Source organism: Nonomuraea sp. NPDC049637 (assembly GCF_040675235.1).
In the GTDB taxonomy this organism is placed as follows: Bacteria; Actinomycetota; Actinomycetes; order Streptosporangiales; family Streptosporangiaceae; genus Nonomuraea.
This window is the reverse complement of sequence record NZ_JBFAOM010000023.1, coordinates 1-57,494: the sequence shown is the minus strand read 5'-3', so window position 1 is coordinate 57,494 and position 57,494 is coordinate 1. Positions and strand designations below refer to the sequence as shown.

The following is a 57,494-nucleotide window of genomic DNA, read 5'->3' as shown; positions in this document are numbered from 1 at the left end:
CCGAAGGACGGAAGTCGGAGTGGAGGACGGATGAGGGGATCTCGGCGTTCGTCCGCCAGGGGGTGTGGGCCAGGCGTTTGACGGCGCGTTCGCGGGCCAGCAGGACGCGTTCGGCCACTGTCTCGCTGGATTCGACGAAGTGCCGGTCGGCCAGGAGTTCGCGTCTGGACGAACGGGCGACCGTGACCTTCATGTCGATGCGGTCGAGGAGGGGGCCGGACAACCGGCCCAGGTATCGGCGTCTTGTGGTGGGCGAACAGCGGCACGTCGCGCCGGCCTGGTCGTCGGCCTGGGCGCAGGGGCACGGGTTGGCCGCCAGGACCAGCATGAACCGGGCGGGGAACGTGACCGACGCCGCGGATCTGGACACCGTGACGCGCCCCGACTCCAGCGGTTGCCGCAACGAGTCGAGGACGTGACGAGGGAACTCGGGAGCCTCGTCCATGAACAGCAGGCCCCTGTGCGCGAGAGAGACCGCTCCTGGACGGACGACCGTGCTGCCACCACCGATGATGGCGGCCGCCGTCGCCGTGTGGTGGGGGCTGACGAACGGCGGACGGTTGATCATGGGACTGTCCGGCGGCAGCAACCCCGCGACCGAGTGGATGGCCGTGACCTCCAGGGCGTGGTCGAGCTCCAGGTCCGGCAGGAGGGTGGGAAGGCGTTCGGCCAACAGGGTCTTGCCCGTGCCGGGCGGGCCCACCATCCACAGGTTGTGGCCCCCCGCGGCGCACACTTCCAACGCTCGGCGGGCCACGGGCTGGCCGACGACGTCCGCCAGGTCGACGGCGGACTGGGCCACGGGCTTGGGCGTGTCGACACGGTCATCGGCCACGGGTTCGGGCGGCTTGTCGCCTTTGCGTAGCCATTCGACCAGTTGGCGCAGGTGAGCCACCGGGACCACGTTCACGTCGGGGACCAGGCCGGCTTCCCCCGAGTTCTCCGACGGGACGATGATCGTGGCGTCTTCGTGCGCGGCCGCGGCGCCGAGGATGGACGGGAGCACCCCGCGCACGGGCCTGATGCGACCGTCGAGGCCGAGTTCGCCCAGGAAGAAGGGCTCGGCGATGCGTTCCGCGGGGACGACTCCTGCGGCGCCCAGGATGGCCATGGCGATGGCGAGGTCGAACTGGGACCCGCGCTTGGGGAGGCTGGCGGGGAAGAGGCTGACGGTGATGCGGGCGTCCGGCCATGGGTAACTGCTGTTGACCACGGCGGATCGCACTCGGTCGCGGGCCTCGCTGAGCGCCGTGTCGGGAAGGCCGATGAGGTGGATGCCGGCCAGGCCGTTGCCCACGTCGGCCTCGACCTCGACGCTGCGGCCGCTCACCCCGACCAGCGCGACGCTGCGGGTCCGGGCCACGGCCATCTAGATCGCCCCCCGTATGTGGCGCAGGGCGAAGTTGCCCGCGAAACGCTCAAGGGCGATCACGTCGATGCGAACGGCTTCGAAGGACCGGGACTGCGCCGACAGCCATTTGGCGGCCAGCATGCGGAGCCGCGCCAGTTTGGTGTGGTTCACGGATTCCAAGGCTGTGCCGTGGGATCTGCTCGATCTGGTCTTGACCTCGACGACCACCAGGACCTGGCCGTCCACGGCGATGATGTCGATCTCGCCGCGCCGGCAGCGCCAGTTGCGTTCGAGGATCGTCATCCCCTTGGCTTCGAGGTAGATGGCGGCCAGGTGCTCGCCCTCTTTGCCGAGCTCGTCTTTCGGGGCCATGGGTGGCGTCCCTTCGTCCGTCGTCGGTGCGGTGTTCGGTCACCGACCTTGGCGGATGGCGGGGAGATCAGATGGAGGCGAACGGGGTTCTGGGGATAACCGGGAGAGCTGGGCGGCGGCTTGTGGATAGCTCGCCACAACGGAGACTCGTTGCCGGCACCGGGAGGCGTCGTCATCGGTGCGTCCCATGCCGGACGACGGAACCGGACGTTGCTGATCAGGCGCAATATACGGGGTGACGGTCCTGCGTAGATGGTTCACGCCATGGAGTCTGCAACTGCCCAGCTCCGGCGGACGATGGCGGACCACGCACCCTACGGCCCCTGCGCCGCCCCCTGCGGCCCTCCACAGCCCCTGAAGCCCATGCGGACGGCTGACGGCGATGGTGTGACACGACGCGGACCATTTCGCGAGGCGGCACGTGCCGGGCGGCATATGGCAGGAGGCGGGTCCCACGCGGCGGGGAGGCGGCCCCACGCGGCGGGATGGGGAAAGACGCCCTGTGTGCTGGGCCAGATGGCGTTCATCTTGAGCTAGCTGCCAACGCTTTTCGCGGGCCAGGCGTCGCTACCCCGAGCCGGCTAGCGCTTCCGCATGCCCGGCGGCCCCACCTTGCGTTCAACGACGACTCACCGCAGGCCGGATGACGGCCAATGCGTGCTGATGGCGCCGGCGTGGACGCGGGAGCGCCCAAGCCCACGCCAGTGCCGAGCGGGTGCCGAGCGGGTGCCGACAATGCCCGGCAATCAGCAGACGAGGTGCCAGCGAGCAGCAGGGGATGGTCAGCATGTGCCGGTGCGCGGGTCGCATGCGCACAAGGCACCGAGAACCCCCGCCATCCCACCGGCCCCGCCTCGACGGCGCCCCTTCGACCTACCCCGAGAACCCTTCCTTGGGCATCTCCAGGTCGGCCTTGGCCAGCTCTTCGACGTTCACATCCTTGAACGTGACCACCCGCACGTTCTTCACGAACCGCGCCGGCCGGTACATGTCCCACACCCAGGCGTCCTGCATCTTCACATCGAAGAAGACGTCGCCGTTCTCCGCCGTACGGACGTCGAGATCGACCGAGTTGGTCAGATAGAACCGACGCTCGGTCTCCACGACGTATGTGAACAACCCGACGACATCACGGTATTCGCGGTAAAGCTGCAGCTCCATCTCGGTTTCATATTTTTCGAGATCCTCTGCGCTCATCGCGGTCCTCCTGTCGTACCGGTCCCCCGGTTCGCCTGCTCAGGCAACCCCGGCCCCCATCTCATTTTCACCCATGCCCCTGGCCACCGTGACGAAGGAGTAACGGTGTTCGGGGCACGGGCCATGTCTCTCCAGTGCCAAACGGTGTCCTGGCGTGACATACCCCTTGTGCTCGGCGAAACCGTACTGAGGGAACCTTCGATCCAGCTCGACCATCAGGCGGTCCCTCGTCACCTTGGCCACGATCGACGCGGCCGCCACGCAGGCGGCCACCTGATCCCCCTTCCACACCGCCAGGGACGGCGCGGGCATCCCGGGCACCGGGAAGCCGTCCGTGAGGATGTACTCCGGATCACATGGCAACTGCGCCACAGCCCGCCGCATTCCGGAGATGTTGCTCCGGTGCAGCCCCCGGGCGTCGATCTCGGCGGCCGGGATCACCACGACGCCCACGTGGGCGGTCGCGACGACGCGGTCGTACAAACGCTCACGCACCAGCGGAGACAGCAACTTGGAGTCACCGAGACCGTCGATCTCCCTGCGCAGGACGACGGCCGCGACGACCAGCGGTCCGGCGCAGGCGCCGCGGCCCGCCTCGTCGACACCCGCGATCGGGGTCAGCCCACGGCGGGCCAGCGCCCGCTCGTAGGCGTAGAGTCCGGAATCGCGCCGGACGACGCTCGGTCGAGGGCGGAACGCAACTGTCATGACACTCGAAGCGTACGCCCCATTCGCCGCAAACCGCGACCGAAAGCCCCTTACTTGACCTTGTCGAAAGTCTCGGGCGTGGAGAACAGGTAGCCGCGCGAAAGCGGCCAGTAGCGGACGACCGCCTTGCCGATCACGTCGTCGACGGAGATGAAGCCGCCGCCGGGCTCGTCCATGTGGGCGCGCGAGTCCGCCGAGGCGGTGCGGTGGTCGCCCATCAGCCACAGTTTGCCAGCCGGGACGGTGACGCTGAACTTGTCGCCACCGCCGAAGTCGCCGGGGTAGAGGTAGGACTCCTCGTCGAGCGGCGTGCCGTTGACGCTGATGCGGTGCTTGGAGTCGCAGCACACCACCTTGTCGCCGCCGACGCCGATGACCCGCTTGATGGTGTCCTCGCCGGTGCGCCAGCCCTTGAAGACCACGATGTCGCCGCGCTCGGGATCGCCCGCCAGCTTGTTGACGAAGACCCGGTCGTTGATGAGCAGGGTGTTCTCCATCGACTCCGACGGGATGTAGAACGACCCGATCACGAACGCCTGGAGCAACAACGCGATGCCCACGCCGAGCACTAGCAGCAGGACGGTCTCCCGGAAACCGCCCTTTTTCTTCTCTTTGGCCACGCCCTCCGCCTTCTTGGTGACGGCCATCAGCGCTTCCTCCCCAACCGGCGCCGACGAACCAGGACCAAGGGTACGGCCAGCCCGAACCCGGCCACCAGCGGTACGGAGCCTCCGAGTGCCTGAAGCGCGGGCTGCGCGAAGGTGTCGGGTATGGACAACACGCCCGCCCGGTTGAACGGCCAGACGATCACGAAGGCCCGGCCGATGACCTGACCTTCGGGAATCGAGCCGCCGCCCTGGTCGCCGGTGTGCGAGCGGGAGTCGAGCGAGACGGAACGGTGGTCGCCCATCACCCACAGCCGCCCGGGCGGCACGGTGATGTCGAAGAACCTGTCGGACGGCACGTTGCCCGGATAGAGGTAGCTCTCCTCGTCGATGGCCGTGCCGTTGACCGTGATGCGCCCCTTGGAGTCGCAGCACTTGACGTGGTCGCCGCCCACGCCGATGACCCGCTTGATGTAGTCCTTCTCGCCGGGGACGACGCCGAAGGCCGTGCCGACCCAGCGGAAGAAGGCCGCGATCGGGTTGGACGGCTCCTCGACCTCGAACTCGCCGTCCCAGGAGTCGACGCCGGAGAAGACGACCACGTCGCCGCGCTCGATGTCACGGGTGTGGTAGACGAGCTTGTTGACCAGGACCCTGTCGTTCTTGAGCAGGGTGTTCTCCATGGACTCCGACGGAATGTAGAAGGCCTGGATCACGAACGTCTTGATGATCAGGGCCAGCACGAGAGCCACAACGACAAGAACGGGAAGTTCTTTCCAGAACGACCCCTTCTTCTCCTTGTCGCCCTTTGCCGGCTTCTGAGTCTCTTCGGCGACCACGTCCACCTCGTCCTCGACAGGGCGGCGCGAAGCGCCGTACTCCTGGTCTTCGCTTGTCATCGCTGACGAGCCTAGATGATGGAACGGCTCGACAAGCCTCGACCGACGTTACACCCACGCACGAGTCGCTCCACATAAAGGAAATGGCCCCGCAAAGCCGAAAGGCCCGTGCGGTGCACGGGCCTTTCGGAAAAGATTGGGGTTACTTCGCGGGCGCGGTCTCACGCTTCTCGCGGATACGGGCGGCCTTGCCGCGCAGGTCGCGCATGTAGTAGAGCTTGGCGCGACGCACGTCACCGCGGGTCACGAGCACGATCTTCTCGATGACCGGGCTGTGCACCGGGAAGGTGCGCTCGACGCCGACGCCGTAGCTGACCTTGCGGACCGTGAAGGTCTCGCGGGCGCCGCTGCCCTGCCGGCGCAGCACGAAGCCCTTGAAGACCTGGATACGGGAGCGGTTGCCTTCGACGACTCGTACGTGGACCTCGAGCGTGTCACCGGGGCGGAACGCCGGGACGTCGCTCCGAAGGGTCGCCTTCTCGAGCTCCTGGATCTTCGTGTGCATGAGAGCTGTCCTCAAGTCCTCGCGAGCACGCGGAGGTCCACCCGGCCGGAGCTCGCGGCGGACACGCTTGCTGATTTGATGAACCCGGGACCGTTACCCGGGCATGACGGACCAACCGTGTGATGGTCGGCAGCGATTCAGTTTGCCACATCTTCCGGCCGGACGCGAAACGAGAGCTCGTCGAGCAGCTTCCTGTCGTGCTTGTCGAGCGTCTCGGGATCGAGTGCCGCGGCCAGTTCCGGCCGGTTCCGCACCGTACGCCGGAGCGCCTCGTCCCGTCGCCATCGGGCGACTTTTCCGTGATGTCCGGACAGCAGCACCGCGGGCACCTCGTGCCCGCGCCAGACCGGCGGCTTGGTGTAGACCGGGCCCTCGACCAGGTTCTGCATCGAACCCGGCGCGAAGGAGTCGTCCACGGCCGACTGGGCGTTGCCCAGCACGCCGGGCAGCAGCCTGCCGACGGCCTCGACCATCACCAGCACCGCGACCTCGCCGCCGGCCAGCACGTAGTCGCCGATGCTGACCTCGTCGACGCGCAGCCGGGCGCCGTACTCGGCCATGACCCGCGAGTCGATGCCCTCGTAACGCCCGCAGGCGAACAGCAGCCACGGCTCGGCGGCCAGCTCCTGGGCCGTCTCCTGGGTGAACGGCCGCCCGCTCGGCGTCGGCACGATGACCCGCGGCGCGCCGTCGCCGATCACCGAGTCGATGGCCTCGCCCCAGACCTCGGGCTTCATCACCATGCCGGGACCGCCGCCGTACGGCGTGTCGTCGACCGTCCTGTGCACGTCGTGCGCCCAGTCGCGGAGCTGGTGGACGCGTACGTCGAGGGTGCCGCGCTCGCGCGCCTTGCCGATCAGCGAGACGTCGAGCGGGGCGAAGTACTCGGGGAAGATGGAGATGATGTCGAGGCGCATCACAGCAGGCCCTCTGGCGGGTCGACGACCAGGCGCCCGCCCGTCAGATCGACCTCGGGCACCAGGGCCTTGACGAACGGGATGAGCGCGTCGTCCTGCCCGCGCCGGCGCACGACCAGCAGGTCCTGGCCGTGGTGCAGCACGTCGGTGACCTCGCCGACGGCCTCGCCCGACACGGTCTCCACCGCCAGCCCGACGAGCTGGTGGTCGTGGAACTCGTCCGGGTCGTCCGACGACTCCACGTCGGCCGAGTCGATGACCAGCATGGTGCCCCGGAGCTCCTCGGCCGCGTCACGGCCGTGCACGCCCTCGAACGCGATCAGCAGCACGCCCTTGTGCCAGCGGCGGCTCTCGACCACGAGCGGCCCCGCGCTCGCCGGGTCGGTCGCGACGGCCACGCCCTCGGCGAAGCGCAGCTCGGGATCGTCGGTGCGCACCTCCACGGTCACCTCGCCGCGTACACCGTGCGGACGGCCTATCCGGCCGACGACCAGCTGCACGTAAACCCACCTTCTCCTAACGCAAGCGCCCCCATCAGCCCTTTCGGGACCGATGAGGGCGCGAATTCCTGACGCTAACGGACTGCTTCGTCCAGGTCGAGCAGATCGACCCGTACGTACTTCCCGTCGGCCAGGGCGTTCACAACGGTGCGCAGCGCCTTGGCGGTGCGCCCGCCGCGTCCGATGACCTTGCCCAGGTCCTCGGGGTGCACCCGGACCTCCAGGACGCGCCCGCTGCGAATGCGGCGAGCGCGGACCCGGACATCGTCGGGATGTTCGACGATGCCCTTAACGAGGTGCTCGAGAGCCTCCTCGAGCACGTCAGCCCTCGCCCTCGGTCGGGGTCTCGGCGGCGGGGGCGGCCTCAGCCTCTTCCTTCTTCTTGGCACGCTTGGGCGCCGTGGTGGCGGCCGTGCCGGTGTCGCCACCGGACAGCGCCTCCTTGGCCGCGGCCTCGTAGAGGGCGTGACGGTCGGGCGCGGGCTCGGCGACCAGCAGCGGCGCCGGGGCGGCCTCGCCCTTGAACTTCTGCCAGTCACCGGTGAGCTTGAGCAGCTTGAGCACCGGCTCGGTCGGCTGCGCGCCGACACCCAGCCAGTAGGCCGCACGCTCGGCGTTGACCTCGATGCGCGAAGGGTTTTCCTTCGGGTGGTACAGGCCGATCTCCTCGATCGCCCGGCCGTCACGCTTGGTGCGGCTGTCGGCGACGACGATTCGGTACTGAGCGTTGCGGATCATGCCGAGCCGCTTGAGCTTGATCTTGACTGCCACTGGTGTGGTCTCTCCTGCATTCGAGCGTGGGTGAACGGCACCTCATCGAGTGGGGCACGATGAGAGGACGTTCCAGGGACAGGCGTGGCCGGCAGGAGATGAGAGGGCACCCACCTGGTCACGATGTTCCAACATGTCATTCTGCCAGACCGCGGACAGTGCCTTCGACCTGTCCCGGCAGGCCGCGGCAAAGGCTCGGCAAGGGGCGCGTGTCACCTCGCCCGACTTGATCAACTTCCCTGCGGAATGGGTGGGTGACCACCACGACCAATCCGCTGTTCACGCGCGCGCGGCTGCTCACCGCCGGCGCGTCCGTCCTGCTCACCGGCGCCTTGTTCGGGCTTACGGCCACCGCCGCGGCGGGCGAGTTCGCCAACGCCAACGGTATCGGCCTGACCGTCACCGAGATCCCGGAACTGGGCCAGCCGGGTTTCTCCGGCACCTGGGGCACCGCGTCCGTCGGGCCCGACCCCGGCACCGACACCGGCGACTGGAGCGACCCCGACGGGGTCACCGACTTCGTCAGCCTGGCCAACGAACAGATCCAGGCCGACGGCCTCGACGCGCCGGACGTCTGGGAGGCCAGCGCGCAACTGGTCGTCAACACCCTTCAGCTCAACCCGGACGCGTCCGAGCCGCTGCTGGTCACGGGCAACGTGGAGACGCACGCGCGGTGCACGCCGCCGGCTCCGGCGATGGCATCCGTACAGGCGGCGCCGGGGACCATCACGGTGCTCGGCGTGCCCGTGGAGCAGGGGACCACGGAGGTGCCCGCGACGGGCGCGCAGCTCGGGTACCCCGGCGTGTACGACGGGATCCTGACGGTCGTCAGGACCGACAACGCCACGACGAACGACGCGACCTCCGCCGAGGCGGACATGACGATCTCGATCTCGGCCACCCTGCGGGACGCCGACGGGAACGTCGTCTACGAGGGGCCGCTCACGGAGGTCACCATCGGCCGGGTGGAGGTCAACTGCGTCCCCAACCAGCCCACCCCGACACCCACGATCACGCCCACGGTGACCCCGACACCCACGCCCACCGTCACTCCGACGCCCACCGTGACGCCCACCCCCACGGTGACCCCCACGGTGACCCCGACACCCACGGTCACGCCCACGGTGACGCCCACGCCCACCGTGACGCCGACCGTGACACCGACGCCCATGCCCACGCCGACCGTGACACCGACGCCCACCGTCACGCCGACACCCACCGCGACCCCCACGGTGACGCCGACACCCACCGTCACTCCGACGCCGAACCCGACGCCCACCCCGACTCCGACGCCCACGCCGAGCCCAACGCCCACGCATGACTGCACCCACAAGCCGCACAAGACTCACAAGCCGTACGAGCACAGCTACTGGCCACCTTGCGAGTGGCCGCACATCCCGCATGAGCCACACCACCACGGCGGCCCCAACGGTCATCACTGGCCCGCCGACCACGGCGGCGAGTTCGGCCCGGCGCACGAAGACGCCTGGGTAACCCAGAGGTCGCCGCTCACCGGCCTGCCGATGTGGATGCCCGTAACGGCCGCCTCAGGCTGGCTCCTCATGGACCCCGCTCTGCAGTGGATGCTCCTTTGCCGTTAGAGCAGGCCGAACGGCCTCACATCCGCGCCCGGTGACCCACCACGGTCCCGGGCGCGCCCCCGTTCGGACCAGCGCCCACGCACCGGAGAACAGCGACGCAGCCCCGACGCGCGGACCACCATCAGGGAGCCGGCGCGAGCAGGGGCCGACGTGAGAAAGGCCGCCGCGCGCAAGAGCAACGGCGAAACCACCAGCACCAAGTCCGCCCGTCGGAGCAGGGCCCGCAGGCGGACGCGGCGGACGTGGCAGGCGTGCCGCCGAGCCGGGCGGACGTGCGGGCGGGCCGGGTGGGGCGGGCGGGTCAAGTGTCGTGCCCGCCCCGGTCGGCGCTGTTACTGCCCGGGCAGCTTCAGCTTCGACGGGTCGAAGCCCGGCGGCAGTTCGAGGCCCGGCGGCAGCTTGCCGCCCAGGTTCCCCAGCACTCCCCCGGCCTTGGGCGCGCCGCCCTCGCCGTCGGGCGAGGATGACGCCGACTTCTCCAGGCCCGCCTTGCGCGGGTCGCCGCTGACGCGCCGCCCCTTCTTGGCCTTCTTCTGGGCCTTGGACGCCTTCCCGCGCCCCCCGGGCATGCCCGGCAGCCCCATGCCCCCGGCCACCCGCTTCATCATCTTCTGCGCCTCGAAGAAGCGCGTGACGAGGTTGCTCACGGCGCTGACCGTGACGCCGGAGCCGGCGGCGATGCGGGCGCGGCGGGAGCCGTTGATGATCTTCGGGTCCTGCCGCTCGCCGGGCGTCATCGAGCGGATGATGGCGGCGATGCGGTCGAGGTCGCGGTCGTCGATGGAGTTGAGCTGGTCGCGCATCTGCCCCATGCCGGGCATCATGCCGAGCAGGTTCTTGATGGGGCCCATCTTCTGGACCATCATCATCTGCTCGAGGAAGTCGTCGAGCGTGAAGTTCTCGCCCGAGGTGAGCTTGCCCGCCATCTTGGCGGCCTGCTCCTCGTCGAACGTCTTCTGCGCCTGCTCGATCAGGGTGAGGATGTCACCCATGTCGAGGATGCGGGAGGCCATCCGGTCGGGGTGGAAGGCGTCGAAGTCTTCCAGCTTCTCGCCGGTGGAGGCGAACATGATCGGGCGGCCGGTGATGTGCCGCACCGACAGCGCGGCGCCGCCGCGGGCGTCGCCGTCGAGCTTGGTCAGCACGACGCCGTCGAAGCCGACGCCGTCCATGAACGCCTGGGCCGTGGTGACGGCGTCCTGGCCGATCATGGCGTCGACCACGAACAGGACCTCGTCGGGGCGGACCGCGTCGCGGATGTCGGCGGCCTGCTTCATCATCTCCTGGTCGATGCCCAGGCGACCGGCGGTGTCGATGATGACGATGTCGTGGTTGAGCCGCCGGGCCTCGTCGATCGAGCGGCGGGCGACGTCGACCGGGTCGCCGACGCCGCTGCCCGGCTCGGGCGCGAAGACGGCGACCTGGGCGCGCTCGCCCACGACCTGGAGCTGCTGCACGGCGTTGGGCCGCTGGAGGTCGGCGGCGACCAGCAGGGGCGCGTGGCCCTGCTCGCGCAGCCACCGGGCCAGCTTGCCGGCCAGGGTGGTCTTACCGGCGCCCTGGAGACCCGCGAGCATGACGACGGTCGGCGCGGTCTTGGCGAAGCGGAGCCTGCGGGTCTCGCCGCCGAGGATCTCGATCAGCTCGTCATTGACGATCTTGACGACCTGCTGCGCCGGGTTGAGCGCCTGGGAGACCTCGGCGCCGCGGGCGCGCTCCTTGACCTGGGCGACGAACGCCTTGACCACCGGGAGCGCGACATCGGCCTCGAGCAGGGCGATGCGGATCTCGCGGGTGGTGGCGTCGATGTCGGCGTCGGACAGCCGACCCTTGGATCGGAGGGAGGAGAAGACCGATGTCAGCCGGTCGGAAAGCGTCTCGAACACGTGGTTGGCCAGTCCTCGAAGCGAATGTACGTCTAAGACTTCAGCCTATCCGCTCTCCTAGCCGCTCCAGCCTGGCACGGCCATCCGGACGGTCAACGCGTGCTCGACGAGGTTGATCAGGGCGCTTTTGACCGAGTCCTTCTGGCGGGCGTCGAGACGCACCAGCGGGATGTGGGGGGCCAGCGTGAGGGCGTCGCGGACCTCGGCGTCGCTGTGGGCGTACGTGCCGTCCCAGCCGTTGATCCCCACGATGAAGGGGAGTTGCGCCTCCTCGAAATAGTCGATCGCGGGGAAGCTGTCGGCCAGGCGGCGGGTGTCGACCAGCACGACCGCGCCGATGGCGCCGCGGACCAGGTCGTCCCACATGAACCAGAACCGGTGCTGTCCGGGCGTGCCGAACAGGTACAGGATCAGGTCGCGGTCGAGCGAGACGCGGCCGAAGTCCATCGCGACGGTCGTGGTCGACTTCAGCGGCGTCATGCCCAGGTCGTCGATGCCGGCGGAGGCGTCCGTCATGACGGCCTCCGTCGTGAGCGGCATGATCTCCGAGACCGCGCCGACGAACGTCGTCTTGCCCACGCCGAAGCCGCCGGCCACCACGATCTTCGTCGAGGTCAGACCGGGGCTAGAGCCTGCGAAGTCCACTGAGCACCCTTTCCAGCAGGTTGACGTCCGGCCTACCCGCCTCCAGCGCAGGCTGATGCACCCGTACCAGGCCCTCGGCCGCCATGTCGGCGATCAGAACACGCACCACACCGAGCGGGATCCGCAGCAGCGCCGACACCTCGGCGACCGACCGCACCTGACGGCAGAGCTGGCTGATCGCCTTGTACTCGGGAGTGATGTGGGAGAACTCCCGGTGTTCGGCCGTAGCCGACGAGACCAGGGCCTCCATGGCCAGCTTGACCTTGGGCGCGGTACGCCCGCCCGTCACCGCGTACGGGCGAACCGGCGAGGCCGGGTCCGAGCTGACCGGCGGCTGGGGCTCCCAACCACCGCTGTTCCAGGAATCCGTCACCTACATCACCTGGTCTGGCTGGCGCGCAGCTCCGCGCGCACCGCCGGGGTCAGCACCTGACCGGCGCGATCCACCATCAAGGTCATCTGGTACGCCACCAGCCCCATGTCGCAGTCGGGAGCCGCCAGGACCGCCAGACACGAGCCGTCGCTGATCGACATGATCAGCATCAGCCCGCGCTGCATCTCCACGATCGTCTGGTTGACCGCACCGCCTTCGAAGACCCTGGCCGCACCCTGCGTGAGACTCACCAGTCCCGACGCGATGGCGGCCAGCTGGTCGGCCCGGTCAGGCGGGAAACCCGACGATGCCGCGAGCGGCAATCCGTCGGATGACACGACCACCGCGTGCGCGACCCCCGGGACGGTACTGACGAAGTCGGTGATCAACCAGTCGACTCCGCGCGCCGAGTGGCTCAGGTCATTCACGCGCCCTCCTCCCTACTGTCGTTCCTCGGGCCGGATTGGTAGGTCCTGCCCTCGCTGATGTCGTCACGCGCTGCTCGGAAGCCCTGCTGGAAGCTCGACAACCTGCTGCGCACCCGGTCCGGCGAGACCGACGGCATGGGAGCCACGCCCTTGGGCGCGGACGCGGTGTCCGCCGATCCGGGCACCAGGTTGGCCTTGGGCACCCGCTTGGGCAGCCCGGCCGCCGTCGAGCCGTCGCGTACGGGCTCCACCACGGAGGCCGCCGCGTTCCAGCCGGCGTCGGCCTTGGCCGAGCCCCAGGTGGCGCTCGGCTCGCCCTGGTCGAACCAGGCCGACTCCACCGCGGCGAAGATCGGCAGGTATTCGTCCCCGCCGGAGGCGGGCTTGACGACGGGGATCGGGCCGGTCGCCGCCGACTCGGTCTCGGGGTAGTCGTACTTGGAGGCGGGCGACGTCTCCTGCGGAGGAGCCGACCAGGGGCGGGGCTCCTCGGGGGGCAGGCCGCGCTGCGGCGGCGCGTGCTCCCCGGTGACCGGCCCCCGCGAGGACACCCAGACGTCGGACGACGAGTCCGGCAGCCAGTCGGAGCCGGTGTTCGTCGACTCCGTCGAGGGCCACTGCGGCATCGCGGACGGCATCGCGGACGGCATGGAGGACTGCATCGAGGACGGCAGCGAGTTCGGCATCGACGGCCACGACCCGCCGGCCGGCTCGGACGGGTACGAGGGGTAGGACGGGTGCCCGGGGGCGAGCCCGAAGCCCGAGGCGCCGGGCCACTGCTGGGCCCCGGCGGCGGGCTGGGAGGCGGCGAAGGCGTCCTCGCGGGCGGTCGGGGCGGCGGTGTTGCCGCCGGCGCCGGCGACCGCGGCGGGCTGCGCGCCGAGCAGCGTCTCGGGGATGAGGACCATCGCAGTCAGGCCGCCGGAGCCGTGCGGGCGCAGCTGCACCCTGATGCCGTGCCGGTGGGCGAGCCTGGCGACCACGAACAGGCCCATGCGACGGGAGACCGACACGTCCACGGTGGGGGCGTCGGTCAGGCGCTCGTTGGCCTGGACCAGTTCCTCGCCGGTCATGCCGATGCCGGAGTCGCTGATGGAGAGCATGATCCCGCCGCCGTCGATCCTGCTGCCGGAGACGGGGACGCGGGTCTCGCGCGGGGAGAACGACAGCGCGTTCTCGATGAGCTCGGCCAGCAGGTGGATGACGTCGTTGACGGCCTGGCCGGCGATGGAGACGCCCTCGGGGACCTCCAGGACGACGCGCTCGTAGTTCTCGACCTCCGACAGGGAGGCGCGGGCGACGTCGACCAGCTTGACCGGCTGGCTCCAGCGCCGCGGCGGGTCCTGACCGGCCAGCACCAGCAGGTTCTCACTGTTGCGCCGCATACGCGTGGCCAGGTGGTCCAGCTTGAACAGGTTGCCGAGCCGCTGCTCGTCCTGCTCACCCTGCTCCAGACCGTCGATCAGGGTGATCTGCCGCTCCACCAGCGTCTGACTGCGCCGCGACAGGTTCACGAACATCGCGTTGACGTTCGAGCGGAGCCTGGACTCCTCGCCGGCCAGCCGGACGGCTTCGCGGTGGACCTCGTCGAAGGCGCGGGCGACTTCACCGATCTCGTCCTTGGAGTTGACCTCGATCGGCGGGACCTGGAGCTGTTCCGGGCTGACGTCGGTGTTGCGCAGCTGCCGGACCAGGTCGGGCAGCGTCTGGCCGGCGATCTTCAGGGCGTCCGAGCGCAGGCGGCGCAGCGGACGCACCAGCGAGCCGGCCATCAGGGCGGTGATCGCGAGGACCAGGACGAGCAGGCCCACCACGACGCCGATGTTGATCGCGGCGAGCTGCCGGTCGCTGCTGGCGATGTCGGCGCTTCGGGTGGCGATCTGCTCCGACAGCGACTTCTGCACGGTGTGCAGGCGCTCGACGGTCTCGGTGATGGACTGGAACCACTGGTCGGTGTCGTCCCTGGTCGAGGTGTCGAGCCGGCGCAGGGACTGGTTGGCGTTGTGCAGCAGCACCGCGCGGCTGGCGTAGAACTCGGCTCGGCCGATCTTCAGGCTGGCGACGGTGTTGTCGTAGAACTGGCGCTGCGCGGGCGTGGCGACGGCGCGGAAGGAGTCGCGCTCGCTGTTGCGGCGGGAGCGGGCGTCGAGGAAGGCGTTGTACTCCGGTTCCTCGAACGAGCCCCTGATCAGGGCGCTGGTCAGCAGGCCGCGCTGCTTGGAGGCCTCCTCCTCGGCGCGGGCGACGGCGCGCAGGGCCGCGCTGGTGGCGATGATCTCCTCGTCCGTGGAGCCCTGGCCGAGCTCGTCGTAGAGCTGCAGCAGCTCGGCGATGACCTCGGAGTACTTCTCGCTGGTGGGCAGCGGGCCGAGCTTGGTCTCGGCGACGGCCTTGCGCATCGTGGGGATCTGGCCGAGCCGGATCCGAATGTGGTCGAGGGACTTCCTGCCGAGGTCGGACAGCGACGTTTCGGACTTCTTCCCCGCCTCGAGGGTGCTGGCGATGCGCTTGTCGACGATCTCGTGCTGGCTCTTCAACCGCTGCTCGTCGGAGGCTCCGCGGTTGGTGGCGACGTGGCGGGTGGCCAGGTCGCGTTCGAGCCCGAGGTCGCGGGAGAGCTCGCCGAGCTGGGCGACCAGGGTCCCCACGCTGCTGATGTCCTGGTACTGCTGCGCGCTGTTGATCGACGTCGTGACCCGCAGGGCGCCGAGGACGACGGCGACGAGCGTGGGAATGGCGATGAGGGCGATGAGGCGGGTACGCACGCGCCAGTTGCGCAGGGCGAACGGGCTGCCCGCCTTGGGCGGGTGGGCCGGCTGCACCTCGCCGTCCGCGGCCTTTTCCGGGGCGTCCGGAGCCCTGCCACGACCGGATCCGGTCGTTGTTGTCCTCACTGGTGGCAACCTCTCGCCATGGCCTGCTTCAGGGGGAATCAGCGGCTTCGTCACGCGGACGAGTGATCGCAGGCAAGTTCGAGGCCCAATTTGAGCACAAACCTCATACTTAGGCCAACGTTTCGGTGGTTTTCAACCGTTCCACATCGCACTCCCTTCACGTCGCATACCAGTGCACACGGAGCGCAACCACCGCCCCAATACGGACAAATCACCACTAAGCATACTTAATCTCCAGATTTACATCTATAACGCTGATTTGTCATATTTTCGCGATAAACCTACATATACGCGGCATAGCGCTGTAGATCCGAAGTCGGCTCCGGTACGCTTCACGCCCGGCATCCCGTGCCGATCTCCGGAACTTCCCCCTGGTAGGAGAACCCCCCATGACACGCACTATGCGCGGTCACGCCATTGTCGTCGGCGTGGCTCTGGCGCTCACCCTTGCCGGCTGCGGCGGAGGCAGCGGCGAGACCGCGAAGAGCTCGGCCAACAGCAAGGGCCTGGAGAAGACCACCATCAAGGTCGGCGCCCTCCCCGTGCCCGACGTTGTGTCGGTCTATCTTGCCAACGAAAAGGGCTTCTTCAAGGAAGAGGGACTGACCGTCGAGCCGGTCACCATCACCGGTGGCGCGGCGGCGTTGCCGCAGATCGAGAGCGGCGCGCTCGACATCTCGCAGACCAACTACGTCTCGACCTTCCTCGCGGTGAGCAAGGGCAAGAAGATCAAGCTGGTCGCGGACATGTACCAGGCCGCGCCTAACACGTTCAACATCATGGTGCCCAAGGACTCCCCCATCAAGACGGTGTCTGACCTCAAGGGCAAGACGATCTACGTCAACAACCTCAAGAACATCGCCACCCTGGCCGTGGAGACGCAGCTCAAGGTGGCCGGTCTGGCCGACACCGACGTCAAGTTCGTGGAGAAGCCGTTCCCGGAGCAGGGCAACGCGATCAACACCGGGCAGGCGGACGCGGGCTGGATGACCGAGCCCTTCATCACCGCCAACCAGAGCACCTTCGGCTTCCGCAAGCTCGCCGACACCATGACCGGCCAGACGGAGGACTTCCCCATCGCCGGCTGGATGGCCACCGAGGACTGGGTGCAGAAGTACCCGAAGACGCTGGCCGCCTTCCAGCGGGCCATCGCCAAGGCGCAGCAGCTCGCCTCCAGTGACCGCAAGGTCATCGAGGAGACGCTGCCGAAGTACACCAAGATCGACGCCAAGACGGCCTCGGTGATCACGCTCGGCACGTACCCGAGCGAGCTGAACGAGAACCGGCTGCAGAAGGTCGCCGACCTGATGCTGGAGTACAAGTACCTCACCAGCCCGGTCGACGTGAAGTCGGTCATCGCCGCCCCTGCAAGCTGATGAACACCGCGCGTCTGCTCCGCGGCGCCGCCGGCGCCGCGGGGTTCCTCATCGCCGGTGAGCTGGTCATCCGTTTCGCGCTCAGCGACGGCGTGATCTTCCCGGCGCCCTCCGTGATCCTGTACGAAGCCGTGCGCCTGCTCGCCGACCCGGTGTTCACGGAGGGCCTGGTCACCACCCTCACCAACTGGGCGCTCGGCCTGCTCGCCGCCATCGTCGTGGCCGTGCCGCTGGGCGTGCTGCTGGGGGCGGTGCCGCCGGTGGAGCGGGCGATCCGGCCGCTGCTGGAGTTCATGCGCCCGATCCCCTCGGTGGCGATCATCCCGCTGGCGATCCTGCTGATCCCGGTGGACGGCCTGATGAAGGTCTCGGTCATCGTGTACGCGTCCATGTGGCCGATCCTGATCAACACCCTGTACGGCATGCAGGACGTGGACCCGCTGGCCAAGGAGTCCCTGCGCAGCTTCGGCTTCGGCCGCCTGGCCGTGCTGGCCCGGGTCAGCCTGCCGAGCGCCGCCCCGTTCGTCGCGACCGGCATCAGGATCGCGGCCGGCATCGCGCTCGTGCTCGCGGTCAGCGCCGAGCTGCTGGCCGGCGGCACGGCCGGGATCGGCGTCTACACGATCCAGGCGGGCAGCGGCAACCGGATGGACCTGATCATGGCGGCGACGTTCTGGGCCGGGGCGTTCGGGGTGTTCGCGAACCTCGTCCTGCTGGCCGGCGAGCGGCGGCTGTTCCGCTGGCACCGCGTCCGGATGGGAGCGTCGGAGTCGTGAGGCGGCTGTCCAGGCTGTGGGTGGTGCCGGTGGTGCTGGTCGTCTGGGAGCTGCTCGGGCGGCTCATCGACGACAGCGACTTCCCGCCGCCGCTCACCATCGTCACCAGCATGTACCAGATGTGGTTCTCCGGGCCCGTCTCCCACCTGTTCCTCACCGAGGACGCGATCGGCAACATCCTGCCCAGCCTCGGCCGCATGTTCAGCGGCTGGATCCTGGCCTCGCTGCTCGGGGTGCTGCTCGGCGTGGCGCTCGGCCGTTCCAAGGCGGCCACCGACTACGTGGACGCGCTGTTCGAGTTCGGCCGGGCGATCCCGCCGCCGCTGCTGCTGCCGCTGTTCGTCGCGCTGTTCGCGCGCACCGAGCACGCGCAGCTCAGCATGCAGCTCGCCACGATCGTGTTCGGCGTGATCTGGCCGGTGCTGCTCAACACGATCGAGGGCGTCCGGGCCGTGGACCGCACCTACACCGAGACCGCCACCGTGTTCGGCCTGTCCAAGGCACAGCGCCTGCGCGTGGTCGTGCTCCCCGCCGCCTCGCCGAAGATCTTCGCCGGGCTGCGGCTGAGCCTGTCGCTGGCGCTGATCCTCATGGTGATCTCCGAGCTGTTCGGCAGCACGGACGGCATCGGCTACCAGCTCCTGCAGGCCCAGCGCAGCTTCGACGGGCCGGGCGTGTGGGCCGCGATCGCCCTGCTCGGCATCCTCGGCTACCTGGTGAACTCGCTGTTCGTGCTGGCCGAGCGCCGCCTGCTGGTGTGGCACCGGCAGGCCAACCGCAACGTCTGACTTCTGGAAGGACCCCATGCCGCACTCGGATGACCTCCTCTGGGGGGCCGTGGCCGACATCTCGCGCTTCGCCGCTCTGCTGACCATGGCGGAGCTCGGCCTGGCCGACCATCTCGCCCACGGTCCGCTCACCACCGCCGACCTGGCCGCCCGCTGCGAGGCCGACGCCCCCAGGCTGCGCCGCGTGCTGCGCGAGCTGGCCGGGATGGGCGTGGTCCGCGGCGCCGGGCCGGACACCTTCGACCTGACCGAGCGCGGCACGGCGCTGCGGTCGGACGTGCCGGACTCGGTGCGCTCGTCGATCCGGATGCTCGGCGAGGAGGGCTTCTGGCACGCCATGGGCAACCTGCCCGCGACCGTCCGCGACGGCGGCTCGGCCTTCGCCGCCCGCTACGGCCACCTGTACGACTACCTGGCGGCCAACCCGGGGGCGGGCAAGCTGTTCGACGACTACATGACCGCCCGCGCGATCCCCTTCACCGAGGGCCTGGCCAAGCGGTACGACTTCCCGGCCACCGCGACCATGGTGGACGTGGCCGGCGGCAAGGGCCACATCCTGGCCACGGTCCTGCACGCCAACCCGGACATGCGCGGCATCCTGTTCGACCTGGAGCACGTGGCCGACCGGGCCAGGGAGCTGCTGGCCGCCGAGGGGCTGGGCGAGCGGAGCGAGGTCGTCACCGGCGACTTCTTCACCGAGGTGCCGGCGGGCGGCGACGTCTACCTGCTGGCCAGCGTCCTGCACAACTGGGACGACGAGGACGCCGTCACGATCCTGCGCAACGTCCGGCGGGCGATGAACCCCGGCGGCCGCGTCCTGGTGCTGGAGGTGGTGCTGCCCGACGACGAGGCGCCGCACCTGGGCAAGGACATCGACATGCGGATGCTGGCGATCTTCGACGGCGGCGCCGAGCGCAGCCGGGAGGAGTACACGGCGCTGCTCGACCGGGCGGACCTGCGCCTGGCCGAGGTCGTCGAGCTGGGCTCGGGAGCCAGCCTCATCGAGGCCCGGTCGCGCTGAGCACGAGGGGCGGCGGCGGGCCGGATCAGCCGCCGCCGCTCCAGCCCGGCACCGCCATCCTGATCGACAGGGCGTGCTCGACCAGGTGGATCAGAGCGCTCTTGACCGAGTCCTTGGAGCGGGCGTCCAGCCGGACGAGCGGGATGTGGGGGGCCAGCGTGAGGGCGTCGCGGACCTCGGCGTCGCTGTGCGGGTACTGGCCGTCCCAGCCGTTGACGCCCACCACGAACGGCAGCTGCGCCTCCTCGAAGTAGTCGATCGCGGGAAAACTGTCGGCCAGGCGGCGGGTGTCGACCAGCACGACCGCGCCGATCGCGCCGCGCACCAGGTCGTCCCACATGAACCAGAACCGGTGCTGGCCCGGCGTGCCGAACAGATAGAGGATCAGGTCACGGTCGAGCGAGACGCGACCGAAGTCCATCGCGACGGTCGTGGTCGACTTCAGAGGCGTCATGCCCAGGTCGTCGATCCCCGCGGAGGCGTCGGTCATCACCGCCTCGGTGGTCAACGGCATGATCTCCGAGACCGCGCCGACGAACGTCGTCTTGCCCACCCCGAAACCGCCGGCCACCACGATCTTCGTTGAAGTCAAGCCGGGGCTAGAGCCTGCGAAGTCCACTGAGCACCCTTTCGAGCAGATTAACGTCCGGCCTGCCGGCGTCCAGCTGTGGCTGATGCACGCGGACCAGGCCCTCGGCCGCCATGTCGGCGATCAGAACACGCACCACGCCCAGCGGGATCCGCAGCAGCGCCGACACCTCGGCCACGGACCTGACCTGCCTGCACAGCTGGCTGATCGCCTGGTACTCCGGCGTGATGTGGGAGAACTCCCGGTGCTCGGCGGTCGCCGACGACACCAGGGCCTCCATCGCCAGCTTGACCCTGGGCGCCGTCCGCCCACCCGTCACCGCGTACGGGCGGACGGGTGAGGCGGGGTCGGGGTGCAGCTGCGACTGGGGCTGTGGCTTGGGCGGAGGCGCCCAGCCGCCGCTGTTCCATCTCTGGTCCGTCACCTACATCACCTGGTCTGGCTGGCGCGCAACTCGGCCCGCACCGCCGGAGTGAGCACCTGACCGGCGCGATCGACCATCAGGGTCATCTGGTACGCCACCAGCCCCATGTCACAGTCCGGAGCCGCCAGGACCGCCAGACACGAGCCGTCGCTGATCGACATGATCAGCATCAGCCCGCGCTGCATCTCCACGATCGTCTGGTTGACCGCACCCCCCTCGAACACCCTGGCCGCACCCTGCGTCAGGCTCACCAGTCCCGACGCGATGGCGGCCAGCTGGTCGGCCCGGTCAGCCGGGAAGCCCGACGAGGCCGCAAGCGGCAACCCGTCGGACGAGACGACCACCGCATGTGCCACACCGGGGACCGTGCTGACGAAGTCGGTGATCAACCAGTCGACTCCGCGCGCCGCGTGGCTCAGGTCGTTCATGCGCCCTCCTCTCTGTCACTGTTGTGGGCTTCACCGTTGTAGGAGCCACGAGGGCCCGGCTGGAACGCCCTGCCCTCGGTGATGTCGTCGCGGGCCGCCCGGAAGCCCTGCTGGAAGCTGGACAACCTGTTCCGCACCCGGTCCGGCGAGACCGAGGGCATCGGGGACACGCCCTTGGGCGAGGCGGAGGTGTCGGCCGAGCCCGGCACCAGGTTCGCCTTGGGCACCCGTTTGGGCAGGCCGGCCGCGGTCGTGCCGTCGCGGGCCGGCTCGGTCACCGCCTGGGCCGCGCTCCAGCCGGCGTCGGCCTTCGTCGAGCCCCAGCCGCCCTCGTCGCGCCCGAACCAGGCCGACTCGACGGCGGCGAAGATCGGCAGGTAGTCGTCCCCGGCGGAGGCGGGCGGCACGGGCGGGATCGGGCCGGTGGCCGCCGCCTCGGTCTCGGGGAAGTCGGGCCGCGGGCGCTGGAGGCCGTCCTGCTTCCAGGGCGGCGGGGGCTCGGCCGCGGGACGCCTGGGCAGCCCGCGATCGCCGTTGTTGCGCGGCGGCGACCAGATGTCGTGGCTGTCGAAGCCGCCGCCGTGCGGGTCGTCGGGCCAGCCGTCGGACGACGGCCACTGCGGCCAGTTGCCCCCCGCCTCCGGGTTCGACGGGTACGACGGGTGCGCGGGGCCCATCTGGTAGGTGGGCCGCGGCCAGTCCTGTCCGGCGGCCGGGGGCGCCTGCGGCCAGTCGGCCGCCGGGGTGAGCGGCGCCTGCGGCCAGTCGGCTCCCGGCGCGGGCGGCGCGGGCGGCCAGTCGGCGCCGGCGGAGGCGGCCGCGGGCCAGTCGGCCTCGGGCGGAGCCGAGACCGGCGGCCAGTCGGTGGCCGGTGGTGCCGCGTGCGGCCCCACGTACGGCTCGCTCCCGGACGTGCTCTCGGCCGCCGCCGGCTGCATGCCCGCGAACCCGGGCGGCTGCGTGCCGAGCATGTTCTCCGGGACGAGCACCATGGCGGTCAGCCCGCCCGAGCTGTGCGGACGGAGCTGCACCCTGATGCCGTGCCGGTGGGCCAGCCTGGCGACCACGAACAGGCCCATCCGCCGCGAGACCGACACGTCGACGCTGGGCGAGTCGGTGAGGCGGTCGTTGGCCTGGGCCAGCTCCTCGGGGGTCATGCCGATGCCGGAGTCGGTGATCGACAACATCACGCCGCCGCCGTCGATCCTGCTGCCCGACACCGCCACCCGGGTCTCGCGCGGCGAGAACGACAGCGCGTTCTCCACCAGCTCGGCCAGCAGGTGGATGACGTCGTTGACGGCCTGGCCGGCCACCGACACGCCGTCGGGCACCTGGAGCACGACGCGTTCGTAGCTCTCGACCTCCGACAGGGAGGCGCGGGCGACGTCGACCAGCTTGACCGGCTGGCTCCAGCGCCGCGGCGGGTCCTGACCGGCCAGCACCAGCAGGTTCTCGCTGTTGCGCCGCATGCGCGTGGCCAGGTGGTCCAGCTTGAACAGGTTGCCGAGCCGCTGCTCGTCCTGCTCACCCTGCTCCAGGCCGTCGATCAGGGTGATCTGCCGCTCCACCAGCGTCTGACTGCGCCGCGACAGGTTCACGAACATCGCGTTGACGTTCGAGCGCAGCCGCGCCTCCTCACCGGCCAGCCGGACCGCCTCGCGGTGGACCTCGTCGAAGGCGCGGGCCACCTCGCCGATCTCGTCGTGGGTGTCCACCCCGATCGGCGGGACGGGCCCGACCTTGCCGTCCCCCGCCTCGCGGAGCGCCCGCACGGTCTCCGGCAGGCGTTTGCCGGCGATGTCCAGGGCCTCGCCGCGCAGCCGGCGCAGCGGCCGGATGAGCGAGCGGGCGATGAAGGTGATGATGATCAGCACCACGATCAGCAGGATCATGATGAGCACGCCGGAGATCAGCGCCGACCGGTTGGCCGCCTCCTCCAGGGCGCGGGCCCGCAGGATGACCGAGGAGGCCAGCGACTTCTCCACGCTGCGCAGGGCGTCGATCTTGCCGGTGCTGACGTCGAACCAGGTGCCGACGTCCTTGTCCGGCCGTACGCCGATGCTCAGGGGCTTGGCCTCGACGGACTGGGCCATGGCCCGCAGCCGGAACAGGTCGGTCTGGTCGACGTCCCTGCCCACCACGGTGTCCCGGTAGAGCTCCAGCTGGTCGATGCTGGCGAGGGTGGCGAACAGGGTCTCCTCGCTCTCCTCGCGCGCCTTGGCGTCGGAGAGCGCGTCGAGCTCGCCGCTGTCGAAGCTCTTCTTGTCCAGGGCGCTGGCCAGGATGCCCCGCTGCTTGGACGCCTGCTCCTTCGCGCGCGCGATGGCCGCCATGGAGCTGGCGCTGTGGGAGATGTCGTCGTCCACCGCGACCTGTCCCACCTGGTCGTGGAACTGCAGGAGGGTGGAGATGATCTGGGAGTACTTCTGGATCATCGGCAGCGGCTGGATCTTGCCCTTGACGGCGGTGTCGCGCAGGGTCTGGATCTCCTCCAGGCGGCGCAGCACCGGGCGTACGGAGTCGGCGTGGGTGTCGGTGAGGGCGCCGGCCCGCACCTTGGCCTCGTCGATGAGGTTGTCGACCCCGCTGTAGGTGGTGCGGAGCTGGGCCGCGCGGCTCTCCGGACGGCCTTGGGCGATGTAGAGAGCGGTCTCGTCCCGTTCGAAGGCCAGTTCGTGCGTGACGGCGCCGAGCTGCTCGCTGAGCTCGGCCACCTCTCTCAGTGTCTGGTAGGTGTTGGCGTCCCTGAGGGAGGTGATCACGTTCAGCCCGCCCAGGCCCACCGCGACAGCCGTGGGCACGACGATCAACGCCACGAGGCGCGATCGTACGTGCCAATTGCCCAATCCGAACCTGTTAGAAGCAGGTTTGGGCAGCCGTCGCTTCTGGTGCCCGTGCGGCTCGCGGTCAGCGGAAGCTTCAGCGCTCTGCGTTCTCACTTGCCTCGCAACCTCTCGCCCCGGAGGGGAATTCTCGAAGACCATGCAGGTAAATGCACGTGGGGCAATATGTACAATCGAGATGAGGGCCATTTGAGCACAGGTGCCGGTCAGGACCAACCACCTATAGTGCCCCTCTGAGGCTTATATCCCGGATTGTCCAAAAATTGTGACAAAATTGGTAGACCGCCGTTTACCTGCAAAAACGGGCAGCCGAAACGTGTTCCGCAAGCCCCCTTCCGCCCGCGGAACGATCCACATCAGCTTGTCCCACCAGTAACAGACGCCCCGGTCGCCACCCTCTTTCCCAAAACGGACAAAGACATCTCACGCCTCTATTTACGATAGAGCGGCAAACGGACATTGCAACCACAAGAGTCATTTTCTTGATAATGACTGCCAATGTGGTGCTACGGTCGATTCCTGCTTGTTCGTCAGGCACTCAGCCCCGGGGGCAGTTCAGCCACCCGGTCCCCCCGGCTCCACGTCTTGAAGGGAGTCCCTGACATGAGGCTTGGCCGCTCCGCCAAGGCCGCCATCATCGGGTTCGCTGTGACTTTAGGCGCCGTAGCGTGCAGCACCGGCGGCTCAACCACCGCCAGCGCACCACCCTCCGCCTCCGCGAACGGCGGCGGCGGCGCCTTGGAGAAGACGAAGCTCAAGATCGCCACCCTGCCCGCCATCGACAGTGCCGCCATCTACGTCGCCATCGACCAGAAGCTCTTCGAGCAGGAGGGTCTCGACGTCACCCCGCAGGTCGTCCAGGCCGCCCCCGAGGCGATCCCCATGCTGGTCAACGGCGAGATCGACGCCATGTTCGGCAACTACGTGTCGATGTTCCAGGCGCACGACAAGGGGGCGATCAAGATCCACGTGCTCGCCGAGGGCTCCCGGGCCGCCCCCGACTCGCTCAGCATCATGGCGCTGCCCAACTCCCCCATCAAGACGCCGAAGGACCTCGCGGGCAAGACGATCAACGTCAACGTCCTGCACAACTTCCAGGAGCTCGCGCTCACCCAGGTGCTCAAGGCCAACAACATCGACCCCGCCACGATCAAGTACGTCCCCGTGACGTTCCAGAACATCATGGCCTCGTGGAAGAGCGGCCAGATCGACGCCGCCTACCTGGGCGAGCCGCAGGTCACCGCGGCGACCTCGTCGATGGGCGCGCGCAAGATCCTCGACCCGGCCTCCGGGCCGGCGGCGGAGTTCCCGATCTCGGGATACATCAGCACCCAGGACTGGTACGAGAAGAACCCGAGGACCGCGGCGGCCTTCCAGCGGGCCATCCACAACGCGGCCAAGCTGATGGAGAACAACCGTGAGGTGGTGGCCAAGGTGCTGCCGAACTTCACGCAGATCGACGCGTCCACGGCGGCGACGGTCACCTTCCCCTACTTCTCCAGCTCCGACAACCCGGTGCGGCTGCAGCGGGTGGCCGACTGGATGTGGGAGGCCAAGTGGCTGGGCAAGGAGATCGACGTCAAGACGTTGATGTCGCCGACGACGTCGGGGTGAGCAGTACTGCGACGGGCGTCGTCCGCCGTCCGGCCGGCGCCGCCACGCGGTGGTCGCGCCGGGCGGCGGGGGCGGCCGGCTTCGCCGTCCTCGTCGAGCTGCTGAGCCGGTCGGGGCTGGTGGACGCCGAGGTGCTGCCGCCGGCCACGCGGATCGTCGGGCGCGGCCTGGCGCTGCTCGCCGATCCGGCCTTCCTGACCCACGCCCGCACCAGCCTGCTGGCCTGGGCCCTCGGGCTCGGCCTGGCGGTGCTGGTGGCGGTGCCGCTCGGGCTGCTGCTCGGCAGCGTGCCGGTGATCGACGCCGCCACCCGCTCGGTGGTGGAGTTCCTGCGGCCGATCCCCTCGGTGGCGCTGATCCCGCTGGTCGCCCTCGTGATCGGCACCGGCCTGCAGCTCCGCGTCACGCTCGTGCTCTACGCCGCCATGTGGCCCATCCTCTACAACACCATGTACGGCCTGCGCGGCGTCGACCCCGTGGCCAAGGAGACCCTGCGCTCCTACGGCTTCGGCCCGCTGTCGGTGCTGCTGCGCGTCAGCCTGCCGTCGGCGGCGCCGTTCATCGCCACGGGCGTGCGGCTGGCGGCGTCCGTGGCGCTCATCCTGACCGTCAGCACCGAGATCGTGGCCGGGCGCGGGGAGGGCATCGGCGTGTTCATCTTCTTCGCCGGGATCGCGGTCCCGGCCAGGATGACCGACATCCTGGCCGGGGTGTTCTGGGTGGGGCTGTTCGGCGTGCTGGTCAACGCGCTGCTGGTGGCGGCCGAGCAGCGCGCCTTCCGCTGGCACCACGCCCGGCTGACGGAGGGGTCGTGACCGGGCGCGGGCCGTCGGCGCGCGGGCGCACGCGCGGCACGGCGTTCCGGGTGGCCGTGCTGGCCGTGCTGGTCCTGGCCTGGGAGGCGGGCACGCGGCTGGCGGGCAGCTCGTTCTTCCCGCCGCCGACGACGATCGTGGCCCGGATGCACCAGATGTGGTTCTCCGGCCCGCCCGGCAGCCTGTTCCTGACCGGCGCGGCGATGGACGACGTCCTGCCGAGCCTGGGCCGGATGGCCGCCGGGTTCGCCGGCGGGGCGGTGGCCGGGGTGGTGCTCGGGCTGGCGTTCGGGCTGTCGGCGCGGGTCTACGACTATCTCGACGGCGTGCTGCAGTTCCTGCGCGCGATCCCGCCGCCCGCGCTGGTCACCGTGTTCCTGGTGGTGTTCGGCTTCGGGCTGCGCATGCAGCTGGCGTTCATCATGTTCAGCGTCGTGTGGCCGGTGCTGCTCAACACCGCCGACGGCGCGCGGGCGGTCGATCCGCTGCACCTGGACACCGGGCGGGTGTTCCGGCTGTCGAGGACCGAACGCCTGCTGCGGGTCGTCCTGCCGTCGGCGCTGCCGAAGATGTTCGCCGGGCTGCGGCTGTCGTTGTCGCTCTCGCTGATCGTCATGGTCTTCGCCGAGCTGCTGCCCGGGGCCTCCAACGGCATCGGGTTCCAGCTCACCACCGCGTACTCGACGTTCGACCTGCCCGCGATGTGGGCCGGGATCGTGCTGCTCGGCGTGCTGGGCTACCTGCTCAACGAGCTGTTCCTGGTGGCCGAACGGCGGGTGCTGGCCTGGCACCTCGGCGCGCAGCGGCTCACGGAGCAGTGAACGTGCCGGCGGCGACCGGACGGCTGCGCGGCGGCTCGTAGGCGCCCGAGTCGATGCCCCACGACGCGACCGCCAGCGGCATGATCTCCACCCACACCGGCTCGTACCCGGGTTTCAGCCGTTCACCGCCCTTGGCGTGGACCCGCCCGACCCCCTGGACGAGGACGCCGCGCGGCCCGTCCTCGGTGAAGTCGTCCACGACGAGCGAGACCTCGGGGTTGTCCCTGACGTCGCGGCGGTACCGCCGGGGACGCACGCCGCCGGGCAGCAGGCGGGAGCCGACCGCGATCATGCCGCGGTCCGGCTGGAGATGGATGCGCACGGGCACGACGTGCGGCGTTCCCCCTGCTCCCGCCGTGGCGAGCCGCGCCAGGTCGTGCTCGAGCAGGTAGGCGAACTCCCCGTCACTGAATCCGCGCATCACACACCTCACACCCAGATAGGAACGAGGTTAATGGGATAACTCTGGTCTTCGGCCTGCAAAGGGCGAGAAACTTATCGTCATGTTCCCCGTCAGGGACACGTGGGACCGGATCGAGACCACTGGGGGCGACGTGAGGACGATGGTCGTGGGCGCCGGGATCGGCGGGCTCACCACCGCGCTCAGCCTGGCGGCGGCCGGGCTGGAGTGCGTGGTCGTGGAGGCGGCCGCCACGCTGAGGCCGCTCGGCGTCGGGATCAACCTGCAACCGCACGCCGTACGGGAGCTGACCGAGCTGGGGCTGGCCTGCGAGCTGGCCGCGCTGGGCGTGGAGACGACCTTCATGACCTTCGCCGACCGGCACGGCAACGTGATCCTGGCGCTGCCGCGCGGGCGCTCGGCCGGCTACCGCTGGCCGCAGTACAGCATCCACCGGGGCGAGCTGCAGATGGCGCTGCTGGCCGCGGTCGAGGAACGCGCCGTCCCGGTGCGGACGGGCGTCCGGCTGGAGGGCTTCGAGCAGGACGGCGAGGAGGTCCTCGTGCGGCTCCGGCAGGGCGGCGAGCTCGTGGAGGAACGCGTGGACGTGCTCGTCGGCGCGGACGGCGTGCAGTCCACGGTACGGGCGCTGCTGCACCCGTCGGACGACCCCCTGCTGTGGGCGGGCATCAGGATGTGGCGCGGGGTGGCCGAGGCCGACCCCGTCCTGGACGGCGCCACCGTGCTGGTGGGCGGCTCCAACCGGGCCGGGAAGTTCGTCACCTACCACATCTCGGCCAGGAACCCCCGGCTGGTCAACTGGGTGGCCGAGGTCAAGGTGGCCGAGCCCGGCGTCGCCGCGGAGGCCGACTGGTCGCGTGAGGGCCGGCTGGAGGAGGTGGCCGCGCACTTCGCCGGCTGGCGGTACCGGCCGGCCGACGTCCAGGGGCTGCTCGCGGCCTCCCCGCGCATCCTGGAGTACCCGATGGTGGACCGCGACCCGCTGCCCGTCTGGGGAGAGGGCCGGGTGACGCTGCTGGGCGACGCCGCGCACCCGATGTACCCGATCGGCTCGAACGGCGGCTCGCAGGCGGTGCTCGACGCGCGGGTGCTGGCCCGGTGCCTGGCGACGTGCGGGGACCCGGTCACGGCGCTCAAGGCGTACGAGGAGGAACGGCGTCCGCCCACGTCGGCGCTGGTGCTGGCGCATCGGGCGTTGCCCATCGAGGATACGATCGGGCTGGTGACCGAGCGCGCGCCCGACGGGTTCGCCGACATCGCCGACGTGCTGACGGAGGCCGAGCTGGCCGCCATGGCCGGGGCGCAGCGGCGTATCTCCGACGCCGACGTCCGGGCGCTGAACGAGCGGGAGTCGTGGAGCGTACGCATCCCATGACAGCCGCGAAGACTCAAGGGTAAGATCCGACACCGTAGAGCCATACCGACATTTCCGGCTTCCCGAGTCGGTCCTCCGCTCGCGGCCTCGCCCCCTAGGACATCCATGCTCGAGATCGAGAACCTCTCCCACGTGTACGGCGGCGGTGGCCCCAACGCTCACCACGCCATCGAAGGGCTGAACCTGAGCGTCGCCGCGGGCGAGCTGCTGTGCATCGTCGGGCCGTCGGGGGCCGGGAAGTCCACCCTGCTGCGCTCCATCGCCGGGCTGATCAGGCCGACGGGCGGCGAGGTCAGGGTCGAGGGCGAGCTGGTGCGGCAGACCCCCGACAACCTGGCGGTGGTCTTCCAGGACTACAGCCGCTCGCTGTTCCCGTGGATGTCGGTGGCCGACAACGTGGCCCTGCCGCTGCGCCGCAGGGGCATGGACAAGCAGCAGCGCCGCGAGGCCGCCCAGGAGGCGCTGGAGTCGGTCGGGCTCCAGGGCGCCGAGAAGAAGTACCCGTTCCAGCTCTCCGGCGGCATGCAGCAGCGGGTGGCGATCGCGCGGGCGCTGGCCTACCGGCCCTCGCTCATGCTCATGGACGAGCCGTTCGGCTCGGTCGACGCCCAGACCCGCGAAGACCTGGAAGACCTCGTGCTGAAGGTGCGCGGCCACCACCAGATGACGATCGTGCTCATCACCCACGACATCGACGAGAGCGTCTACGTCGGCGACCGCGTCGTGGTGTTGTCGAAGGCCCCCGCGCACGTGGTCGGCGACCTCAAGGTCGACCTGCCCGCGCCGCGCGACCAGATCACCACCCGCGAGCACCCCGACTTCGTGCACCTGCGCGCCGAGGTCGGCCGTCTGGTGCGCGGCCACGCCGCCACCGTCTGACCCGCGGGCGGGCGCGCGGTCTCAGCCGCGGGTGCGGGCCACCAGCAGGGCGATGTCGTCCTCCGGTGGCCGGTCGCCGGTCATGGCGCTGATGACCGAGGTGCAGAAGTCGTCCAGCCCGGGAGCTGCGGTCACGGCTGCGGTCAGCGCGGCAGCCAGGCGGTCGATGCCCGCCTCGATGTCGGCCTCGCGGGTCTCGATCAGGCCGTCGGTGTAGAGCGCGATCAGGCTGCCGGGGCGCAGTTCCAGGTCGAGCGGGCGGAAGTCGCCCAGGCCCAGGCCGATCGGGGTGCCGGTGGGCGGGCGCGGGAAGGTGACCGCGCCGTCCGGGGTGACGATCGCCGGGGGCGGGTGGCCGGCCGCCGCCATCGCGCAGCGCCGGGTGGCGGGGTCGTACACGACGTACAGGCAGGTGGCGCCGGTGAGGTCGGGTGGCAGGCCGCCGGCGTCGGCATCCTCCTCGGCCAGCCGGACGACCAGGGCGTCGAGGTGGGCGAGCAGCTCGTCCGGGGGCAGGCCCACGTAGGCGAGGGTGCGCACGGCGGTGCGCAGGCGTCCCATGGTGGCGGCGGCGTTGATGCCGTGCCCGGTCACGTCGCCGACGACCAGGGCGACCCGCCCGCCGCCCAGCGGGATCGCGTCGAACCAGTCGCCGCCGACGCCCTCGTGGACGTCGGCGGGCAGGTAGCGCGTGGCCAGGTCCACCGCGCCGCCGCCGGTCAGGTTCCGCGGCAGCAGGTCGCGCTGGAGGGCGAGCGCCGCGTTGCGCTCGCGGGTGTAACGCCACGCGTTGTCCAGGCTCAGCGCCGCCCGCGTGCCCAGCTCCTCGGCGAGCAGCAGGTCGTCCCTGGTGAACGGCTCCCGGTTGTCGGTGCGGACGAACACCGCGATCCCCAGCACCTCTCCCCTGGCCGCCAGCGGCACGATGATCAGCGTGTGCATGCCGGTGGCGCGGATGACCCTGGCCCGCTCGGGATCCTGGTCGAGCCAGGTGCCGGGCGAGGTGTCCAGCACGGGCTCGAAGTGCGCCCGCCCCGACGCCAGGACCGCCGTGAACGGCGACGACGGCGGCACGAACACCGCCTGCCCACGCGGCCAGAGCGATTCGGGCACGCCCTGGTGGATCGAGGCCACCCCCGCCCGGCGGAACACCGGCACGCTCGTCGCCGTGGCGGCCAGCCGCTGCAACGGCACGGTGTCGGGCAGCACCTGTTCGGCCAGGTCCACGGTGACGTAGTCGGCCAGCGCCGGCACGGCCAGGTCGGCCAGCTCCTGGGCGGTCTTCCAGACGTCCAGGGTGCTGCCGACGCGCACGCTGGCCGCGCGCAGCAGGGCCAGGCGGTCGCGGGCGCGGCTGTCGCTGATGTCGATGGCGACGGAGTGCACGCCGAGCGGGCGGCCGTCCACGCCTTCGAGGCGGAACAGGGAGGTCGACAGGGTGCGTTCGACGTGCCGGTCGGGTGACGTCCAGCGCGCCTCGCGGTCCACCTGCGGGACGCCGTCGGCCAGCACCCTGCGCATGGCCTCCACGGCGGTGCGGGTGTCGGCGCCGGGCAGCGGATCGGTCAGCGCGCGGCCCACCTCGTAGTGGGGGAAGACCACGCGCAGGCGCCGGGCGGCGTCGTTCAGCCAGACGCAGCGCAGGCCGAGGTCCCAGATCGCCATGCCGACGGGCGTGTGGCTCATCAGCGACTCCAGCACCGGACGGCCGCCGCCGGCCACCGGCCGGACGGTCAGCAGCCAGGACGCCCGGCCGTCGAGCGCGCGCAGCCGGGCGCCCTCGACGTGCGCGAGCAGCCGGGAGCCGTCGCGGCGGCGGATCTCCTGCAGCCCCGACCAGTGCTCCGGCCAGTGCTCCGGCCGCTGCCCCGACCAGTCCTCCGGCCAGTGCTCCGGCCGCTGCCCCGACCAGTGCTCCGGCCCGGCCCGCAGGGGTGATCGCGCGTCGTCCGGCGCGAGCAGCAGGCCGAGGCCGTGGCCGAGCACGTCGGGGGCCCGGTGGCCGAAGAGCTGCTGCGCCGCGCGGGTCCAGCCGACCACGACGCCCTCGGCGTCGGCCACGACGACCGCCGTGGGGTCCGCCTCACTCTCAGGTGTGGACATGCCGTCATTCGTTCCCCACCCGGGGCCCGTCCATCGGCGCAGGTCGGCGCAGGTCGGCGCGGCTGCCGCCCCGTCGGCGGGCGCGCGCGGATCGGGATGCGCGCGCCCGGGGCGCGTCGGGCTATACCGGCGTGGTGGAGTGGCGGGTGAGCGCGTGCTCCACCAGCGTGATCAGGGTGGATTTCACCGTGTCGCGCTGGCGGGCGTCGAGGCGGACGATCGGGATGTGCCCGCCGACGGACAGGGCCTCGCGGATCTCGTCCTCCGCGTGGGCGAACTGGCCGTCCCAGCCGTTGATGCCGATGACGAAGGGCAGCTTGGCCTCTTCGAAGTAGTCGATGGCGGGGAAGCTGTCCGCCAGACGGCGCGTGTCCACCAGCACGACGGCGCCGATCGCGCCGCGCACGAGGTCGTCCCACATGAACCAGAACCGGTGCTGTCCGGGCGTGCCGAACAGGTAGAGGATCAGGTCGCGGTCCAGCGACACACGTCCGAAGTCCATCGCCACGGTGGTGGTCGTCTTGTTCGGCGTGAGCGAGACGTCGTCGACGTGGGCCGAGGCGTCCGTCATGACCGCTTCCGTGGTGAGCGGCAGGATCTCCGAGACCGCTCCCACGAACGTCGTCTTCCCCACGCCGAAGCCCCCGGCCACGACGATTTTCGTCGAGGTCAGACCGGGGCTAGAGCCTGCGAAGTCCACTGAGCACCCTTTCGAGCAAGTTGAGGTCCGGCTTTCCCGCGTCCAGCGCAGGCTGGTGCACGCGGATCAGGCCCTCCGACGCCATGTCGGCGATCAGCACCCGGACCACACCAAGGGGCTGGCGTAAAAGGGCGGAGATCTCGGCAACCGACCGGACGTTCCGGGTCAGCTGGATGATCGCCTGATACTCCGGACTCAGTAGGGAAATGTCTTGGTATTCCGACGTCACGGAGGACACCAAAGCCTCCATGGCGAACTTCATCCGCGGCGCGGTGCGCCCCCCGGTCACGGCATAGGGCCGTACCAGGGAACTCGGCTTCTGCGGACGAGGGGCCGCCGGATGCGGCGGAGTGCTATCACCAGCCCAACCCTGACCTGACACCATGATCTCCTGTCACCGCCCGCTAGCGGGGGCGGGCCGCTTGCAGCTCAGCGCGTACGGCCGGGGTGAGCACCTGACCGGCGCGCTCGACCAGCAGCGTCATCTGGTAGGCCACGAGTCCCATGTCACAGTCGGGAGCCGCGAGGACGGCCAGACAGGACCCGTCGCTGATGGACATGATCATCAACAGCCCGCGCTGCATCTCGATGACGGTCTGGGTGACCATGCCGCCCTCGAAGACCCGCGCGGCGCCCTGCGTCAAACTGATCACGCCCGAGGCGACCGCGGCGAGCTGGTCGGCCCGGTCCTTGGGGAAACCCTCCGAGAAGGCCAGCGGCAGGCCGTCGGACGACACCACGACGGTGTGCGCGACGCCCGGCACGTTGTTCACGAAGTCGGTGATCAGCCAGCTGATGCCACGCGCTCCCTGGCTCATCTCTCTCATTTGTCCTCCTCATTCTCTTCTCCGCGGGTGAACGCGCGGCCTTGCCGCACTCCCTGCTGGAAGCTGGAGAGCCTGCTGCGCAACCGCTCGGGCGAGATCTGCGGCGGCGGCGACGTGGGCTGCGGCTCGGCGAGACTGGCCGTACCGGGCACGAGGTTGGCCTTGGGCACCCGGCGCGGCAGGCCCGAGGACGTCGTGCCGGCCTGGGCGGGCTGCGCCGCGGCCTGGGCCGCCTGGAAGCCGGAGTCGGCGGGCGAGGACCACGACGCGCCGGCGCCCGACTGGCCGGGCCTGCGCTGCGGCAGCCCGGACCGGCCCACCGCCGGGGCGGCGGGCGGCGCGGCCGCAGGAGGATCGGCGGGCACGGCCGGATGCACGGCGGTGATCTCGTGCTCGGGCTCCTGCTCCTGCTGGCGCAGCTGCTCGGGGTCGGGCCTGCGGAACCAGTCCGAGCCGACGGACGAGAAGATCGGCAGGAACTCCTCGCTCTGCTCCTCCAGGGGCGAGGTGCGCACCACGGGGAGCGGGCCGGTCAGGTCCTGGGAGGAGTAGTCGCCCTGGCCGAACGGGCCGTAGGCGCCCGGCCGGCTCTGCTCGTACTGGTCGGCGGGCTTGGGCTCCTCCGCGCCGAACCCCGGCAGGTCGCCGAACGCCGCCCGGTAGGGCTCCTCGCCGAACGCCGAGGGGCGCGGCGGGTCGACCGACTCGAACAGGGACCGCCGCGGCGGCTCCTCGTTGAAGGCCGACTGGCCGAGCGAGGTGTCGCCGAAGGACGGCGAGCCGAAGGAGGACCAGCGAGGCTCCTCCGTCCCGCTCTGCGGCGGCTCGGTGGCGAAGGACGGCCAGCGGGGCTCGTCGTCCTGCAGGGGCGGGGGCTGCTCGGCGAAGGAGGGCCAGCGCTGCTCGCCCCACGGGGACTGGGCCTGCGGCTGCGGCTCGGGCTGGGCCGCGGGCGGCTCGTCGGCGAAGAACGGCTTGGGCGCATCGCCGAAGGCCGGCTTCGGCTCCTCGCCGAAGAACGGCTTGGGCTCGTCGCCGAAGAATGGCTTCGGCTCCTCGGTGAAGGAGGGCTTGGGCTCCTCGGCGAACGACGGCCAGCGCGGCTCGTCCCGGGCCGGCTCCTCGCCGAAGGATCCCCAGCGGGTCTCCTCCTGGGCCGGCTCGTCGGCGAAGGAGGGCCAGTTGCCGGTGCCCGGCGCGGGCAGCGAGCCCGGCCACTGCGTGTCCAGCACCCGGTCGGCCGCGTCGGGCGCGGAGACGGGCGCGCCGTTCTGGCTCGCCTCGGCGGGCGCGGCGGCGATGCCGAACTGGCTCGGGTCGAACGTGGTGAACGCCTCGTACTGGCTGCCGGGCTGCTGCGGCATGCCGGCGCCGCCGCTGATGAGCATGTCGGGCATCATCACCAGCGCGCTCAGGCCGCCGGTCTCCCGCATGCTGAGCTGGACGCGGATGCCGTGGCGCAGGGCCAGGCGGCCGACCACGAACAGGCCCATGCGGCGGGAGACGCCGACGTCCACGACGGGCGGGTTGGCCAGGCGCCAGTTGGCCTCGGCGAGCTCCTCGGGGCTCATGCCGATGCCCAGGTCGTTGATGGAGATCATGACGCCGCCGTCGGTGGCCACGCTGGAGACCTCGACCTTGCTCTCGCGCGGCGAGAAGGAGATCGCGTTCTCGATCAGCTCGGCGAGCAGGTGGACGGCGTCGGTGACGGCCGGGCCGACGATCAGCGTGCCGGACGGGATCTTGATCTGGACCCGCTCGTAGTTCTCGACCTCCGACAGCGAGGCGCGGGCGATGTCGACCAGCGGCACCGGCTCGCTCCACTTGCGCGCGGCCTCCTGGCCGGCGAGGACCAGGAGGTTCTCGCTGTTGCGGCGCATGCGGGTGGCCAGGTGGTCGAGGCGGAAGAGGTTGGCGAGCCGCTGCTCGTCCTCCTCGCCCTGCTCCAGGCCCTCGATGAGCTGCAGCTGCCGTTCGACCAGCGTCTGGCTGCGGCGGGAGAGGTTGACGAACATGGCGTTGACGTTGGCGCGCAGCTTGGCCTCGTCGCCGGCCAGCCGGAGCGCCTCGCGGTGGACCTCGTCGAAGGCCCGCGCCACTTCACCGATCTCGTCGCGGGTGTTGACGCCGACCGACGGCACTTCGGGCATCTGCGCGCCGTCGCCGGACTCGCGCAGGATGCGGACGGTCTCGGGCAGCCGGGTGGTGGCCACCTGGAGCGCCTCGGCGCGCAGCCGGCGCAGCGGGCGGACCAGCGAACCGGCCACCCGGGTGGTGATGATCAGGACGAGCAGCAGCAGCACGAGGATGGTCGCGCCGCTGATGATGGCGTTGCGCTGCTCGGTGTCGCTCAGCTCGCGGGCCCTGGCCACGATCTTGGTGGCCAGGGAGTCCTCGACCTTGCGCATGGTGTTGCCGGCCAGGGTGGTGCTGTCGTACCAGCGGCTCAGGTCGCGGGCGGAGGTGACGTCGAGGTCACGGATCCGGTTGTACTCGCGGACCTGGGCCAGGGCGCGCTGCCGCATGGCGTCGGCGCGGTCGATGTCCGGCCCGCGCATGGTCTTCTGGTACGCCCGCAGGTCCGCCGGGTCGGCCTCCCGCTCGAAGGCGGTCAGCTCGGCCTGCTGGCGGCTCCACGAGCCGAGGAACTCCGACAGGTCGTCGTAGTCCAGCTCACGCTCGATGAGCGCGATCATGAGAATGGCCTGCTGCCTGGAGACTTCTTCCTTGACCCGCTGCAGCGAGCCGAGGGCGGCCACGTCACCCTGGAGGTCGTCGTCGTTCACCCCGTCGCCCAGGTCGCCCTGGATCGCGGAGAAGACGCCGATCATGGTGGTGTACGTGGTGATCGCGGCTCGCGGGGGCACGCCCTCGGCCACCATCGACGCGCGGAGGCTGTCGAGGCCGGTGAGCCACCGGCGCATGTTCTCCACACCGTCGCGGATACGGGCCGAGTGCGCGGCGTCGATGGCGTTGGCCGAGGCCAGCACCTTCTTCTTGGCCGCGTCGACGGCCAGGCGCTGGGTCTTGAGCTGACCGAACCGCCCCGCCTTCGACTGGTCGGTGACGTACCACGCGGTGAGCGTGCGCTCCTTGGCCAGCTCGTGGTTGAGCCCGCCGATGCGCTGCACCAGCTCGGCGACCTGGGTCAGCCGGCGGTACTCGGAGCTCGTCCCGATGGCGTTGGCGAGCTGCACGCCCGCGAGGAGCACGCCCACGATGGTGGGGATGAGGATCAGCGCGATCAACCTCGAGCGCACACGCCAGTTCCCCAGCCGGAACCTTCCGCCTGTGTACTCCCCTGACCTCGTGTGCCTGGGGTTTTCCGTCCTCACTGACTCTCGCTACCTCTCGCCGGTACGTGCTCGAAAGAAATCAGACACGCGTGTGGCGCATGGGATTCTGTCCGGCTGGGTAATTGGAACACAGTCCGTACCAGACGGCCAACCGTACATTTCCCACTAAATGCACCCAAAGCGACACTTTGGGCGTCATATCGCCGTACACGTTTTCAGGCGGGCCGGAACGAATCCCGCTCCACGGGTGCCGCGTGCTTGACCATGAGATGCCGCGTCACCGAATACTCCTGCACCGCCTCCTGGCTCATGTCCTTGCCGAACCCGCTGCCCTTCACGCCGCCGTGCGGCGCCTCGCTGGCGATCGGCAGGTGATCGTTCACCCAGGTCACACCCACGTCGAGCCGATGCGACACGCGCATCGCCCGCGCGACGTCGCGCGACCACACCGACGAGGCGAGCCCGTAGGGGGTGTCGTTGGCCAGCCGGACGGCCTCGTCCTCGCCGTCGAACGGCAGAGCCACAAGGACCGGTCCGAAAAGTTCACCTTGGACGATCTCGCTGTCCTGTGCGACATCGGTCACAAGCGTCGGCGGGTAGAAGAAGCCCGGCCCCTCGACGGGCGCGCCGCCGTGCACGATCCGTCCGCCCGAGCGCGCGACGAAGCCGTGCACGCGCTCGCGGTGGGCGGCCGAGATCAGCGGGCCGATGTCCGTCGCCGGGTCCCAGGGGTCGCCCACGGTGATCTCGGCGAGAGTCGCGCGGATGGCCTCCACGGCGTCGTCGTAGATCTCGCGGGCGACGTAGACGCGGGTGGCCGCGGTGCAGTCCTGGCCGGTGTTGTACGTGGCGCCCATGGCCACGCCGCGGGCCATCTCGGCCAGGTCGGCGTCCTGGAAGACCAGGGCGGGCGCCTTGCCGCCGAGTTCGAGGTGCACCCGCTTGAGGGTGGCCGCCGCGCCGGTCATGACCGCCCGGCCGGTGCCGGTCGAGCCGGTGACGCTGACCATGTCCACGCCCGGGTCGGTCACCAGCGCCTGGCCGACCTCGGCGTCGCCGGTGACCGCCTGGACGAGCCCTTCGGGCGCGCCCGCCTTGGCGAACAGCTCGGCCAGGCGCAGCGTCGTCCGCGGCGTCTGCGGCGCCGGCTTGATGACCACGGCGTTCCCGGCGGCCACGGCCGGGCCGACCTTCCACACCGCCATGACGAACGGGAAGTTCCACGGCGCGATCGACCCCACCACCCCGACCGGACGACGCAGCAGCACCGAGGTGTAACCGGCGCTGAACACCCCGGCCCCCGACCCTTCGAGCGAACGGGCGGCGCCAGCGAAGAAGCGCAGGTTGTCGACGGCGAAGGGCAGCTCGCCGTCCCTGAACACGGCCGCCGGCTTGCCGGTCTCCTCCACCTCCAGCCGGGTCAGCTCCTCGGCGTCGGCCTCCACCAGGTCGGCCAGGCGCAGCAGCAGCCGCTGGCGCTCGGCGGGGGTGGTCTGCGCCCACTCCTCGAACGCGCCCCGGGCGGTCCGGACGGCCGCCGCCACGTCGGCCACCGGGGTGTCCGGGATCTCGGCGCACGGGAGGCCGGTGGCGGGGTTGATCAGTTCACGCATGGAAAGTCCTCGAAATCCCTACTGGCCGAGCTGTTCGATCAGGTCGGCGGCCTTGCGCAGGCCGTCGCGGCGGCGGATCTCCTCGCCGGCGGCGGCGAGCCTCGCGCGCATCTCGGTGTCGCCGAGCAGGCGCTCCACCGCGCCGGTCAGCTCCTCGTCGGTGAAGGTGTAGGTCGACAGCCGGACACCGTAGCCCAGCTCGTCCACCCGCTGGGCGTTGTCGTACTGGTCCCAGAACAGCGGCAGCACGATCATCGGCTTGCCGAAGTGCGCCGCCTCGGTGGTGGTGTTGTTGCCGCCGTGCGTGATGACCAGGTCGCACAGGGGGATGATCTTCGTCTGCGGCAGGAACTCGGCGCCGTACATGTTGTCGGCGAGCTTGATCTCCTCGTGCAGCGGGCCCTTGGAGACGATGTACTGGTGCCGCGTGCCGGCCAGGATGTCGATCACGCGCTGCATCAGCTCCACGTCGGAGGAGCCGAGCGAGCCGAGCGAGAAGTAGATCAGCGAGCCGTCGTTGCGCTCGAAGGGCAGCGTGAAGTCCTCGTCGGTCTCGCGCACCGAGGAGTCGAGCCGGTGCCAGCTCGGGCCGAGCGGGCGGGCGTCGGTGTAGTCGAGGATCTCGGGGAAGACGTACAGGTTCAGGTCGCCCTCGTGGATGAAGTCCAGGTCGGGCAGCGGGGCGGTGCCCTGCTCGACGCACCACTCGTTGAAGGCGGTCCAGATCTCGCGGTGGGTGCGCTCGTACTCGGCGCGGAAGGCGTCCCAGCCGGAGCGGTCGTCGGCGGGCAGGCCGGAGAAGACCGGCGCGACGTTCTCGCCGCGCACCTCCAGCGGGTTGCAGGAGACGATCCGGACGAACTTCTTGCCCGCCGTGAGCAGCGCCGGGAACGTGATCACGTTGTCCTCGACGATCACGTCCGGGTTCACCCGCTCGATGATGGCCTTGAGCTGCGGCTCGCAGTACTTGGCGCCGTCGATGAGGGAGTCCCAGATGGGCTTGATGACGGTGTCGAGCTGCTCCAGCGTGCTCTTGCGGTACTCCGGCGCGGTGTCGCGGATGAAGTCCTTCCAGAACTGGCCGGCGTCCTGCTCCTCGGCGTTCTCGGGCGGCGGGGCCAGGTCGACGAGGTCCTCCTCGAAGCCGAGCGCTTCGAGCTTGCCCTTCCAGGACGACTCCGCGGCGAAGACGACGCGGTGCCCGCGACGGCGGAGAATGTCGCCGACGCCGATGCAGTTGTTCGTGGGGCCGTACGCGCTCTCTGGCATGAACAGGATGGTGAGGGACATCGTGAACTCCGGGGGAACTCGTCAAATTGAAGAGGAATTCAAATACTCATCTAGCGTGAAGCGCAAGTTAAGTGCACTATGGTCACGGCCGATCTGAATGGTGACCAAACGCACGGGGGGTGGTGGTCGTGGCCCAGCGCAAAAGCCGTAGTGACCGGCGCATCGACTTGATCGAGGCCGCGCGCCGAGCCATCATCCGCCACGGGATCGACGGTGTACAGCTCTCGCACGTCGCCGAGGAGGCCGGTCTGACCTCCGGAGCCGTGCTCTACCACTACCCCGACCTGGGCGAACTGCTGGTCGAGGCGCAGCACGCGGGCATGGAGCGGTTCTACGAGCTGCGCATGCGCCGCCTGGCCGACTTCACCGACCCGGTCGAGAAGCTGGTCGTCACGATCCGGTCGGGGTTGCCGACCGGGCCGCTCGACCCCGACGTCCGCCTGCTCAACGAGCTGGGCGGCGCCGCGGGCCGCAACCGGGTCTACGGCGTGCTGCTCACCTCGCTGTACGACCGGCAGGTGTCGATGTACCAGGCGATCCTGGACACCGGGGCCGCGCTCGGGGTCTTCCGGCTGACGGCCGACTCCGTGACCATCGCGCGCAACCTGGTGGCCCTGGAGGACGCCTACGGCTACCGCATCACCGCCAGGCATCCGCTGATCGGACCCGACGAGGCGGCCGAGCTGATCCTGTCGTACGCGCGGGCGGCGACGGGCAACGACCTGGCTCATTGATCGACCGCCATGATGACGGCGTCCTGGGCCTCCCAGCGCACCTTCACCTTGGCGCCGGGCTGCACCGTGCTCGCCCCCTGCACCGCGGCGAGCACGGGCTTGGCCCGTCCGGGCACGTCCACGGAGATGTGCGAGACGCCGCCGTAGAAGCTCACGTCCAGGACGCTGCCCTTCAGGCCCCGCGCCGCGTTCTCGTCGGCCAGCTCGATCTTCTCGGGCCGCACCGCGAGCAGCGCCTTGGTGTCGGCGGCCAGGTCCTCGAGCGGCGTGCCGGCCAGCATGCCGAACTCCTCGCTCTTGATCCCGTCCAGGCCGGTGCAGACGCCCTCGAACAGGTTGTTCGCCCCGACGAAGTCGGCCACGAACGGCGAGCGCGGGCGCTCGTACAGCGCCACGGGGGCGTCCACCTGGCGCACGCTGCCGCTGTCGAAGACCGCGATTCGGTCGGCCAGCGACATGGCCTCCTCCTGGTCGTGCGTGACGACCACGAAGGTGATGCCGACCTCGCTCTGCAGCCGCTTGAGCTCCAGCTGCATGTCCGCGCGGACCTTCTTGTCCAGGGCCGACAGCGGCTCGTCGAGCAGCAGCAGCCGCGGCCGCTTGACGATCGACCGGGCCAGCGCGACCCGCTGCCGCTGGCCGCCGGACAGCTGGGCGGGCTTGCGCGAGGCGTGCGCCGACAGGCCCACGGTCTCCAGCACCTCGCCGACCCGCTGCTTGATCTCCTGCCGGGGCAGCTTCTCCCGCTCCAGGCCGTAGGCCACGTTCTTGGCCACCGTCATGTGCGGGAACAGCGCGTACGACTGGAACATGAGGCTGATCGGCCGCCGGTTGGGCTGCTTGGACAGCAGGTCCTCGCCGTCGAGCGTGACCGTGCCGGCGTCCGGCGTCTCGAACCCGGCGATGATGCGCAGCAGGGTGGTCTTGCCGCAGCCGGAGGGCCCGAGCAGGGCGAAGAACTCGCCCTGCTCGATCTCCAGCGAGACGCCGTCGAGCGCGGTGACGTCACCGAACCTGCGGGTGACCCCGTCAATCCTGAGCACGTGATTTCCCGATCTTGGTCATCCGCTGCCCGGCGATCACCGCCGTGAAGCTCACGAGGAGCAGGATCGCGGCCAGCGCGTTGATCTTCGGGGTCACCCCGAAACGAACCATTGAGTAGATGACGATCGGCAGCGTCGGCTCGGCGTTGCCGATCGTGAAGAAGGCGATCACGAACTCGTCCAGCGACAGCGTGAACGCCAGCAGCGCCCCGGCGACGATCCCGGGCAGCAACTGCGGCAGCGTGACCTTCATGAACGTGACCACCGGCCCGGCCCCCAGGTCGCGCGAGGCCTCCTCCAGCGAGGTGTCGGCGTTGGTGAGCCGGGTGCGCACCACCGCCGCGACGAACGCCAGCGAGAACACGGCGTGCGCGATGGTCACCGTGGGCAGGCCGAGCGCGAACTGGGCGTCCCACTGGGCCAGGAAGGTGTTGATCAGGGCGTACAGGACCAGCAGCCCGATCCCGAGCACCAGGTCGGGCAGCACGGCCGGCATGAGCGAGATCGCGTCGAGGATCTTCGACTTGGTGTACCGGGCCAGGCCGACGGCCAGCAGCGTGCCGAGCACGGTGGCGATCGCCGTCGAGCCCAGGGCCACGATCAGGGTGTTGACCAGGCCCTCTCTGATCTTCTCGTCGGCGGCCAGCTCGCCGTACCACTTGAGGCTGAAGCCCTCGTAGGTGTAGGCCGACTTGCCGGAGTTGAAGGACATGACGACCAGGACGATGATCGGCACGTACAGGAAGGCGTAGGTCACCCAGAAGGGCACGTACAGCAGCTTGGGTCTACGCACGGCGGGCCGCCCACGCCTGCACGAGCAGCAGCAGGATCAGCACCGCGATCAGCGCCAGCACCAGCGCCGAGCCGAACGGCCAGTCGCGCGCGACCAGGAACTGGTTGCGGATCAGGTTCCCCACCATGATGGACTTGTTGCCGCCGAGCATCTCGGGGATGACGAAGTTGCCGAAGCTCGGCACGAACACGAACATCGCCCCGGTCAGCGCGCCGGGCAGGGTCAGCGGCAGCGTCACCTTCCGGAACGTGGTGAACGCCGAGGCCCCGAGGTTCGCCGACGCCTCGCGCAACTGCGGGTCCAGCTTCTCGATCGAGGAGTACAACGGCAGCACCATGAGCGGCAGGTACGAGTAGAGCAGCCCGGTGACGATCGCGCCCTGGGTGTACAGCAGCTCCATCTCCTTGCCCAGCAGGGAGCTGAGCAGCCCCTGACTGCTGAGCATGATGATCCACGCGTAGACGCGGATGATGAAGTTCGTCCAGAAGGGCAGCACGACCGCCACCAGGGCGATCGTCTTCCACTTCGGCGGGAGCTGGGCGATCAGGTACGCCGTCGGGTAGCCGAGCAGCAACGCGATCAGCGTGGCGATCGTGGCCATCTTCAGCGAGTCGCCGACGACGTTCAGGTAGAGCGAGTCGAACAGGCGCTGGAAGTTCTCCAGCGTGAACTCGTAGACGATGCCCCCGAAGCGCCCCCGCTGGAAGACGGTGTAGCTGAGCACCAGCGCCAGCGGCACGAGGAGGAGCACGACCAGGTACGTCAGACCTGGCGAAAGGAAAACGAACGCGCCCAGCCGGCGACCCCGCTGACGGGACACCGGCCGGGCCTTGACCTCGGATCTCACTGCACCAACGACTATCCGGCCGTGACTTCCTGCGACAGGCGGCTGAACTTGGTCGACGCCTGCCCCAGGTCGATGATCGACTCACCGTTGAGCAGTTCCGCCGGCTTGATGTCCAGCAGCGAGCCCTTGGGAATGGTCACCTTGTCCATGGCGGCCTTGTTGGGGACCTTGTAGTTGATGTTCTCGGCCGCCCAGCGGTGGATCTCCGGGTCGAGGATCATGTTGATGAAGGCGTGGGCCGCCTCCTTGTTCTTGGAGGACTTCATGATCACCATGGTGTCCACCCAGAGGTCGCTGCCCTCCTTCGGCACCACGAACTTGATGTTCTGCTTCTCGTCCGTGGTCGGGCACCAGCCGTCCCACGCCTCGACCATGATGGCCTCGCCGGACTTCAGCCGGTCGCCGAAGGTGGTGTCGTCGTAGCGCAGCAGGTGCGGCTTCTGCGAGACCAGGAGCTCCTTGGCCTTGGCGATCTCCTCGTCCTTCTCGGTGTTGACCGAGTAGCCGAGCGCCTTGAGCGCGGGCAGGACCAGCCAGCGCTCGGTGGTCATCATGGTGACCTTCTTCTCGGCCCAGGAGGGGGGCTTGAGGATGTCGTTCCAGCTCGTCGGCGGCGTCTTCACCAGGTCGCTGCGGTAGCAGATGCCGGTGGTGCCCCAGGTGTAGGGCACCGAGTACTTGTTGCCCTTGTCGTAGGAGAGCTGGGTGGCCTCGGGGTAGAGATTGGCCAGGTTGGGGATCAGCTCGGGGTGGATGGGCTCCAGCAGGCCCTGGGCGTTGAGCGCCTGGGCGTACTGGCCGGACACGAACGCCACGTCGATGCCGCTGTCGCCGGAGGCGGTCAGCTTGGCCATCGCCAGCTCGTTGGTGTCGTGGTTGGTGATCCCCATCTCCTTGACCTTGAGCTGCTGCTTGACCTTCTGCGGCAGCTCCTCCGGGGTGTAGCCCGGCCAGACGGTCACCTGGAGCGACTGCTTGGTCAGGTCGGCGTTGGGCTGGAGCTGTTCGGCCTTGGCCGCGGTCGTGCCGTCTGAGCTGCTCGACGACCCACCGCCGCACGCCGCGACGGCTAGCGCGAGGCCGGCCACCGCCACGGCGGCCGGAAGACGACGGGTGAACCGGTTACGGGACACGGCCGCTACTCCTTCTGGTGCTGAGGATTGAGGGGTCGCGCGACCTTACTGGACACGGCAGACCAGAGCAGGAGTGTTGCAGCAGAAATCAACATGAGCAAGACTTTTCCCGACATTGCTACCAGGAAGTTTGATCAGAGTGTTGAATCGAGATTCAATAACGGAGTCGCCTCATCCCGGTCCGTGAGGGACCTCTCACCTCGCGTACGGACCGCCTTTGGGCCGCGCTCTTCGCGCCATCTCTCCCAGCCGTAATCTATCGGCTCAGGAGCGTGCGATCCCTGGCGGGTGCTCAGGAAACGGGCGAGGGATCCCGATCCGCCCACGGCGGGTTTCGGTCACGGTGACGGCCGCGCGGACCCCGCTCGCACACGGAGGCAGGGGCGGCCCGGCGAGAGCACCGGGGGCGGGACCGTACCCTCCTGACCGGCGCAGGCGCTTTTCCCCTAATGCGCGGACGGGCTCCGAAGAGGGCGAAGTTGCAGCGGATATCAACATGAGCGAGACTTCCTTCCACACGTCGATCGGGAACGATGGTCAATCTGTTGAACTGGGATTCAATTGCGCCCCGGCTCGCCGCCCTCGCGGCGGAGCCCGTCTCCGACCGGGATCACGGCCTGTCCACGAGCCTGCTGCGGGCCCTGGCGCACGACCCGCCGCACCCGTTCGCCGTCCGCCGCTTCCATGACCTTCCCGTCCTTGCGGCAACAGCCGCCGAGCGCGGCTTCGGGCCGCACGTCGACCAGACCAACCACTCGGTCGTGGTGGACGAGCGGATGGTCGTGAAGTGGCTGAGCCCGCCCGTCCCGCTCCCCCACCCGACGCCCGAGATCTTCGCCCACCTCGTCGAGGTCGGCTTCACCGGCACCGCGCCCCCGTACCTGGCCCTGACCCGCGCCTCGGACGCCGGCGAGGAGCTGCTCGCGCTGGTGACGGGCTACCTGCCCGAGGCGCGCGACGGCTGGGAGTGGTGCGTGGACGAGGCCGAGTCCGGCGGCACGCAGTTCGCCGGCGAGCTCGGCCGGCTGGCCGCCGACCTGCATGTCGCGCTGTCCACGCTGCCCGGCGGCTCGTCCGCGCGACAGGCGGACCCGGCGGCGCGGGCCGCGGACGCGCTGGCCGAGGCGCTCGCCCTCACCGGCGGCGCCGACGGCGAGTGGCTGGCCACGCGGGCCGGCGCCCTGGCCGGCGAGCTGGAGCCGTTGCGCGCGGGCTTCTCGGGCCCGGTGATCAGGATCCACGGCGACCTGCACGTGGGCCAGATCCTGCGATGGCGCGACGGCTACGCCGTGATCGACTTCGACGGCAACCCGACCGTGGCCGACACCGGCGTGCGCCAGCCGGCCGCCAGGGACGTCGCCCAGCTCACCACGAGCCTGGAGCACGTGGCCCAGGTCGCCGTCAGGCGCCGGGGCACCCCGCCCGCCCACGCCGCGGCCTGGGCGGCACGGGCCCGCGTCGGCCTGCTGGACGCCTACCGCGACCGCCTGTCCGGCCTCGGCCGGTCCGACCTGCTGGACGAGACCCTGATCCGCCCGTTCGAGGTCGAGCAGGAGTGCCGCGAGCTGATCTACGCCGCCCGCCACCTGCCCCGCTGGCGCTACGCCCCCATGGGCGTGCTGCGCACCTGGTACCCCGAGGAGAACCTGCCGTGAATCCCGAGCTCTACCTGGCCGACCTGGAGGCCAAGCCCGCCGCCCTGGCCGCCCTCGCCGACCGGCTGCGCGCGGCCGACCCCTTCGCCGGGCTGCCCGAGGGCGTGCGCCGGGTGCTGTTCCTCGGCATGGGCAGCTCCCGGTACGCCGCCGGGGTGGCGGCCCTGCGCCTGCGCGCGGCCGGCGTGGACGCCTACGCCGACTACGCCTCGGCCGCGGCGACCTACCCGGCCGGGCCGGACACGCTGGTCGTGCCGATCTCGGCCACCGGCGGCAGCCGCGAGACCCTCGACGCCCTCGCCCGCTACGCCGGGGGCCCGTCGTACGTGGCCGCGATCACCAACGTGCCCGGCTCGCCCGTCACCGAGGCGGCCGACCTGGTCGTCCCCATGGGCGCGGGCGAGGAGCGCGGCGGCGTGGCCTGCCGGACGTTCCAGCACACGCTGGCCCTGCTGCTGGCGCTCGAGGCCCGGCTCACCGGCGCGGACGGCGACCTGCCCGCGCTGCTCACCCGGGCCGCCGAGGCCACCCGCGACCTCCTGGACCGCCGCGACGAATGGCTCCCGCTGACCATGGAGCTCCTCGACGGGCCCGACGGCGTCTACACGATCGCCCCCGCCGAGCGGCTGTCGTCGGCCGAGCAGTCGGCGCTGATGTTCCGCGAGGGCCCGCGCCGCGCGGCCGACGCCTGCGAGGCGGGCGACTGGTCGCACGTCGACGTCTACCTCACCAAGACCCGCGACTACCGGGCGCTGCTCTTCCCCGGCTCCCGCTACGACGAGCAGGCCATGGACTGGGTGCGCGAGCGCGGTTCCACGGTGATCTCCGTGGGCGGCGAGGTGAAGGACGCCGCGGCGGCGATCCGCTACGCGCACGACGACGACCCCGGCGTGGCGCTGCTCACCGAGACGCTGGTGGCCGAGCTGGTGGCCGCGTACTGGTGGAACGCTCAGTAGGGGCGACCGCCGATCACGTGCTCGACCAGGGTGATCAGGGTGTTCTTGACCGACTGGCGGGCACGCGCGTCCGTGCGCACGATGGGCACCTGCGGTGAGAGCGTGAGCGCCTCGCGCACCTCGCTCTCCACGTGCGGGAAGCGCCCGTCCCAGCCGTTCAGGCCGACGACGAACGGCAGCCCGGCCTCCTCGAAGTAGTCGATCGCGGGGAAACTGTCGGCCAGGCGGCGGGTGTCGACCAGCACGACCGCGCCGATCGCGCCGCGGACCAGGTCGTCCCACATGAACCAGAACCGGTGCTGTCCGGGCGTGCCGAACAGGTAGAGGATCAGGTCGCGTTCGAGCGAGACGCGGCCGAAGTCCATCGCGACCGTGGTGGTGGACTTGCCCGGCGTGTGCGCGAGGTCGTCGATGCCGGCCGAGGCGTCCGTCATGACGGCCTCCGTCGTGAGCGGCACGATCTCCGACACCGCGCCGACGAAGGTGGTCTTGCCCACGCCGAACCCGCCCGCCACGACGATCTTCGTCGAGGTGAGCGTCGGGCTAGAGCCGGCGAAGTCCACTCAGGACCCTCTCCAGCAGCCTGCGGTCCGGCAGCCCGGCCTCCAGCTGCGGCTGGTAGACCTTGACCAGCCCGTCGGCCTCCATGTCGGCGACCAGCACCCGCGCCACGCCGAGCGGCACGGCCAGCAGGGCGGAGATCTCGGCCACCGAGCGCACCTGGCGGCACAGCTCGCTGATCGCCCGGTACTCGCGGGTGTAGGTCATGCCGAGCCGCGCCGAGGTCGCCGACGAGACCAGCGCCTCCATGGCCAGGCCGGTGCGCGGCGCCGTCCTGCCGCCGGTGACGGCGTACATGCGCACCAGCGAGCTGCGCTGGGGCTCCGGCTCCTCGTCATGCCACGATGCCAACGTCCACTCCCATCACCAGGGGCGCGCGGATGACAACTCCGCCCGTACGGCAGGGGTCAGCACCTGCCCCGTGCGTTCCACCAGAATCGTCATCTGGTACGCCACCAGGCCCATGTCACAGTCGGGCGCGGCCAGCACCGCCAGGCACGAACCGTCGCTGATCGACATCACCAGCAGCAGCCCGCGTTCCATCTCCACCAGGGTCTGCGTGACGCCGCCGCCCTCGAAGACCCGCGCCGACCCCTGCGTCAGGCTGACCAGCCCGGCCGCGATGGCGGCGAGCTGGTCGGCGCGGTCCTTGGGGAAGCCGCGGGAGAAGGCCATCGGCAGGCCGTCGGCGGAGACGACCACGGCGTGGGCCACGCCGGGCACCTCCTCGACGAACGCGCTCACCAGCCAGTTGATGTCCCTGGCCCCCTGGCTCAGTTCCTTCATCAGTCCTCCTCTAGCTCGGCCCGGCCCTTGCGCACGCCCTGCTGGTAGCTGGCCAGCCGGCTGCGCAGCCGGTCAGGGGACGGCGGCGGAACCGGCGCGGGCGGCGGCTGGGGAACCGCGGTACCCGGTACCAGATTCGCTCGCGGCGTGCGCTTGGGCAGGCCGGAGTTCGTGGTGCCGCCCCTGGCGGGCTCGGCGGTCGTGCTCGCCGCCTGCCAGCCCTGGTCGGCGGGCGACGACCAGGCCGGGTCCCGGCGGTCGGCGGTCGGCGCGGCCTTGCTGAACCAGCTGCTCTCCTCGACCGAGGCGAAGATCGGCAGGAACTCGTTCCCGGCCGCCGGCTCGGCCCCGGCCGGCTCGGGCCCCGTGGCGAACGACGGGTAGGACGCGCCGGACGCCGGCGGCTCCGGCTGCGGCGGCTCGACCGACTGCGAGGAGGACGAGGTGAACCACGACGACTCGGACGCGGACGGCATCGGGTCGAACGACGGGTGCCCGTAGGCCGGCATGGGGGCCGTGGGCGGCGCGTACGACTCGGCGCCCCGGAACGGCTCGGCGCTCTGGAACGGCTCAGCGGCCTGGAACGGGTCGGCACTTCGGAAGGGCTCGGCGCTCTGGAAAGGCTCGGCGCGGCCCTGGTCCGGGCGGCCCATGGCGGACATGGCCGGGGCGTGCGCGGCCGTGGCCATCGAGCCGTGCAGGTGCCCGGGCACCGAGCCGGGCACGGCGGCGAGCAGCATCTCCGGGATCAGCACCATCGCGGTCAGCCCGCCGACGTCCTGGCGGCGGAGCTGCACCTTGATGTTGTGCCGCAGCGCGAGCCGCCCGACCACGAACAGCCCCATCCGCCGCGACACGGACACGTCCACGACCGGCGGGTGGGCCAGCCGCCAGTTGGCCTCGGCCAGCTCCTCGGGGGTCATGCCGATGCCGTTGTCGGTCACCGAGACCATCAGGCCGCCGCCGTCGATGCGGCTGCTGGAGATGATCACCTTGGTGTCCCTGGAGGAGAACGAGACCGAGTTCTCGACCAGCTCGGCCAGCAGGTGCACCACGTCGGTGACGGCCTGCCCGGCGATGGCGACGTCGGACTGCGCCTGGACGCTGACCCGGTCGTAGCTCTCGACCTCGCCGAGCGCCGCCCGCACGATGTCCATGAGCTCGACCGGCTCGCTCCACTTGCGCGCGGCCTCCTGACCGGCCAGGACCAGCAGGTTCTCGCTGTTGCGGCGCATGCGGGTGGCCAGGTGGTCGAGCTTGAACAGGTCGCCGAGGCGCTCGTCGTCGCGCTCGCCGCGCTCCAGGCGCTCGATCAGGGTGAGCTGCCGTTCGACCAGGGTCTGGCTGCGCCGCGACAGGTTGACGAACATGGCGTTGACGTTGGAGCGCAGCCGCGCCTCGTCGCCCGCCAGCCGGACGGCCTCGCGGTGCACCTCGTCGAAGGCGCGGGCGACCTCGCCGACCTCGTCCCTGGAGAAGATGCCGATGGGCGGCACCTCGGCGTCCACCGCGCCGTCGCGCGACTCGCGCAGGTGCTGGACGAAGTCCGGCAGCCGGCGCCCGGCGATCTCCAGCGCCTCGCCGCGCAGCCTGCGCAGCGGCCGGACCAGCGACCTGGCCACGCCGGTGGTGATCAGCAGGACGGCGACCAGCAGCGCGAGCACCGCGCCCGCGATGACCAGCGCCCGCCGCTGCTCCTCCGCGCTGAGCGTGGCGCTGCGCGCCACGATCCCGGCGGCCTGGCCCTGCTCGACCTTGCGCATGGAGTCCACGACGACGTTGGAGGCGTCGAACCACTCCTTGGCGTCGTCGTGCTTGGCCAGGTCGAGGCCGCGCAGCGGCAACCCGGCCGAGACCCTGATGAGCACCAGCTCGCGCAGGAACAACATGCGGTCGGCGCTGCGGCCGTTGACGGTCTCGTCGAAGAAGCGGCGTTCGTCGGCGGTGGCCTCGGCGGCGAAGCCCCTGCGCTCGGCGGTCTCGGCGGACAGCTCGCCGAGGAAGCGCTTGAGCTGGTCCTGGCCGAAGGCGCCCTCGACGAGGACGGTGGTGAGCAGCGCCTGCTGGTAGGAGACGCTCTCCTTCGCCCTGGCCAGGCCGTCCAGCATGCGGGTCTGGCGGAACAGCTCGTCGTCGGAGCTGCCCTTGATCAGTTCGGTGTGGATGGACAGAAGGTCGCCGATCACCGTCGTGTAGAGGTCGACGGCCGGGCCGGGCAGCAGGTCGGCGTCCATCGCCTGCTCGCGCAGCGAGGTCAGGTCGTCCAGGCGGGAGAGCATGTTCTCGATCTGGTCGGCGGTACGGCCCTCGACGTCGGCCAGGATCTGCTGGGCGGTGCCGCGTACCTCCCTGATGGCGACGTCCACCTGGTCCATCTGGGACCGCACGCCGCCGAGGCCGTTCACGGGCCGGTTCCTGGCGATGTACCAGGCGGTCTTGGCCCGTTCGCCGGCGAGCTGGTGGGTCAGGTCGCCCACCTGCTCCGACAGCACGGCTAATCGGTTCGTCCGGTCGTAGTCGGCGGCGGCGCCCGTCGAGGACAGCACCTGGACGCCGCCCAGCAGCACGGCGGCGGCGGTCGGCACCAGGATGAGGGCGACCAGGCGCGCACGTACGCGCCAATTGCGCAGGCGCCAGTTGCCTTCGACGGCCTGCCGCTCGCCCAGCTGTGTTGTCACCGAACGCACCTCGCCCGAATCGGCGTATTTGTCAGGGCTGTGGCCCTTGAGAGAAATCAGCAAGTGCGGGTAATTGGAACACATCCTAAGCGGAGGTGGCCACCCGCACATATCGGTGCGAAATTCAACTTCTGTGCCCAGTGGGACGAAAGCTGGAGCCCCATCTCGCCGCCTCTCCAACCAGAAATAGCCCCCTATACATTCATATGTCCACATATGGGCGTTTAGTGCGTTCCAAGCGCATAACACGGGAGGAGCAGCCAGGTCTCTCACAGGTCACAGCGTTGAGATTTGCGTTATTCACCGCATATGTTGAGCCCCCGGCAATCGAGGAGGCGAGGGTGCGGGATTCTCCCGACAGCGCGGCCATCAGCGTCGAAGGGCTTTGGAAGATCTTCGGATCCAGGGCGCAAAAGGTGCTGGACAGCGAGGACAGACACCTCGACCCCGCCGCTCTGCGAGAGAAGACCGGGTGCACCGCCGCCGTCCGCGACGTGAGCTTCGAGGTGCGCCCCGGCGAGGTCTTCGTCGTCATGGGCCTGTCGGGAAGCGGCAAGTCCACCCTCGTACGCTGCCTGACCAGGCTCGTCGAGCCCACCGCCGGCCGCATCAGCATCGGCGGCGAGGACGTCGGCCGCGCCTCCCCCGCCCGGCTGCGCGAGCTGCGCCGCCACCGGGTCAGCATGGTCTTCCAGCACTTCGGCCTGCTGCCGCACCGCAGGGTCATCGACAACGTCGCCTACGGCCTGGAGATCCAGGGCACCCCCAGGGCCGCCAGGCACGCGCGGGCCGCCGAGATCCTCACCCTCGTCGGCCTCGACGGGTACGCCGCCTCCTACCCCGACCAGCTCTCCGGCGGCATGCAGCAACGCGTCGGCCTGGCCCGCGCGCTGGCCGTCGATCCCCAGGTCATGCTGTTCGACGAGCCGTTCAGCGCGCTCGACCCGCTGATCCGGCGCGACATGCAGACCGAGGTGATCCGGCTCCACCGCGAGGTCGGCAAGACGATGGTGTTCATCACCCACGACCTGTCCGAGGCGCTCAAGCTGGGCGAGCGCATCGCCATCATGCGGGCCGGCTCGATCGTGCAGCTGGGCACGGCCGAGGAGCTGGTGGGCGCGCCGGCCGACGACTACGTGGCCGACTTCGTCCGCGACGTCCCGCGCAGCCACGTGCTGACGCTGCGCTGGATCCGCCGCGCCCCCGAGCCCGGCGAGCCGCTGGACGGCCCCCAGTTCCCCGCCACCACCCTGGTCAAGGACGCCATCGCCGCGGCCTCGGCCTCCTCCCGCCCGATCCGGGTGATGGACGGCGGCGAGCTGACCGGCGTCGTGGACCGCGTGGACCTGCTGTCCTTCCTCGCCGGCGCGGACGCCGCGGTGAGGGCGGGCGCGTGAGCACCACCGCGGTCAGCGCCCCCGCCAGGCTCAGGATCCCCAGATGGGCCGCTCCCGCCGGGGTCGCGATCCTGTTCGCCGTGGCGTACCTGGTCTTCCGCGGCACCGGCACGCTGCCGCACGACAAGGAGGCGCCGCAGTTCCTGGCGGTCACCGAACTGCGCGAGTGGATCGACGACCACCGCAACGAGAGCCCGCTCTTCCTGTACTTCCTCAACTACATCCGGCTGTTCGTCGACGGCGTCTACACCTTCTTCCAGACCGCGCTCACCGCCCTGAACTGGCCCGGTCTCATCGGCGTGCTGGCCGCGCTGGCCTGGCTGGCCGGCGGCCGGCGCATCGCGCTGCTCGCGGCGGCGGGCGTGGGCGCGTTCGGGGTGCTCGGGCTGTGGCAGTCGAGCGTGGACACGCTGGCGCTGGTGGCGGCCTCGGTGCTGCTGTCGCTGGCGGTCGGCGTGCCGCTCGGCGTCTGGGCCGGGCTGTCGGCGCGGGTGCGCCGGGTGCTGACGCCGGTGCTGGACGTCATGCAGATCATGCCGACGTTCGCCTACCTGGCGCCGCTCGTGCTGTTCTTCCACATCGGCGCGCCGGCCGGGGCGATCGCGACGATGATCTACTCGATCCCGCCGGCGATCCGGATCACCGCGCTGGCCGTCCAGGAGGTCTCCGCCACGGCGGTCGAGGCGTCGGCGTCGCTCGGCGCGACCCGCCGTCAGACGCTGTTCAAGGTGCAGCTGCCGCTGGCCCGCCCGACGATGGCGCTGGCGGTGAACCAGACCATCATGATGGCGCTGTCGATGGTGGTGATCGCGAACCTGATCTCGGCCCCCGGCCTGGGCGGCGACATCATCCGCGGTCTGTCGCGGGCCCAGGTCGGCATGATGCTCCCGGCGGGCCTGGCCATCGTGGTCATGGCCGTCGTGCTCGACCGCATGCTCATGTCGGTGGCCCGCCGCCAGGCGCACGCCTCGCTCGGCCGGCCGGACCTGGCCGTCGCGGCGGCGCTGGCGGTCGCGGGCGTGGCGGCCGGGCTCGCGCTGCCCGCGGGCTGGCCCGCCGGCCTGACGGTCACCTTCGCCGGGGCGGTGAACGACGCCGTCCGCTGGGCGGAGACGACCTGGTACCCGGTCACGACCTTCGTCAAGGACCTGACCTCGGCCTTCCTGCTCAACCCGCTGGAGGGCCTGCTCACCTCCGCCCCGTGGTGGCTGGTCGCCCTCGCGGTGCTGGCCCTGGCCTGGCGGTTGAGCGGGGTGCGCCCGGCGCTGACCGCGCTCGGCTGCCTGCTGGCGATCGCGCTGCTCGGCGTGTGGGAGCACGCCATGCAGACGATGACCACGGTCGCGGTGGCGGTGCTCGTCACCCTGGTCGTCGGCCTGCTGCTGGGGGTGGCGGCGGCCCGCTCGCCGCGCTGGTCGGCCGTTCAGCGCCCGCTGCTGGACGCCGCCCAGACCATGCCCGCGTTCGTCTACCTGCTGCCGGCGCTGGCCCTGTTCGAGACGACCCGGTTCACCGCGATCTTCGCCTCGGTGATCTACGCGGTGCCGCCCGTGGTGCGCCTGGTCGAGGACGGCATCAGAGGGGTGCCCGGCACGGTCGTCGAGGCGGCCGCGGCGGCCGGCTCTACCCCGGGCCAGCTCCTGTGGAAGGTGCAGCTCCCGATGGCGCGGCGGGCCATCCTGCTCGCCGCCAACCAGGGCATCGTGATGACGCTGGCCATGGTCGTCGTCGGCGGCCTGGTCGGGGCGGGCGCGCTCGGCTACGACGTGGTCGTCGGCTTCTCCCAGCGCACGGATTTCGGCATGGGCTTCGTGGCGGGCATCGCGACCGTCCTGCTCGGAGTCATGCTCGACCGCATCACGCAGGGCGCCGACAGGCGCCCTTCCCCCCGAAAGAGGAAGCGCACATGAAGATTCGCCTGCTCGCAGGCCTGCTCGTTGTCGGCCTCACCGCCGTGGGTTGCGGCGGTGGCGCCAAGGTGGAGACCTCCCCCAGCGCCGCCGCCCCGTCGGCCGCCGCCGCCTCCGGCGCGGCGACGACCGGCACCGTCAAGATCGCGATCAACCCGTGGGTCGGTTACGAGGCCAGCGCGAACGTCGTCGCCTACCTGCTGAAGAACGAGCTCAAGTACGACGTGCAGCTGCCCGAGATCAAGGAGCAGGTCGCCTGGGAGGGCTTCGAGACGGGCGACGTGGACGTCATCATCGAGAACTGGGGCCATCCGGACCTGAAGAAGAAGTTCATCGACGAGAAGAAGGTCGCGCTCTCGGCGGGCTCCACCGGCAACAAGGGCGTCATCGGCTGGTACGTGCCCAAGTGGATGGCCGACAAGTACCCGGACATCACCGACTACAAGAACCTGAACAAGTACGCCGACCTGTTCAAGACGTCGGAGTCCGGCGGCAAGGGCCAGCTCCTCGACGGCGACCCGAGCTACGTCACCAACGACGAGGCCCTGGTCAAGAACCTCAAGCTGAACTACAAGGTGGTGACCGGCGGCAGCGAGGCGGCCCTGCTCAAGGCGGCCGAGCAGGCGCAGGCGCAGAAGAAGGCGCTGCTGTTCTACTTCTGGACGCCCCACTGGCTGTTCGACAAGGTCGAGCTGGCCCGGGTGAACCTGCCCCCGTACACCGAGGGCTGCGACGCCGACGCCAAGAAGGTCGCCTGCGACTACGCCGAGCTCGACCTCGACAAGATCGTCAGCAAGAAGTTCGCCGACACCGGCGGCAAGGCGTACGAGCTGGTCAAGAACTTCAGCTGGACCAACGAGGACCAGAACGCGGTCGCCAACGACATGACCAACAACGGCCTGACCGGCGAGCAGGCCGCCAAGAAGTGGGTCGAGGCCAACACCGCCAAGTGGCAGGCCTGGCTCCCCAAGTGACCCCTCTTGACCGCGTCCCTCCCGGCCGGGCGGGGGCGCGGTCGCGGAGACCTCTCATGCGAACCAAGAAGCTGACCGGGCCGCTGCTCGCGGCCCTGCTCCTGACGTCCTGCTCCGGCGGCGCCCCCGAGACCGGGGTCGCCGCCAGGGGCACGGTCAACATCGACGTGCACGCCTGGATCGGATACGAGGCCCAGGCCGCCGTCCTGGCCTACCTGCTCGAACACGAGCTGGGCTACAAGGTCAACACGCGCCGGATGGAGGAGAAGAAATCCTGGGGCGATTTCGAATCCGGCAAGGTCGACGTGATCGTCGAGAACTGGGGACACAACAACGAGAAGAAGATCTACATCGAGCAGAAGAAGGTGGCGCTGTCGGCCGGGCTCACCGGCAACAAAGGCGTGATCGGTTGGTACGTCCCCGAGTGGATGGTCAAGAAATATCCCGACATAACCGACTATCGGAACCTGAACAAGTACGCCCACCTATTCCGGACCTCCAAAACCGGAAATTTGGGTCAGGTACTCGACGGGGACCCGACATTCGTCACCAACGATGAGGTTCTCATCAAGAACCTCGGCCTCGATTACAAGGTCGTCTACTCCGGCAGCGAGGACGCACTGATCAAGGCCGCGCAGACGGCGGCGCGCACCCGCACCCCCCTGCTCATGTATTTCTACGAACCGCAATGGCTGTTCACCAAGGTCAAACTGGTCAAGGTCAACCTGCCTCCGTACGCGGTCGGGTGCGACGACGTGCCCGCCAAGGTCGCCTGCGACTACCCGCCGTACCTGCTGGACAAGATCGTCAGCAAGCGGTTCGCCGAGCGCGGCGGGAAGGCGTACGAGCTGGTGCGCAACTTCACCTGGACCAACGACAACCAGAACGCCGTGGCCGCCGAGATGATCAACGGCAAGAAGACCGCCGAGCAGGCCGCCCGGCAGTGGGTGGAGGAGAACAAGATCGTGTGGAAGGACTGGATCCCGCGTTGAGCTTCGACTTCGTCATCGTGGGCGGCGGCTCGGCCGGCTGCGCCCTGGCCAACCGGCTGAGCGCCGATCCGTCGGTGTCCGTGCTGGTGCTGGAGGCGGGCCGGCCGGACTACCTCTGGGACGTCTTCATCCACATGCCGGCCGCGCTGATGTTCCCCATCGGCAGCCGGTTCTACGACTGGAAGTACGAGTCCGAGCCCGAGCCGCACATGAACGGCCGGCGCATCTACCACGCGCGCGGCAAGGTCCTGGGCGGCTCCAGCAGCATCAACGGGATGATCTTCCAGCGCGGCAACCCGCTCGACTACGAGCGCTGGGCCGCCGATCCCGGCATGGAGAATTGGGACTACGCCCACTGCCTGCCCTACTTCAAGCGCATGGAGAACTGCCTGGCCGATCCCGGCTCGCCCTTCCGGGGCGACGACGGCCCGCTGAAGCTGGAGCGCGGCCCGGCCCGCGGCCCGCTGTTCGAGGCGTTCTTCGAGGCCGTCCAGCAGGCCGGCCATCCGCTCACCGACGACGTGAACGGCTACCGCCAGGAGGGCTTCGCCGCCTTCGACCGCAACGTCCACCGGGGCCGCCGGCTCAGCGCCGCCCGCGCCTACCTGCATCCGGTGCGCCGCCGTCCCAACCTCACCGTCAGGACGCGGGCCCACGTGGAGAAGGTGCTCTTCGAGGGGACGCGGGCGGTGGGCGTCCAGTGCGGCGGCGAGCGCATCGCGGCGCGCGAGGTCGTGCTGTGCGGCGGCGCGATCAACACCCCCCAGCTGCTCCAGCTGTCCGGGGTCGGGCCGAAGGCGCTCCTGGAGTCCGTGGGCGTGCAGGTGGTCCACGACCTGCCGGGCGTCGGCGAGAACCTCCAGGACCACCTGGAGGTCTACGTCCAGCACGCCTGCACGCAACCCGTCTCCCAGCAGCCGTCGCTGGCCATGTGGCGGCGGCCGTTCATCGGCGCCGACTGGCTGTTCCTGCGGCGCGGCCCCGGCGCCACGAACCACTTCGAGGCGGGCGGGTTCATCCGCTCGAACGACGACGTCGCGTACCCCAACCTGATGTTCCACTTCCTGCCGATCGCCGTGCGCTACGACGGCTCGGCCCCGGCCGGCGGGCACGGCTACCAGGTGCACATCGGCCCGATGTACTCCGACGCCCGCGGCTCGGTGCGGATCCGCTCGGCCGACCCCCGCGCCAAGCCCGCGCTGCGCTTCAACTACCTCTCCACCGAGCAGGACCGCCGCGAGTGGGTGGAGGCGATCAGGCACGCCCGCGCCATCCTGTCCCAGCCCGCCTGGGCCGGCCTGGACGGCGGCGAGATCTCCCCCGGCCCGGATGTCCGGACCGACGAGGAGATCCTGGCCTGGGTGGCCAAGGACGGCGAGACCGC

General features: G+C 70.2%; 54 protein-coding genes (1 of these 54 running past the window's edge). 18 read left to right on the top strand and 36 right to left on the bottom strand.

From position 1 onward, the window contains the following. The 11 genes from AB0J71_RS28790 to rpsP form a co-directional block, all read right to left on the bottom strand. Positions 1 to 1,369 carry the 5' portion of a YifB family Mg chelatase-like AAA ATPase gene (locus AB0J71_RS28790; protein WP_352323793.1) on the bottom strand. It extends 173 nt beyond the left edge of the window, so the window shows 1,369 of its 1,542 coding nt (coding positions 1-1,369); its start codon is at positions 1,367 to 1,369; the stop codon falls past the left edge of the window. After that, positions 1,370 to 1,723: a YraN family protein gene (locus AB0J71_RS28785; RefSeq protein ID WP_352323792.1), complete on the bottom strand. Its 354-nt coding sequence runs from the start codon at positions 1,721 to 1,723 to the stop codon at positions 1,370 to 1,372. It abuts the gene before it with no gap. A gap of 873 nt (positions 1,724 to 2,596) precedes the next feature. Further along, positions 2,597 to 2,920, bottom strand: a complete 324-nt coding sequence (locus AB0J71_RS28780) for a DUF2469 domain-containing protein (RefSeq protein ID WP_026215037.1) — start codon at positions 2,918 to 2,920, stop codon at positions 2,597 to 2,599. Positions 2,921 to 2,959: 39 nt separating this feature from the next. Then, entirely contained in the window at positions 2,960 to 3,628 is a 669-nt protein-coding gene (locus tag AB0J71_RS28775; protein WP_364416892.1) for a ribonuclease HII, read from the bottom strand. 50 nt (positions 3,629 to 3,678) lie between these two features. After that, positions 3,679 to 4,275, bottom strand: coding sequence for a signal peptidase I (lepB, locus tag AB0J71_RS28770; protein ID WP_352330985.1), 597 nt, complete (start codon positions 4,273 to 4,275; stop codon positions 3,679 to 3,681). Continuing rightward, positions 4,275 to 5,132 carry a signal peptidase I gene (gene lepB, locus AB0J71_RS28765; protein ID WP_364389018.1) on the bottom strand — a complete coding sequence of 286 codons (858 nt, stop codon included), beginning with the start codon at positions 5,130 to 5,132 and terminating at the stop codon, positions 4,275 to 4,277. The genes lepB (AB0J71_RS28770) and lepB (AB0J71_RS28765) overlap by 1 nt, the downstream gene beginning before the upstream one ends. A gap of 142 nt (positions 5,133 to 5,274) precedes the next feature. Beyond that, positions 5,275 to 5,637, bottom strand: coding sequence for a 50S ribosomal protein L19 (gene rplS, locus AB0J71_RS28760; protein WP_352329490.1), 363 nt, complete (start codon positions 5,635 to 5,637; stop codon positions 5,275 to 5,277). Between the two features lie 137 nt (positions 5,638 to 5,774). Next, positions 5,775 to 6,554, bottom strand: coding sequence for a tRNA (guanosine(37)-N1)-methyltransferase TrmD (trmD, locus tag AB0J71_RS28755; RefSeq protein WP_364416890.1), 780 nt, complete (start codon positions 6,552 to 6,554; stop codon positions 5,775 to 5,777). Next, entirely contained in the window at positions 6,554 to 7,054 is a 501-nt protein-coding gene (rimM, locus tag AB0J71_RS28750; protein WP_352329494.1) for a ribosome maturation factor RimM, read from the bottom strand. Before rimM ends, trmD begins: the two co-directional genes overlap by 1 nt. A 74-nt stretch (positions 7,055 to 7,128) precedes the next feature. Continuing rightward, positions 7,129 to 7,374: an RNA-binding protein gene (locus AB0J71_RS28745; protein WP_020546537.1), complete on the bottom strand. Its 246-nt coding sequence runs from the start codon at positions 7,372 to 7,374 to the stop codon at positions 7,129 to 7,131. A gap of 1 nt (position 7,375) precedes the next feature. After that, positions 7,376 to 7,825: a 30S ribosomal protein S16 gene (rpsP, locus tag AB0J71_RS28740; protein ID WP_352329496.1), complete on the bottom strand. Its 450-nt coding sequence runs from the start codon at positions 7,823 to 7,825 to the stop codon at positions 7,376 to 7,378. Positions 7,826 to 8,079: 254 nt separating this feature from the next. Here rpsP and AB0J71_RS28735 point away from each other — a divergent pair, with 254 nt between their 5' ends. Continuing rightward, positions 8,080 to 9,426 (top strand): hypothetical protein, encoded by a 1,347-nt coding sequence (locus tag AB0J71_RS28735; protein ID WP_364416888.1) that lies wholly within the window; start codon positions 8,080 to 8,082, stop codon positions 9,424 to 9,426. A 332-nt stretch (positions 9,427 to 9,758) separates the two neighbouring features. Here AB0J71_RS28735 and ffh read toward each other — a convergent pair whose 3' ends face one another. The 5 genes from ffh to AB0J71_RS28710 are packed head-to-tail and all read right to left on the bottom strand — an operon-like array spanning position 9,759 to position 15,580. Continuing rightward, positions 9,759 to 11,312, bottom strand: coding sequence for a signal recognition particle protein (gene ffh, locus AB0J71_RS28730; RefSeq protein ID WP_352329499.1), 1,554 nt, complete (start codon positions 11,310 to 11,312; stop codon positions 9,759 to 9,761). 57 nt (positions 11,313 to 11,369) lie between these two features. Beyond that, positions 11,370 to 11,930: an ATP/GTP-binding protein gene (locus AB0J71_RS28725; RefSeq protein ID WP_352350493.1), complete on the bottom strand. Its 561-nt coding sequence runs from the start codon at positions 11,928 to 11,930 to the stop codon at positions 11,370 to 11,372. Positions 11,931 to 11,937: 7 nt separating this feature from the next. Then, entirely contained in the window at positions 11,938 to 12,330 is a 393-nt protein-coding gene (locus tag AB0J71_RS28720; protein WP_364389026.1) for a DUF742 domain-containing protein, read from the bottom strand. Positions 12,331 to 12,335: 5 nt separating this feature from the next. Further along, positions 12,336 to 12,758 carry a roadblock/LC7 domain-containing protein gene (locus AB0J71_RS28715; RefSeq protein ID WP_364389029.1) on the bottom strand — a complete coding sequence of 141 codons (423 nt, stop codon included), beginning with the start codon at positions 12,756 to 12,758 and terminating at the stop codon, positions 12,336 to 12,338. After that, entirely contained in the window at positions 12,755 to 15,580 is a 2,826-nt protein-coding gene (locus AB0J71_RS28710; RefSeq protein WP_364416886.1) for a nitrate- and nitrite sensing domain-containing protein, read from the bottom strand. Before AB0J71_RS28710 ends, AB0J71_RS28715 begins: the two co-directional genes overlap by 4 nt. Before the next feature lie 461 nt (positions 15,581 to 16,041). Between AB0J71_RS28710 and AB0J71_RS28705 the strand changes: the two genes are divergently transcribed. From AB0J71_RS28705 to AB0J71_RS28690, 4 genes are read left to right on the top strand one after another with little or no spacing between them, the layout of a single operon-like run. Further along, a complete protein-coding gene (locus AB0J71_RS28705; RefSeq protein WP_352329415.1) occupies positions 16,042 to 17,028 on the top strand; it encodes an ABC transporter substrate-binding protein in 987 nt (328 codons plus the stop codon). Next, entirely contained in the window at positions 17,028 to 17,804 is a 777-nt protein-coding gene (locus AB0J71_RS28700) for an ABC transporter permease (protein ID WP_358283732.1), read from the top strand. Before AB0J71_RS28705 ends, AB0J71_RS28700 begins: the two co-directional genes overlap by 1 nt. Further along, complete coding sequence (locus AB0J71_RS28695; RefSeq protein ID WP_352329412.1) at positions 17,801 to 18,592, top strand: ABC transporter permease subunit; 792 nt, start codon at positions 17,801 to 17,803, stop codon at positions 18,590 to 18,592. The genes AB0J71_RS28700 and AB0J71_RS28695 overlap by 4 nt, the downstream gene beginning before the upstream one ends. A 16-nt stretch (positions 18,593 to 18,608) precedes the next feature. Continuing rightward, positions 18,609 to 19,613: a methyltransferase gene (locus AB0J71_RS28690; RefSeq protein ID WP_364416884.1), complete on the top strand. Its 1,005-nt coding sequence runs from the start codon at positions 18,609 to 18,611 to the stop codon at positions 19,611 to 19,613. A gap of 25 nt (positions 19,614 to 19,638) precedes the next feature. On the opposite strand, the gene AB0J71_RS28685 is transcribed toward AB0J71_RS28690, so the two are convergent. The 4 genes from AB0J71_RS28685 to AB0J71_RS28670 all read right to left on the bottom strand — a co-directional run bounded on the left by AB0J71_RS28685 (position 19,639) and on the right by AB0J71_RS28670 (position 23,870). Next, a complete protein-coding gene (locus AB0J71_RS28685; protein WP_352329408.1) occupies positions 19,639 to 20,205 on the bottom strand; it encodes an ATP/GTP-binding protein in 567 nt (188 codons plus the stop codon). A gap of 7 nt (positions 20,206 to 20,212) precedes the next feature. Next, on the bottom strand, positions 20,213 to 20,560 hold the full coding sequence (locus AB0J71_RS28680; protein WP_352350491.1) for a DUF742 domain-containing protein: 348 nt from the start codon (positions 20,558 to 20,560) through the stop codon (positions 20,213 to 20,215). 71 nt (positions 20,561 to 20,631) lie between these two features. Continuing rightward, positions 20,632 to 21,054, bottom strand: coding sequence for a roadblock/LC7 domain-containing protein (locus AB0J71_RS28675; RefSeq protein WP_020546542.1), 423 nt, complete (start codon positions 21,052 to 21,054; stop codon positions 20,632 to 20,634). After that, positions 21,051 to 23,870 (bottom strand): nitrate- and nitrite sensing domain-containing protein, encoded by a 2,820-nt coding sequence (locus tag AB0J71_RS28670; protein ID WP_364416882.1) that lies wholly within the window; start codon positions 23,868 to 23,870, stop codon positions 21,051 to 21,053. The genes AB0J71_RS28675 and AB0J71_RS28670 overlap by 4 nt, the downstream gene beginning before the upstream one ends. Before the next feature lie 765 nt (positions 23,871 to 24,635). Here AB0J71_RS28670 and AB0J71_RS28665 point away from each other — a divergent pair. Genes AB0J71_RS28665 through AB0J71_RS28655 form a run of 3 tightly spaced genes read left to right on the top strand, consistent with a single transcriptional unit; the run spans position 24,636 to position 27,147 of the window. After that, positions 24,636 to 25,511 carry an ABC transporter substrate-binding protein gene (locus AB0J71_RS28665; RefSeq protein ID WP_364389040.1) on the top strand — a complete coding sequence of 292 codons (876 nt, stop codon included), beginning with the start codon at positions 24,636 to 24,638 and terminating at the stop codon, positions 25,509 to 25,511. Continuing rightward, positions 25,508 to 26,326, top strand: coding sequence for an ABC transporter permease subunit (locus tag AB0J71_RS28660; protein WP_352321468.1), 819 nt, complete (start codon positions 25,508 to 25,510; stop codon positions 26,324 to 26,326). Before AB0J71_RS28665 ends, AB0J71_RS28660 begins: the two co-directional genes overlap by 4 nt. After that, positions 26,323 to 27,147 (top strand): ABC transporter permease subunit, encoded by an 825-nt coding sequence (locus AB0J71_RS28655; RefSeq protein ID WP_352321466.1) that lies wholly within the window; start codon positions 26,323 to 26,325, stop codon positions 27,145 to 27,147. Before AB0J71_RS28660 ends, AB0J71_RS28655 begins: the two co-directional genes overlap by 4 nt. Here AB0J71_RS28655 and AB0J71_RS28650 read toward each other — a convergent pair. Further along, on the bottom strand, positions 27,134 to 27,568 hold the full coding sequence (locus AB0J71_RS28650) for a pyridoxamine 5'-phosphate oxidase family protein (RefSeq protein WP_364324477.1): 435 nt from the start codon (positions 27,566 to 27,568) through the stop codon (positions 27,134 to 27,136). The two genes, AB0J71_RS28655 and AB0J71_RS28650, sit on opposite strands and share 14 nt — an antisense overlap. An 82-nt stretch (positions 27,569 to 27,650) precedes the next feature. Between AB0J71_RS28650 and AB0J71_RS28645 the strand changes: the two genes are divergently transcribed. After that, entirely contained in the window at positions 27,651 to 28,943 is a 1,293-nt protein-coding gene (locus AB0J71_RS28645; RefSeq protein WP_364416880.1) for a flavin-dependent oxidoreductase, read from the top strand. Positions 28,944 to 29,048: 105 nt separating this feature from the next. After that, positions 29,049 to 29,822, top strand: a complete 774-nt coding sequence (locus AB0J71_RS28640; protein WP_352350276.1) for an ABC transporter ATP-binding protein — start codon at positions 29,049 to 29,051, stop codon at positions 29,820 to 29,822. A gap of 21 nt (positions 29,823 to 29,843) precedes the next feature. Here the strand turns inward: AB0J71_RS28640 and AB0J71_RS28635 are convergent, their stop codons facing one another. From AB0J71_RS28635 to AB0J71_RS28605, 7 genes are all read right to left on the bottom strand, one after another. Beyond that, a complete protein-coding gene (locus tag AB0J71_RS28635; protein WP_364416878.1) occupies positions 29,844 to 31,925 on the bottom strand; it encodes a SpoIIE family protein phosphatase in 2,082 nt (693 codons plus the stop codon). A gap of 121 nt (positions 31,926 to 32,046) precedes the next feature. Further along, entirely contained in the window at positions 32,047 to 32,598 is a 552-nt protein-coding gene (locus AB0J71_RS28630) for an ATP/GTP-binding protein (RefSeq protein WP_352321483.1), read from the bottom strand. Positions 32,599 to 32,605: 7 nt separating this feature from the next. After that, a complete protein-coding gene (locus AB0J71_RS28625) occupies positions 32,606 to 33,010 on the bottom strand; it encodes a DUF742 domain-containing protein (RefSeq protein ID WP_055507219.1) in 405 nt (134 codons plus the stop codon). 19 nt (positions 33,011 to 33,029) lie between these two features. Further along, positions 33,030 to 33,443: a roadblock/LC7 domain-containing protein gene (locus AB0J71_RS28620; RefSeq protein WP_201760494.1), complete on the bottom strand. Its 414-nt coding sequence runs from the start codon at positions 33,441 to 33,443 to the stop codon at positions 33,030 to 33,032. 5 nt (positions 33,444 to 33,448) lie between these two features. Then, positions 33,449 to 36,712, bottom strand: coding sequence for a nitrate- and nitrite sensing domain-containing protein (locus tag AB0J71_RS28615; protein ID WP_352321457.1), 3,264 nt, complete (start codon positions 36,710 to 36,712; stop codon positions 33,449 to 33,451). Positions 36,713 to 36,963: 251 nt separating this feature from the next. Then, positions 36,964 to 38,361, bottom strand: a complete 1,398-nt coding sequence (locus AB0J71_RS28610) for an aminobutyraldehyde dehydrogenase (RefSeq protein WP_352321455.1) — start codon at positions 38,359 to 38,361, stop codon at positions 36,964 to 36,966. Between the two features lie 18 nt (positions 38,362 to 38,379). Further along, positions 38,380 to 39,630: a glycosyltransferase gene (locus AB0J71_RS28605; protein WP_352321453.1), complete on the bottom strand. Its 1,251-nt coding sequence runs from the start codon at positions 39,628 to 39,630 to the stop codon at positions 38,380 to 38,382. 149 nt (positions 39,631 to 39,779) lie between these two features. Here AB0J71_RS28605 and AB0J71_RS28600 point away from each other — a divergent pair, with 149 nt between their 5' ends. Then, positions 39,780 to 40,385 (top strand): TetR family transcriptional regulator, encoded by a 606-nt coding sequence (locus tag AB0J71_RS28600; protein WP_352321451.1) that lies wholly within the window; start codon positions 39,780 to 39,782, stop codon positions 40,383 to 40,385. Here AB0J71_RS28600 and AB0J71_RS28595 read toward each other — a convergent pair. The 4 genes from AB0J71_RS28595 to AB0J71_RS28580 all read right to left on the bottom strand — a co-directional run bounded on the left by AB0J71_RS28595 (position 40,379) and on the right by AB0J71_RS28580 (position 44,201). Next, positions 40,379 to 41,428 carry an ABC transporter ATP-binding protein gene (locus AB0J71_RS28595; protein WP_352321449.1) on the bottom strand — a complete coding sequence of 350 codons (1,050 nt, stop codon included), beginning with the start codon at positions 41,426 to 41,428 and terminating at the stop codon, positions 40,379 to 40,381. The two genes, AB0J71_RS28600 and AB0J71_RS28595, sit on opposite strands and share 7 nt — an antisense overlap. Further along, positions 41,415 to 42,221 carry an ABC transporter permease gene (locus AB0J71_RS28590; RefSeq protein ID WP_352321447.1) on the bottom strand — a complete coding sequence of 269 codons (807 nt, stop codon included), beginning with the start codon at positions 42,219 to 42,221 and terminating at the stop codon, positions 41,415 to 41,417. Before AB0J71_RS28590 ends, AB0J71_RS28595 begins: the two co-directional genes overlap by 14 nt. Continuing rightward, complete coding sequence (locus AB0J71_RS28585; protein ID WP_352321445.1) at positions 42,214 to 42,972, bottom strand: ABC transporter permease; 759 nt, start codon at positions 42,970 to 42,972, stop codon at positions 42,214 to 42,216. Before AB0J71_RS28585 ends, AB0J71_RS28590 begins: the two co-directional genes overlap by 8 nt. A 107-nt stretch (positions 42,973 to 43,079) precedes the next feature. Next, positions 43,080 to 44,201 (bottom strand): spermidine/putrescine ABC transporter substrate-binding protein, encoded by a 1,122-nt coding sequence (locus tag AB0J71_RS28580; protein WP_352321443.1) that lies wholly within the window; start codon positions 44,199 to 44,201, stop codon positions 43,080 to 43,082. Positions 44,202 to 44,746: 545 nt separating this feature from the next. Here AB0J71_RS28580 and AB0J71_RS28575 point away from each other — a divergent pair. Both AB0J71_RS28575 and AB0J71_RS28570 read left to right on the top strand, forming a co-directional pair. Beyond that, on the top strand, positions 44,747 to 45,856 hold the full coding sequence (locus AB0J71_RS28575; RefSeq protein ID WP_364416876.1) for a hypothetical protein: 1,110 nt from the start codon (positions 44,747 to 44,749) through the stop codon (positions 45,854 to 45,856). Continuing rightward, positions 45,853 to 46,812 (top strand): SIS domain-containing protein, encoded by a 960-nt coding sequence (locus AB0J71_RS28570; RefSeq protein ID WP_352321439.1) that lies wholly within the window; start codon positions 45,853 to 45,855, stop codon positions 46,810 to 46,812. Before AB0J71_RS28575 ends, AB0J71_RS28570 begins: the two co-directional genes overlap by 4 nt. Here AB0J71_RS28570 and AB0J71_RS28565 read toward each other — a convergent pair. The 4 genes from AB0J71_RS28565 to AB0J71_RS28550 form a co-directional block, all read right to left on the bottom strand. Continuing rightward, complete coding sequence (locus AB0J71_RS28565; RefSeq protein ID WP_364416874.1) at positions 46,806 to 47,375, bottom strand: ATP/GTP-binding protein; 570 nt, start codon at positions 47,373 to 47,375, stop codon at positions 46,806 to 46,808. The genes AB0J71_RS28570 and AB0J71_RS28565 overlap by 7 nt on opposite strands. After that, a complete protein-coding gene (locus AB0J71_RS28560) occupies positions 47,356 to 47,670 on the bottom strand; it encodes a DUF742 domain-containing protein (RefSeq protein ID WP_229824241.1) in 315 nt (104 codons plus the stop codon). Before AB0J71_RS28560 ends, AB0J71_RS28565 begins: the two co-directional genes overlap by 20 nt. 66 nt (positions 47,671 to 47,736) lie before the next feature. Continuing rightward, positions 47,737 to 48,159, bottom strand: coding sequence for a roadblock/LC7 domain-containing protein (locus tag AB0J71_RS28555; protein WP_352321436.1), 423 nt, complete (start codon positions 48,157 to 48,159; stop codon positions 47,737 to 47,739). Next, positions 48,159 to 50,837 carry a nitrate- and nitrite sensing domain-containing protein gene (locus AB0J71_RS28550; RefSeq protein ID WP_364416872.1) on the bottom strand — a complete coding sequence of 893 codons (2,679 nt, stop codon included), beginning with the start codon at positions 50,835 to 50,837 and terminating at the stop codon, positions 48,159 to 48,161. The genes AB0J71_RS28555 and AB0J71_RS28550 overlap by 1 nt, the downstream gene beginning before the upstream one ends. A gap of 341 nt (positions 50,838 to 51,178) precedes the next feature. On the opposite strand from AB0J71_RS28550, the gene AB0J71_RS28545 reads away from it, so the two are divergent. The 5 genes from AB0J71_RS28545 to AB0J71_RS28525 all read left to right on the top strand — a co-directional run. Beyond that, complete coding sequence (locus tag AB0J71_RS28545) at positions 51,179 to 52,234, top strand: glycine betaine/L-proline ABC transporter ATP-binding protein (protein ID WP_364416870.1); 1,056 nt, start codon at positions 51,179 to 51,181, stop codon at positions 52,232 to 52,234. Next, entirely contained in the window at positions 52,231 to 54,144 is a 1,914-nt protein-coding gene (locus AB0J71_RS28540) for an ABC transporter permease subunit (RefSeq protein WP_352321430.1), read from the top strand. Before AB0J71_RS28545 ends, AB0J71_RS28540 begins: the two co-directional genes overlap by 4 nt. Further along, the gene (locus tag AB0J71_RS28535; protein ID WP_352321428.1) at positions 54,141 to 55,118 is read left to right on the top strand and encodes an ABC transporter substrate-binding protein; all 978 of its coding nucleotides are present in this window, start codon (positions 54,141 to 54,143) and stop codon (positions 55,116 to 55,118) included. The genes AB0J71_RS28540 and AB0J71_RS28535 overlap by 4 nt, the downstream gene beginning before the upstream one ends. Positions 55,119 to 55,174: 56 nt before the next feature. Beyond that, positions 55,175 to 56,110 (top strand): ABC transporter substrate-binding protein, encoded by a 936-nt coding sequence (locus tag AB0J71_RS28530; RefSeq protein WP_352321426.1) that lies wholly within the window; start codon positions 55,175 to 55,177, stop codon positions 56,108 to 56,110. Then, a partial coding sequence (locus AB0J71_RS28525; RefSeq protein ID WP_364416868.1) for a choline dehydrogenase occupies positions 56,086 to 57,494 on the top strand: 1,409 nt, incomplete at its 3' end. The genes AB0J71_RS28530 and AB0J71_RS28525, both read left to right, overlap by 25 nt.

Coding starts and splice junctions, on each gene's coding strand:
- AB0J71_RS28785 (WP_352323792.1), bottom strand. CDS start 1,723: ATGGCCCCGAAAGACGAGCTCGGCAAAGAGGGCGAGCACCTGGCCGCC.
- AB0J71_RS28780 (WP_026215037.1), bottom strand. CDS start 2,920: ATGAGCGCAGAGGATCTCGAAAAATATGAAACCGAGATGGAGCTGCAG.
- AB0J71_RS28775 (WP_364416892.1), bottom strand. CDS start 3,628: ATGACAGTTGCGTTCCGCCCTCGACCGAGCGTCGTCCGGCGCGATTCC.
- lepB (WP_352330985.1), bottom strand. CDS start 4,275: ATGGCCGTCACCAAGAAGGCGGAGGGCGTGGCCAAAGAGAAGAAAAAG.
- lepB (WP_364389018.1), bottom strand. CDS start 5,132: ATGACAAGCGAAGACCAGGAGTACGGCGCTTCGCGCCGCCCTGTCGAG.
- rplS (WP_352329490.1), bottom strand. CDS start 5,637: ATGCACACGAAGATCCAGGAGCTCGAGAAGGCGACCCTTCGGAGCGAC.
- trmD (WP_364416890.1), bottom strand. CDS start 6,554: ATGCGCCTCGACATCATCTCCATCTTCCCCGAGTACTTCGCCCCGCTC.
- AB0J71_RS28705 (WP_352329415.1), top strand. CDS start 16,042: ATGACACGCACTATGCGCGGTCACGCCATTGTCGTCGGCGTGGCTCTG.
- AB0J71_RS28700 (WP_358283732.1), top strand. CDS start 17,028: ATGAACACCGCGCGTCTGCTCCGCGGCGCCGCCGGCGCCGCGGGGTTC.
- AB0J71_RS28690 (WP_364416884.1), top strand. CDS start 18,609: ATGCCGCACTCGGATGACCTCCTCTGGGGGGCCGTGGCCGACATCTCG.
- AB0J71_RS28675 (WP_020546542.1), bottom strand. CDS start 21,054: ATGAACGACCTGAGCCACGCGGCGCGCGGAGTCGACTGGTTGATCACC.
- AB0J71_RS28650 (WP_364324477.1), bottom strand. CDS start 27,568: ATGCGCGGATTCAGTGACGGGGAGTTCGCCTACCTGCTCGAGCACGAC.
- AB0J71_RS28645 (WP_364416880.1), top strand. CDS start 27,651: ATGTTCCCCGTCAGGGACACGTGGGACCGGATCGAGACCACTGGGGGC.
- AB0J71_RS28640 (WP_352350276.1), top strand. CDS start 29,049: ATGCTCGAGATCGAGAACCTCTCCCACGTGTACGGCGGCGGTGGCCCC.
- AB0J71_RS28635 (WP_364416878.1), bottom strand. CDS start 31,925: ATGTCCACACCTGAGAGTGAGGCGGACCCCACGGCGGTCGTCGTGGCC.
- AB0J71_RS28625 (WP_055507219.1), bottom strand. CDS start 33,010: ATGGTGTCAGGTCAGGGTTGGGCTGGTGATAGCACTCCGCCGCATCCG.
- AB0J71_RS28620 (WP_201760494.1), bottom strand. CDS start 33,443: ATGAGCCAGGGAGCGCGTGGCATCAGCTGGCTGATCACCGACTTCGTG.
- AB0J71_RS28610 (WP_352321455.1), bottom strand. CDS start 38,361: ATGCGTGAACTGATCAACCCCGCCACCGGCCTCCCGTGCGCCGAGATC.
- AB0J71_RS28605 (WP_352321453.1), bottom strand. CDS start 39,630: ATGCCAGAGAGCGCGTACGGCCCCACGAACAACTGCATCGGCGTCGGC.
- AB0J71_RS28560 (WP_229824241.1), bottom strand. CDS start 47,670: ATGTACGCCGTCACCGGCGGCAGGACGGCGCCGCGCACCGGCCTGGCC.
- AB0J71_RS28555 (WP_352321436.1), bottom strand. CDS start 48,159: ATGAAGGAACTGAGCCAGGGGGCCAGGGACATCAACTGGCTGGTGAGC.
- AB0J71_RS28535 (WP_352321428.1), top strand. CDS start 54,141: ATGAAGATTCGCCTGCTCGCAGGCCTGCTCGTTGTCGGCCTCACCGCC.
- AB0J71_RS28530 (WP_352321426.1), top strand. CDS start 55,175: ATGCGAACCAAGAAGCTGACCGGGCCGCTGCTCGCGGCCCTGCTCCTG.